Origin of the sequence: Anabaena subtropica FACHB-260, from assembly GCF_014697105.1 — a bacterium.
In the GTDB taxonomy this organism is placed as follows: domain Bacteria; phylum Cyanobacteriota; class Cyanobacteriia; order Cyanobacteriales; family Nostocaceae; genus Trichormus; species Trichormus subtropicus.
The window spans coordinates 57,672-115,342 of the sequence record NZ_JACJRF010000015.1 but is presented as its reverse complement, the minus strand read 5'-3'; the positions used below and the strand labels follow the sequence as shown (position 1 = coordinate 115,342).

Genomic DNA, 57,671 nt, shown 5'->3' with positions numbered 1-57,671 from the left:
CAGAGTTTTTCTGTCTCACTCAAACCCAATTGTTCTAACCATACTTGGACAATCCAGTCAGGAAAGCTGTATAAAATTCCCAATCTTTCCACCGGGTTTTCTGGCAATTCTGGAAAATCCGGTGATGTTTCCATCAAACGAATATACTGCCGTAATAAACCATTCACAAAACCCGTAAGCCCAGCAAAACCATTATCCTTGGCTAATTCCACAGTAGTATTCACAGCCGCAGAAGCAGGAATACGCTCTTGATAACGCAGTTGATATAAACCTAAATGTAGAATAGTGCGGAGTTCAGTCGGTTGTTGGTGAGATTTCTTTTTAGCAAGTTGATCAATCAGAAAATCCAGAGTACGTTGTCTGCGAACACTGCCATACAGTAATTCTGTCACCAAACGACGATCAATATCTGCTAGATTTGCTTTTTGCAAAACTCTATCTAAAGCAACATCCGTATAAGCCCCTTTATGAACATCTCGGAGGGCGATAAAAGCTATTTGACGGGAATTTGTCATAAAAAATACTATCTTATAGATTCAGATAACAAGCCTGATATATCTCAATACTTGCTCAGACCAAACACCAGCTTGTTCTGCAACTTCAGTACCTATACCAACTCTTGCTTCTGTACCTCTGTGGGAAAGACTACTATTGAAACACAAAAAACGGAGACAAAGCAAACACAAAACCCCTTACAGTTGCAAGGGGATGAAAATAAATCTTTATTTTTGACTCAATTGAAAAGATTAATCCGAGTATCTTGTTATTTACCCGTACCAATCAAACTGTTATCGAGGCATAGAAGCATCTACACTGCTAATTTCAAACTCACACGCCCTAGAAACTAATTCTGATGGCAATTTATCAAAGCTAACTAATGATAAATGTGAGGGATCTTTCATCAATTCCTGAGCTAATAAGAAGCCAGCTATTGTCCAGGTTTGATATTTTCTGGCTTGCTTGCCAATTAACCGCCCTTTCTTACCATCGTAATACTCTGGCCATTCATCTTCTAAAAGGCGTGCTTGAGCAATTTCTATAGCTTTACCTGCTAGATAAGGTTTACCCGCTTTTACAGATGCTGCTGCTAACATCCACATCAAGACTGGCCAACTCCCTGCATTATGATATGACCAAGGAATATTTTTAGGGTCACACCCTGTGACTATTCTATATTCTTCATGTTCCAACGCTGGGTAGCAGATTTTCATCGGCATATCTCCTACCAAGTCGTCCCATCTGTCTTCAATGAGAGTCATAATGGCTTGTGACTGTTCCTCTGTAGCCAAGTCGGAAACAATAGCCATCAAATTACCCAGCGCAAAGAAGCGAGTATCTAACTGCGAAGGGCCAACATTACCTGCTAAATAACCGCCTTTTTTAGGCAGCCATTTGTCTAATTCATAATAGGGAATCGAATCTACATATATGTTAAATAAATTGACTGCTGCTTTACCATATTCTTCACTCTTGAATCGATAAATGGCATTTAAGCGATTAATATCTATCCAATAATGTTGGCGAATATGGGCGCACAAAAGCGGTAGACGGTTATCAATTGCTTCTACAACATCTTGATTTCCTTGACAAATTAACATTTCGCGGGCAGCACGCAATGCCGTATAAAATAAAACTTGTAGCTCCAAAGGATGACCATAAATACCTAAACGGCGGTCAATCATACAAGCACCGTCTGGAACCAACAGGGTTGGATACATATCAAATCGATTTGCCAAACAGATTTCCATAATTAGCCGAATACCTGTTTGGAATTCAGGCTGATAGGCTAAAGAAAAATCTTTAGTTGCAACTCCATAAGCACGCAATAAAATAATCCACCATAGACAAGAATCTACTGGTGTAACTCGTGCGATCGCGTGTTCACCAAAATCCGCTTCTAAATATTCTTCACCATTATCTGATACTACTTTAAAACTAGCTGGAATTAATCCTCTTCCAGGTTTATAGGCATCTAGTTGTCTATCTTTAGGCTGTAATTTTAGTGTTTCTTCTAAAAAATTACGGACAATATCTGATCTACCTTTGATCAGAAAAATTAAAGCTGATGAGACAAAATCTCGAACAAAACACTGGTCATAGTTCAGTGCTTCCACAGAAGCATCAAAGGCTGCAACTGTCCCAACTGGAAGACCTTTATAATATAAGATTGATTTTTCTAATGCTTGCCATGCCGATTCTTCTATAGTGTCATTTGTGAGCAATTCGTTTAGCTTCTGCATCGCCAGATTAACTCCATTGGGGGTGTGAATTTTTGGTAGATGCGCTTTAGTTATATTATCTTTACAAACTAGCAAAGATAATGTTTTAAATAGCCTACATCAATTGAAATAACAGCTTATTATCAATTTTTTTCAGCTGTTGATTCTTATAACATTTAATGCACAATTAATTTCTTGGCAATCATTTATTATTGTGATAAGTTACAGCTATAACTGTAATTGATTACCTCAAGTTATCAAATGACTACTAAAAACATTACTGGTAAGATATATTTTTAGATTATCCGTTGTTCCGTTTTTATTTCCGGAACGCTGCTTTACCAAATAAAAATATATCCGTGTGGGTATTTAAGGTTTGCATGAAGCCTCAGTGACTCCTAACATCCTTAATTAATGAGGATTTAGGTTTAAAGACTAATTTTCCCCTACAAATTAATAATTTATAACTTTTTATGAAAATATGCAATATGAATAATTGCACTTCTCAAAAAGTCAATACTTCCGTAAGATATTATATTGTACACCACAGAAAGATTAAATGCTGTGATTTAAAAAACTAATCACCTATAAATTAAGCCTAGCAATACCTTGAACCGTACATAAATGCAGGAGAAAAGAGTACAAGCGGAGCCTATCAAATAATCTTTGAAATGCTAGCATAAACTCAAGAGATAAATTTAAATAAGGGTGATTATACTTAAAATATATTGAGCATTTTTGCTAAAATATAAAAAAAATGTTGATTAATAGCAGTTGATACAAATATTTGAGAATTAATCAGTTAATAAGGCATTTTTTGTGGGAATTTTAGTTGAATGTAGTCACTAGGAATGTAGGTCACATCGGCTGAGATCCCAATAATGAATATTTACGCCGAATTATTTATATGTCCTTGACCTTACTTCCTCCTCCCACACAACAAATCATTAGTGAGATTGCTAGTAGTGCTGGTGTAGAAATGTATGTGCTGCGCCTTGATTTGATGCACCCATTGGTAAACGGTAATAAGTGGTACAAGCTAAAATACAATCTCTTAGAAGCTAAGGACAAAGGCTACACAACGTTACTTACCTTTGGTGGTGCATATTCTAATCATATCTTTGCCACAGCTGCCGCAGGTAAACTTCTCGGATTCCATACTATTGGTGTGATTCGTGGAGAGGAGATACTACCTTTAAATTCGACGTTGAATTTTGCTGTAAAACAAGGTATGCAGCTTGTGTATGTTGACCGTGAAACTTACCGACAACGAAACAGCGCTGTGTTACAAGGAGATTTAAAGAAACGCTTTGGTGAAGTATTTATTATTCCTGAAGGTGGTAGCAACTTAAATGGTGTGCGCGGTTGTACTGAGATATTAAAGACAACGACACAAGTATTTGATACTGTTTGTCTAGCCTGCGGTACAGCTACCACCTTAGCAGGTATTACCCTGACACTAAGTTCTCATCAGCGTGTGCTTGGTTTTCCTGTATTAAAAAATGGGAGTTTTTTGGCGCAGGATATCAACAATTATGTCAAAAATTATCTCACAACTGGTTTGTCTGTAGTATACAGTCCTCCCACATCTTGGGAATTGCTTTGTGATTACCATTTTGGTGGTTATGCCAAAGTGAAAAATGAACTGCTCTTGTTCAGTCAAGAGTTTACTCAAACCCACAACATACCCCTTGATTACGTGTATACCGCAAAAATGTTTTATGGTGTGATGGATTTACTCAAGCAAAGATATTTTACCAAAGGCGATCGCATCTTACTCATCCACACTGGCGGTTTACAAGGTAATCTGGGTATGAATGAAAGATTGTAGAGTTTTTTTAAACTAAAATTTAACTTTGTAAATAATACGTTTCTGGAAAACTCCATCTTTTTTCTACCCCCTATTTCTCTGACAGAAATCGGTCGTCAATCCTGAACTATAGGATTTTACCTGCGGTGCTGCGGCCGTCAAAACTAACTTCCCTTGGGCATCAACAACCCAAGCGTTAGCCTCAATAATAGTATTTGCAGCAGTATTTTCTATCTTTGTGAGATTAGTTTCGTTTTGAGCAACACTGTTGACATTGTTAACTATCACCCAATCTGCAATGATTGCATCATTATCTAAAGTTTCATAGGGATTTGCCGGTATGCCGCCCCGTCCAGTGATAATAACTTGATTTTCTTTTTGTGCTGTCGCTTCACCACTATGACATTTTTGATAGATTTGATTTGATACATCAATCGCATCTGATGGGAGTTGGGTTAAATTTTGGCTGGGGTCTACCTCAGGAGTAGTAATTTCTACACTACCATTCAACTCTGGGCTGGAACCAGTGGCTGTAATGTCGCTGTTCGGGGTAAGTGCGTTACGAAACTTTGTGCCGAAAATAGTTTGAGCGTTGATTCTTATCCGACCACCACGAAAATCAGCAGAATTAGCACTAATATCACTATTTTGGATAGCGAATAAAGTGTTAGTATCAATATTAATATTGCCACCGATAACATTTTTGCCTGTGGCGTTAGTGGTAATATTGCTGCCACCAGATAGTATGAGATTGTGCGATCGCAAATTAATATTTGCTTGTGATTGTTGAGAATTAATACCGTTATCACGAGTATCAGCACTAATAAAAGCTTTATCATCCAACCGGATAGAATGAGCATGAATATTTAAGTTGCCTGCACTCCCCTTACCGCTACTCTGCACCGCTATTCCAGCCCTCTGCCGAATTTGTAATACATCCGTGTTCATCGTCAGGCTTCCAGCGTTACCCGTGGAGTTTGTCGTTGCTGTAGCAAACAAGCCACTTGTAAGCGCACCATTCAAAGCACTACCAATTAAATCCACCCTCTCAGTCGCCTTGACTGTTAGATTCCCTCCTTGACCATCACCACTGGTACTGGTAGAAACTTGCGCCCCGTCACTCACCCATAAAGTACGAGTATTAATTGATAGTTCTCCGGCGTTACCCGTTGAGCCAGCAGTCGCCACAGTAAACAAACCACTAGAGAACAAAGCATCAGGAGCCGTACCAATCAGCTTTATCTCAGAAGCCTGAACAGATAAATTCCCACCTTTACCTGCACCAAAGGTACTAGCACTAATTTGAGCGCCGTCGCGTACCAGTAAGGTAGAAGTATCAATCTTTAAACTGCCAGCATCTCCTGTAGCATGACGATTAGTTTGAGCAAACAACCCACTAGCAACATTATTCCTAGACACACCAATTAGTTTTATTCCTTCAGTCCCTTGGACAGACAAATTACCACCCTTTCCCCCACCAAACGTACTAGCACTGACCTGCGCCCCATCTTGCACTAATAAAGCACTAGTGAAAATTGCCAGAGAGCCTGCATTTCCAGTAGCCAGAGAACCAGCTCTAGTGAACAAACCACTAGAAACACCATTGATAGCAGTACCAAACAGTTGCACTTTATCAGTGGCATTGATAGTTAAATCTCCGCCTTGACCTTCTGCAAACGTGTCAGCACTGATGCGCCCTCCATTCTGCGCTATTAACTCACGAGTATTAATCGTGATACTGCCTGCATCTCCAGAAACAATGGCATTAGTAAATAAACCGCTAGGTAAACTATCTCTGCGCTTCACCCCTGTTATCACCAAATCTTGTAACGGGCCGATAGTTTGAGGCACTGGTTCATCTGCGTCTGAATCATTAGGCCAGTCCCCAGGAATTGCTCCACTGGGAGAAGTGCCAATTACTTGTACCTTATCAGTGGCATTCACGGTCAAGTTTCCGCTTTTGCCCTCACTCAAATTTCTGGCAATTATCTGCGCCCCATCTTCAATTCGCAAAACACGAGTATTAATCGTTAAGTTTCCAGACTCTTCATAGTCATTAGCTTGAGTAAACACACCACTAGGATATATTTCGTCTAACGAGCTACCTACCAAGCTCACCGACTCTGAGGCGTTGATAGTCAAACTAGCCTTTGTCTGCATAGTACGAGAAATAATGCCAGAAATGTTATCAGAAGAATTAGTGATAATTTGTGAGCCATTCTCAACTAATAAATTACGAGTATTAATCGTTAAATTTCCGTTGAATGTGGAGTTATCTGAAGCGGAAGCATAGATACGGCTAGGAATATCTTGAATATCACCTGTTAGTTTCACTTCATTTGAAGCATTCACTATCAAATTTCCACCATTCACACCAATGACAGACTGATCTTGAACTAATAAATTTTTAGTATTAATAGTATGATTTCCTGGAATATTAGATGGATTACTGGCAGAAATTGAACTTCTCTCCATCAATTGAATGCTTTCTTTTGCATTCATTGTCAAATTATTTAACAAATTTAAAGACGCATCTGTGACTACGATATTTTTACCTGTAATGTTGAGGTCGCCTAAGCTATTAATATTAGTTCCTGAAAATATTTGAATATCACCAAACTCAGGTACGGAATCAAAGTTAAATAAGAATCCTGAGCTTGTTGGGTTGATGCCTACTAAACCTGCCGATGCCACACTGCCTAATTCTATTCTGCCCTCAGCCTTTAAAGTATTAAGATTGGCATTTTCTAAAATAATATTGCCCCCAAGCAAAGCTAAAGTTTGATTGCCTTCAACTTGCAGCGTACTAGGCTGATATATTGATTCTCCTTGCACTTCGATACTGCCAGAATTAACACCATATTGCAAACCAATAGGAGTAGTGACATTAAGTAAAGGGGTAGCTTCTGTGGCTCTAGAGCTAAACTCTCCACCGTCAGCAAATTTGATATTATTAGCAGTACTGGCAACAAAAGAACCCTGAATATTTAAACGCGCATTAGGGCCAAAAATAATTCCGTTGGGATTGATGAGGAATAAGTTGAATCTGTTTCTGGATGTGATAGTACCATCAATATTTGATGCTTCTCTACCAGTAACCCGACCGAAAATATTTTGAATATTCTCAGTAGTGTTGAAGTAAGCTGTTTGACCTTTGAGTAAGGAAAATTTGGTAAAACTGTGAAATAGGTTGTTACCTATTGAGGTTCCATCATCAATGATGAAAGTACTTTCCTCCAGTCTATTAGTAGTGACAGTAACGTTAGTATTTCGAGGTAATGTAGTATCTTGAATAACTTCAGCATTACTGGAATTTTCAAGGCTAATTATTGCACCTATGCCCAAAATGATGGAGATACTTGCTGTGATGCAATGGCGGCTCATTTTTACTCGTGTTAGAAAATTGTGAATCAACACCTAGTTTACTCTTATATAGGATTCCTATTTGATTTTTTCAAAACTCAATGCCATTTAAAAAGTCTTATTTTTCCTAGTAAGAATGAGTATTAACTAATGCCTACTTAAGCAAGAAATTGGAAAAATTAAAGAGGGCTATCATAGCTCAATATATAATTAATTAATATCGTCATATAATTTTTACCCTCAAAGCAATAATAAAAATCCCCACCTACTGGCACAAAGTCTTGTAGGGAGGATTTTGTTAATTTAAAAACAACTGACTATTGACAACTCACACACAAAACGCAGTCAATATTTCTGCTAAAGCCTATCTCAGAAGCCCAATCAAAAATTCAACCCCGGCCAGTCCGGCTGACGATAATAATGTGTCATATCGTCAAACTTCCTCAGTTCCACTCGACGAATCAAGAACTCTGGCGCATTTAACAGCCATTTTTGATTCAATTCAGACAATGTATCACTGAGTTTTATCCGGTCTAAATCTGATGAGACCTCCCCAAAATAACCTAATGTTACATGAGCAGTCAGATGATAATGCTGTTCAATTCCTAAAGCTATTAGTTTAGGATTCTGATAAATTGTGCGGCGGAATTTAATGATTTGTTCGTAACAAAGTTCATCTTTGGGTACTAAACAAACACCGACAGCCCTTGGCATGATGATCAATCCCAACATTTGCCAGTAAATTGGATTACTTCCTAGTGTCAGAGATTCTTGATATTGCTGTAATATCTCAGCTATGCAAAAGCGTAACTGTTGTTCAAAATCAGGATTTTTTTCGCAAGCATCCCGATAAGCACTATCCCAAATCAAATCCGCCAAAGTCAAATGAAAGCTAGCAGAAGGTACAGGAACTAGCAAATCATGATTGATAGGTAACTGTAAAATTTCCTGCTGATAGGCTTGTAACTGGGAGTAAAAACCAGAATTATCGGAGTCTTCTGCCGCCAATGGAGTAATTAGCGTATACCCCGGAAAAGGTGCTGCTTGCCTAGACCCCGAAGATGGCTGGAATTTATATGATTCCTGAATATGCTGGACTTGGGATCTATGAGCCTCTGGTAGCGTCAATCTTGCCACCCGATTTAGGTAAATTTGATAGTTATCGTCCAATCTTTATTGCCTCGCGCTCTCACTTGATAGATTTTCAGAAAAATCACACAACTTAACAGAGTGATTTAAAAAGTATTTAGTTTTTTCTTCAAGTCATATTATCAGTAGAAGTCCTTCATTCCCTACTCCCCATCTTCTCATGATAATTGTGGCTTGTTCCACCAACAGAACCCTCTGCAATTTCTCCATCGAGTATAATTACAAACACGACTGTTAAACTCTGATAAAAAGTTGATAACAGTTTTCAATTATATGAGGTATACCTTAGCTTCTTAGTTCTAGCCTCTGACCTCAAAGAGATATACCTCACTTAAACGAGAAAAGCTACATAAGAGTCACTTAATCTGAATATTAGTTAAACACCAATATGTTTGCGAGAATCCAGCACTTTGTCAATCAATTTTTAAATAAATCAAGAAAAATCAATAACGAACCTCTAAATAGAGTAAGTTTGATTGTCCTTATTCTGATTGATATTTTTATTTTAATCAACGTTTTTACAGGGTTGGATGATATTAGTAGATGGCATATTAGCCCTTTACAAGCTTATCCATGTTATTCCCAATGGCAGAATTACCGCACAAAAAATAGCGGAAATCAAGATTACGAAATCATTAGGCAATCATTGCTTTATGAGAGTGGTAATCAACTTAGTCAAAAACAAATCTACCAACAATCTGAAGCAGAGCATCTAGGTAAAGTAGCTCCCACCTGTTTGCAGTATGCAGAATACATAGATAAGATTAATATTCCTCAAAATCAACAAGCAATAACAGCGATTGACCAGAGACAAGGGCAAATAGGTAATCTTAAACAAGCTAATAGTCGGATTCGTACTGAGTATGACTCTACACTCTTAGAAAAAATTGCTGGGCAATCTCGTGAGCAGTCGATTAATCAAGTCGGCGCAGAAAAGGCCAAACAAGAGTTAGAAAAAAATAATCTTAACATTTTTAAATTAGAAAAGGAAATATCTAATCTTAAAAATGAATTGCTGACGAAACAAGAAAGTAGAAATTTTATAGCTTTTCTTGAGAATAGTGAAGAATTTGGAACAGTTGAACAAGGCTATAAACAAGCATCCTTTTGGTATCCAAGTATCCAACTTGCCTTTCAGACTCTGTTTTTGTTACCACTGATATTTGCTACTTTGCTAGTTCACCAATTTTCTCAGCGCAGAGGATACGGACTCATCACTCTGATTAGCTGGCATTTATTGGTGATATTTTTTATCCCCTTAATCCTGAAAATATTTGAATTTCTGCAAGTTGGAGCAATTTTTCAGTTTGTCTTTGATGTTATTAGCGCCATTTTTGGTAGGTTGCTTTTTCTCGTCAGCTATATTTATATATTGCTGATTCCACTGATTGGTTTTAGCATTATTAAGTTTTTCCAGAAAATTATTCTTAACCCTAAACTTCAGGCGGTTAGCAGAATTCAAAAATCACGTTGTGTAAAGTGTGCGAAGAAACTCCGGCATAATGATGCCTATTGTCCGCACTGTGGTTATTATCAGTATATTGAATGTCGAAATTGTCACAATCTCACTTACAAGCATTTACCACATTGTAAACATTGCGGTAGTTTGCAAGCTTCTGATGATTTGTAATGAAAATGCTTTTTTCTGCACTACCCACTGACAACTCAGTGACATATTTATGAATTCGTCTAGTCTGAAAATACAGCTTAGGGGCTAGATATCTAGAGATGAGAAGAGATTTTCATATTTTTTTTGTGGTATTTTCCCGTGATTAGCTGTCTGGAAATTTCTTTCAGCTAAATACCTCCATGCTGAAATGGAGGTTGGGAGTATGGACGAGCATCGATAAACTGTAGAATTTTTCTGACTTCATTAATATTATGTCAAAAATTGGGAATTATATGGACAATTGCACTAGCAGCAGTTGAGGTAATTGTCATTCCTAAATTTTCTAAAACTTGCGTAGTAGTACTGAATAAACCAACAAAATTAAGCTAGATTGAATTAACTGAATTTCTTTTAAGTGAAAATACTGACAAAAATTAAGTTAAATTCTGTTAAATTAGCGGTGTTAATTTAGTCATTATGAATTAAAAGATACTCAAAGGTATATAAATTTATTTGGTCTTTACCTTGTGTTGACTAAAGCTTCTAGAAGCTATATTCCTTGCAGTAGAAAAGTTAAGAAATCAACAATAGTTTAAACTTTATTGAGGATTTAATCATCATAAAATCTTGCCAGTGTCTATGGTGTACTACATATACCATTTGATAATTGTTGTATTTTAAATCACGTACTTAGTTGACTAGTTCATGATAGGACTTGTGGCAAAGCTCTGCATAAACTTAGTTGAGACATCTGGAATTTATCTAAAGTAACAGCAAAATGAGTACAACTCCTATAAATAACTACAGGTTGAATCATAAACTACATCCCCTATCTCTGTTAGCTCAACTCACAAGTCGTCATGCTACAGGTTGTTTGCGTGTATTTACAGATACAACATCTTGGGCAATTAATCTAGAAGAAGGTAAACTTACTTATGCTTCCTACTCAGATAAATTATTTGAGCGTCTTGATAATCAACTGCGGCGCTTAAGCCAAAAAATTCCTACTCTGAATAGCGCCACTCGTGTACAAATGCGACTGATGTTTGAACCTAAAGGTGAAAGTCAGTCTATCTTATACGCAGATTATCAAGCAATTTGTTGGTTAGTAAATCAAAGCCATATTACGCCTAAACAAGCCACTATTCTGATAGAAGAATTAGCTAAAGAAGTCATAGAGACATTTTTAGTTATCAAAGAAGGAAGTTATGAATTCGTCCCTGACATTGCTTGGGAAGAATTACCAAAATTCTGTCATTTAGATTTGCGTTTATTAGTTGAATACTGCCAAAAACAACTACGAAATCGCCAACATACTCAATCATCAATAAATGCGGGTGGTGGGTCGCAACTTTTACCATCAAAAAGACCTGTATCATCACCATCCTCAAAACCAAATAGTCATGAAGTTAGTGAAAATTCACATCAAATTAATTCCCCATCTCTAGTCAGAAAAACTTTATATACTATTGCTTGTATTGATGATAGTCAAACAGTCTTAAATTCTATCAAAAGCTTTTTAGATGAGAATGTATTTACAGTAGTGACTATTAATGATCCAGTGAAAGCTTTAATGCAAATTCTGCGGAGTAAACCAGACTTAATTTTACTCGATGTAGAAATGCCAAATTTAGACGGCTATGAGTTATGTTCTCTATTGCGGAGACATTCAGCTTTTAAAAATACACCAATTATTATGGTGACTGGGAGAACAGGATTTATTGATAGAGCTAAAGCCAAAATGGTCAGGTCTTCAGGATATTTAACTAAACCTTTTGACCAATCAGAATTACTGAAAATGGTGTTTAAACATATTGGTTAATTATAAGGACATTGAATAATGAGTATTACCTTAGTCGGGAAAATTTTGATTGTGGAAGATTCACCCAGTGAATTAGAACTGATGAGCCATTATTTACAAGAGAGTGGTTATAGTGTCATTAAAGCTGCTGGAGCAAAAGAGGCAATAGAGAAAGCTTTATTGGAAAAACCTGATGCCATTGTCACTGATGTAGTTATGCCAGGAATGAGCGGATTTGAATTATGTCGTTCCTTAAAAAAACATCCCCTTACAGAAAAATTACCTATAGTAATTTGCAGTTCTAAAAATCAAGAAATTGACCGTTTATGGGCAATAAAACAAGGTGCTAATGCTTATCTTACAAAACCATATACCCGCGAAAATCTGCTACGTGCAATTAAATCAGTCGTAATTCTTAATTCGTAATAGCTACAGCTAATTTAATACCTTCATAAACAAGACTTGCACCTACTTAATTAATAAATTGTTGATTAATTTTAGAGAATTGGGATAAATCAATGAATGATTCTCACAATACACTGGCTACTCTGTCACCTCAAAATAAATTAGGAGATGGTTATCTTAAATTTCAACTCAATCAGCAAAGTGCTGCTATTTTAACAATGAATAATACCCAAGAAGCAGTTATTATACCTGTTGAATCTATAACATCAATGCCAAATATGCCTGACTGTGTCTTAGGTTTAATGAATTGGCGTAGTCGAATAATTTGGGCAATTGATTTACCTAAAATGCTCAACCTGGAATCTCTAGATAATAGATTGCATCAATATAATGTCATTGTGATAAAAGTAGAATCAATGCTCTTGGGTTTAGTAGTACAAGAGATTAAAGGAATAGCTAAATTCATGCCTGATGAAATTCGTTCACCTATTGGACAAGTGGCATCTAGTTTAGTTCCTTATCTACGTGGTTGTGTTGCCCAACAGGAAGAAATTTTTCTCGTATTAGATGCTCAAGCAATTGTAAATTCTTCTGTATTAGTTGGCAATTAAAAACATCACTAAACTATTTTAGTGTTCTCATTAACTCGTTCAAAAAAGTGCAATTATGATTAATAAAACTGACATGGCTAAGAGTGGTGATGCTCAAAATCAAGCATCATTGATTGCTCAGACAAAATCTAGTAATGGTGTAGGAAAAATTTCAAGTAAGCTGAATCTTCTGCTAAATCAAAAGAATTTAGCTTTTTATTACCAAAATTTAAGCTTAAAGACAAAAGCGGTAATTTTGGCGATCGCACTCGGTACACTCCCCATTTTAACCGTTGGTGCGATCGCCCACAACTTACTTAATAAATCAATTACCCAACAAGTTACTGAATCTCAACAAACAACAGCAACTAGATTAACAGATACAGTTAATCGCTTCATGTTGGGACGTTATACAGATATTCAACTTATCTCCCGTTTGCCATTTTTGGCAAATCCCCAAGTTAGCACTAAAACAACCAAAGAAGAAAAACAAGCAGTATTAGATAGCATTATCCAGATTTATCAAAATTATGACAGTATTGCTGTTTTCGATATCCAAGGTGAATTGATTGCCCAGTCTACAGGGGAGATTTTATATAATCAAAAAGGGCAAAGTTATTTTCAAGAAACCCTGCAAAAAGACTCCCCAATTATTCACAAATCAGACAGAGCAAACATTTATATAGCTGCGCCAGTTAAAGATACAACCACCGATCAAGTTATCGCTGTTGTCCGAGCTAAAATGCCGATACAATCCCTAGAAGCGGCTATACAAAACTACGCAGATAATGGACATATATATAATTTATTAGATACTTCAGGGATAATTTTTCTCAGCCCAGAAAAACAACTGTTAGGTAAAGAAGCCAAAGCAACTTATCCCGATTTAGAATCACGTCTAGAGGGAAAACAAGTCGATAGTTTCCTCACAGTTCCTAAAATTAATCGTCAGCCAGTATTACTGAGTTACGTACCATCACAAAATTTAACAGGACTACCAAACCTAGACTGGCAAATTCTTTTAACCACAGATGCAGATGTTATTAATAGACCACAAAAACAACTTCTGTGGACAATTATTCTGGGTACAGCATTATCAGCTTGTACAGTGGGAGCGATCGCAGCTTGGTTAGCCAAGCGTACCATTAAGCCTCTGTTGAATGCTAATGCCGCTTTAGAAAAACTCGGTCAAGGTGAATTTTCCACTCGTATAGAAGTAGATAGAAAAGACGAGTTAGGCGCATTGGTTGCCAATATTAATCAAGTCGCTGAACATTTACAAATTTTGGTCAAGCAAAGAACATTTGTCATGACCAACGTTGACCAAGAATGGCAACCACAAAATGCTCTACAATTACAACTTTTAGAACTACTCAGTAATGTCGAAGGTGTAGCCAAAGGAGACCTAACAGTACGTGCAGACGTGACGGCTGGTGAAATAGGTACAGTTGCAGACTTTTTCAACTCCATCGTCGAAAATCTCCGCGATATAGTCACCCAAGTCAAACAAGCAGCCGGACAATTAAATACTGCTATTGGTTCCAACGAAGGCGCAATTCGTCAACTAGCAGAAGAAGCCCTCACCCAAGCCGCCGAAATCAACCGCACCTTAGATGCAGTTGACCAAATGACCCATTCCATGCAGGCCGTAGCCGACAGCGCCCAACAAGCAGCCACAGTTGCTAATCATGCAGCCTTTACCGCTACCAAGAGTGGACAAGCAATGGACTTAACCGTCCAAAACATCTTGTCTTTGCGGGAAACGGTCGGTGAAACAGCCAAGAAAGTCAAACGCCTGGGAGAATCTTCGCAACAAATTTCCCGTGTAGTCTCCATCATTAATCAAATAGCCACCCAAACTAATCTCCTCGCCATCAACGCCGGTATTGAAGCCGCCCGCGCTGGGGAAGAAGGCGAAGGCTTTGGTGTAGTTGCAGAAGAAATCGGCGAACTAGCCGCCAGAAGTGCAGTAGCAACTCAAGAAATTGAGCAAATAGTCGAGAACATCCAACGGGAAACCAGCGAAGTAGTCAAAGCGATGGAAGTGGGAACAACTCAAGTAGTAGAAGGGACAAGAATTGTTGAAGAAGCTAAACAAAGTCTGAGTCAAATATTAGATGTATCCCGGCAAATTGACTATTTAATTCAATCAATTTCTACTGCAACTGTATCTCAAGTAGAAACATCACAAACTGTCAACAAATTAATGCAAGATATAGCATCTGTCTCACAACGCAGTAGCGATTCTTCCCGTTTAGTAGCCCAATCTCTCAAACAAACTGTCGAAATTTCTCACCATTTACAAAAAACCGTCGGTACTTTTAAAGTAAGTTGATAGTCAAGAGTTCAGAGTCCACATTCCTTAGTAAAGAAAGACCATTGACTGTTGACCATTGATTATTGACCATTGACTGTTGATTATTGACTATTGACTAATAACCATGTTTAAAGATAAAGAATTAGAAATCCAGATGCAATTTCTGGAAGAAGCTACAGATTATATTAATACCCTAGAAGGGGTATTATTGGAAATCAACAGAAGTCATCGTATTGACTTAGAAAAAATTAATGGTGCATTGCGTGCTGCTCATTCAATTAAGGGTGGGGCGGCGATGATGGGATTTCGCGCTTTGAGTGATTTATCCCATCGTTTAGAAGATGCTTTTAAGGTTTTAAAAACGCGCAAAAATTCCCTAGAAATTGATACGCAATTACAAAGTTTATTACTTTCTGCTGTTGATTGGTTGCGGCAAATTGTGCAGTTATTAGGAGAAGGTAATACTGTAGAGGAAGATTGGTTAGTAAGCTTCTGTCAGCCAGTCTTTGATGAATTGCGCGATCGCCTTGGTGATCCTAGCCCTGAAGATGCTGCTACAATGCTCTCACCAGAGGAAGGGCAAGACATCATCCCTTTGCTGTTTGAAACCGAAGTGGAAGGCTGTTTGCAGCGTCTAGAATCAGTTTTAGCAGATGAAGCACAGCCTTGTTTGCAAGAAGAAGTCGCCATCATGGCGGCTGAATTGGGCGGGTTGGGAGAAATGTTGCAGTTAACTGCATTTACCCAACTTTGTGAATCTATTAAATATCATATAGAAAATGCTAATGGTAACATCTCGGAAATTGCCCAGTTAGCCTTACAATCATGGCGGCGATCGCAAGCTCTAGTTTTAACAAATCAACGTGATAAACTACCTACAGAACTTCAGTTTGATGGTTTAGCTACTATCCCTATATACACTCCATCCCTACCACACCCTGATGTAGAAGAAACATCAGAAGTTTTTATAGAATCCGAATTTATTACTGAAAATTTAACAGCTACGGCTAAAGATATTAATAATGCCCTTGCTGTGATTGATTTTCCCGAAATAATTACAGAATTTGCTAAAGAAAATAACACAACAGATTATACATTCATTGCTAACAAAGACCGAGAACATCAGGAAAATACAGTCCGAGTTCCTAATAAGCAATTAGAGCAGATAAATGATTTATTTGGTGAGTTAATTGTGCAACGTAATGGACTCAACTCCCAACTCGAAAGATTACGCAAACTTGTGCGTAACTTAAACCAGCGAGTACAAACACTGGAGCGAGAAAATCAGGAATTACGCACAATTTATGAAAGAAAAAGTTCAAAAAACTTGCTAACTGCTCATCATGGAGAAAATACACTTGCAGAGTACCCACCAATACAAGATAGAGAAAGCGAGTTTGATGCCTTAGAGATGGATCGCTACAACGAATTAAACGTGCGATCGCAAACAGTAGTAGAAACTATTGTACAGGTACAAGAAGTCACCACAGATATTCAACTAGGTGTTGACGATACAGATCAAATTGCTCGCAAACTCAATAAAACATCGAAACAATTACAAACCAAACTCAATCATATCCGAATGCGTCCCGTGTCGGATTTAGTGGAGCGTTTCCCCAGAGCCATCCGCGACTTAAATGTAGAGTATGGCAAAAACGTCCAATTAAAAATTACAGGTGGTAACACTTTAATTGAACGCAGCATTTTAGAAGCCTTAAATGAGCCTTTAATGCACCTCTTAAGGAATGCCTTTGATCATGGTATCGAAGAACCCGCTACTCGTCAGGCTTTAGGAAAACCAGAGCAAGGCTTAATTGAAATTACCGCAACTCACCGTAGCAATCGTACTATCATTACCATGCGTGATGATGGTCGGGGAATTTCTTTAGAAAAAATTCGCACCCGCGCCCAAGGGATGGGGATAGATGCAGCTTTACTAGCTCATGCGACCGATGAGGAACTCCTCTCACTAATTTTTGAACCAGGCTTTACCACCTCCGAACAAGTAACCACCTTATCCGGTCGCGGTGTCGGTATGGATATAGTCCGCAATAACCTAAAATTAGTGCGCGGTGATATCACAGTCGATACTGAACCAGGGATGGGTACAACCTTCACCTTATCAGTACCATTTACCCTTTCCATCGCCAGAGTTCTATTAGTAGAAACCAACAAAATGCTTTTAGCATTTCCTACCGATGTGGTTTCAGAAATCTTCCTACTACAAAACGAGCAAGTATTCCCAATGGCGGGTAACGAAGTCCTCAATTGGCAAGGAACTATGTTACCTCTAATTCGCCTGAGCCGCCATTTAGAGTTTAATTGTCCCCGCTACGATAACCCAGAATTAGAAACGCCCCCAGCGATTAATGCTCTCAGCATCTTAATAGTGAAAGGTAATAATCAACCAGTCGCTATATTGGTAGACCGTTGCTGGGGTGAACAAGAAGTTGCTATCCGCCAAATTGAGGGAAATATACCCTTACCTCAAGGTTTTAGTAATTGCACAATTTTAGGTGATGGTCGAGTTGTGGCATTAGTAAATACCAACGAACTACTATATAAAATTGCCACAAATCAGCGACCTGCTAAAAATTATCAATCATCATCAGCCACACTAAAAACGCCATTTCTCTTCTTTGACAATGCCAAACTAGCAGAACCACCTATTCAACAGAAAGGCACTATTTTAATCATTGATGACTCAATTAATGTCCGCCGTTTCTTAGCATTGACTCTAGAAAAAGGAGGATATCAAGTAGAACAAGCAAAAGATGGTGAAGATGCTTGGGAAAAACTAGAAAGTGGTCTGAAAGTACAAGCTGTAATTTGTGATATTGAAATGCCACGCCTTGATGGTTATGGCTTCTTAGAAAGAATTAATTCCCACTTTGAAACTAAAAATATCCCAGTCGCCATGCTCACCTCTCGTAGCAGCAATAAACATCGGCAATTAGCCATGCAATTAGGCGCAAGAGCTTATTTTTCTAAACCTTACAACGAGCAAGAATTACTAAGTACATTGGCAGAAATAATCACTAATGTAGCAGTTACAGCAATAGCTAATTGAATTTAAAAAGTTATGGTTTGCTTAAAATACACCATTGCTAATTCATAACTCTAGATTTGGTAATTGAGTATTAATTTTCTGACTTATTACCTATTGCCAAAAAATGATCAATTAATCTGTTGTATGGGAAGCGCAAAACGTTTGTGTAGGAAAATCGCGCCTAAATTTATAAATAAACAGATGCTTCCTAGTACCAATAAAATGTATGTGGGAGCCATAACAACTCCAATCATAAACCAAGCAAACACGTGGAGTATCATTAATAAAGCAAAGATACTAGCAATTGCAGCACTTCGCCAAATTTCAATGACTGGACGAGACAATAATGTAAGACCTATTGTTAATAAAGTAGTGATGAGGTTAGCTGGAATGAGAAAGGCACAAATACTAATACAGTAAGTGCTTGAAAATATTATTAAGGTATTGAAGTCTAACATTATTTTTACTAGGTTATACTAATTCAAAATAGCTTTTTAGTTAAAAATCTGAACCCCCAAGATATTGGAGGCTCAAAGGAGATAGTTTTTTAACAGATATCAATCAAAAGGAATAATTGATATCTGTTTATTGCTTAGTGATTTAACTGCTACGCAATTAAGCAGCAAAGAAAGTTTGGCTAATAAATGTTCTGGCGAACCCTGAAATACCGAGTGCTACTAAAACACTTGTCAAGAACAGAGCTATTTGAGGGTTAGAATCTAATTGCTTGTCTTCTCTACCACCTGTAAAGAACAAAGACCAAGCTTGGGAAGCATTGATAGTCTTAAAGCTATTAAAGTCAGGTCTGAAGACAACAGAACCAAATAGCTCAGGAGTTTGGAAGTCTAAATCGTTTATCATGTAAATAAGTATAACAAAAATATTGCCAAAAAAACAAATTTCTGATAAGGGAGATAGAGATAAGGCTAAGAGAGATATATCAAGGATAGCGATCGCCCCGGATCAGTTGCACCTAATTTTCTGGTAACTTTTCATGGGAAACTAAGTTTCACGGAACCTTTAAGCAGTTTTGTGGCTTCTGCTAGTATTTGCTCTATCTTTGAAGGCTTTTGCAGATAAGCTTGAAACCCAGAAGCAAGAGCCTTATTATGCGCGTTAGCTTCCATATTGGCAGTAAAAGCGATCGCAGGAATTTCACTTTTTTTGGGAGACGTAAGTTTTCTAATTTTTTGGATTAACCAATAGCCATTTTCTCCCGGCATATTAATGTCACTAATTAAGAGATCCAGATGAAATTGTTCAATCAATTCAAATGCTTCTAAGGCATTAGTTGCTGCCATCACTTTAAATCCATAGATTTCAAAAACCTCGGTAATTAAAAACCGCATATTATCATCATCATCTACTACTAAGATTGTCAATTCTGGAAAAATATCTAAGTCTTCAGTATCATCTGCAAGATTTACATTCTCAGACTGATTCGACACATAGATGTTATTCATAATCTTTAGTCAGTCCTAAAAATTGTATTCCCATTAATAAGCTATTTGCTGCGTCCAAACTATCAACAAATAATTGTTTTAGTTTGTCAGCTAATAAATTTTTTCTATCAAGCGGTACTAGGCTCTCTATCATGACAAATAATTTATCCAGGTCAATTGGTTTAAGTAAATATCCTTCAAACTCTATCTCTGGAATTTGCTCAATAGTCCCTTTGGTACAGGTTGAAGTCACAATGATGGGAATATGTTTCTTACTAAACGCTTCCATTTCAGTCAATTTATTGAGTAGAGTATAGACATTTTCATCTAAAAACCTGATTTCACAGATGATGATGTGGGGAACAAAACCATTCAGGCTTTTTAAAGCTTTTTTGATGGAGTTAGTTGCGATCACATTTGCGCCGAAATTTTGCAGAAAGATGGTATATAACACTCCACTATCGACATCGTTGTCTACAACGAGTATTTGCACATCTTTGAGTATCCCAACCTTGAAAAGAGAGGCAATAGTTGGATTCATAATAAAACCTGTAATTAGGATTTTGGGTGCAAAGCGGGATTGAAAACCGTAACTACAAAGGAGGCTCAATAGGCGGGTAGTCAAATCAAAAGTAAGAGATAATTACTTGAATAATTAAGATAAAACATGACGCTTCTGTACTATGATTTAGTCTTGTTTGATTTGATGAATTAATTGATTGATTACGACATAAAGCTTATTCAAGATGATTTCTGTAATACAACTCTTTTCGAGGAATTTACCGCAACAACTATTGCCATTCCCTGTCCTCCAGCTCTTTCTGGGGTAATAATAAAGTAGCTTCAATTTCTTGCCTGATAGCAGCAGTCACCTCACAATTGCTATGTAGGCAATCGAGCAGTAGTTGATTTGCATCGTAATAGCGTTGTAGCACTTGCTCTTGCTCTTGGCTAAACTGCCACTGGTGATTAATATTGCGATAATTCATGACTGTCATTCTTAATTGTTCAGACCAAGCTGAATAGCTCGTCTGCAACCATAGTCGAAACCGTTCTTGATTTTGATGAGAATTTGGCAATTCATCAGAGAGTTTTTGCAAGGACTTAGAGAGTCCGACATCTAGAACAATACCTAGAATGTTTGAGAGAGCCTCGCCACAGGCGTGGAAGAGAGCAAAGTCCTGGCTTTCATCGATTGCACACTCCAGCAACAGATTATCCAATGCTGCATCCAGAAACATCCCTTGGTCAAGGCTACTGGCTAAAACAAAATGAGGAGCTACACGAGGAGTCCGACTCAATCCTAAGTAAAATGCCCGGACTGTCGCATCTTTTGATTGGGTGGGAATAGTGCGAGATTTTTGACTAGCCCAGGTCAAAAACTCTTGTATATAAGGATCTTGGGCAACTAGTGCATCAATTTGTTGCTTCATTAACTGTACCAAAGAATCTGCACTCCGCAGCATAGTCGCTGTCAACAGGAAGATTTCGCGCCAATGGGGGTCTGTAATGTGACTTACCAATCCTCCCATCGCTTGCTCTAATGCTTGTAGATTATGGCTGGCAACAATTTTCCGCGCCGTGAAGTATTCTTGAAACGCCAGATAAGAAAAGGAGAAAATTCCCCGCGCCCGTTCTGCTAATAGGCCATGTTGGGCTTCTATTGCTTTCAGTGCCGCTTCACTTTCTATTTGCAGTTCATCTGCATCCATCGGTACATTAGTGAGATTCTGAATATAGTCAGCAATATATTGTTCAACGACACGTTGCTCAAAAAAGTACTGACCTTGTTCAAATGTGGCAGCCGCAATTTGACTCAATAACTTAAACTTTTGTGGCAATAAAAATCCCCGGTAAACGTCGTCCCGTTCAACGCCTTTGGCTTCATCCCATTTACCCAACAAAAGGTCTAAGCCTTGCTTATAAAAATCAGTGCGCTTAGTCGGAAATTTTTCTTGGCCATGAAACACCCAGCAGGCAAGATGCAAAAATAGAGGTGTGACGACAAGTTGGCGGAATTGCCAGTTTTCATCTAAGTCTAACTTCTGAATAAATTCAACAGACTGGGCTTGACCATCTTGAGCATTAGTATTAGTAAAAGCCACAAACCATTTTTGCGCGAAGGCTTGAATTTGTTCTAAGGTAAATGGGGCAATCTCAACATCAGTAAAACCTCTGAGTCTGAGTCTTTGAGCTGCTGTTCGACAGGTAGCTACGAACTGATTTTTGTGATACTTGTCTGAAAATCTGCGAATTTCGCTTAAGACAGCATTGCTTTGTTGATGAAGAACTTCATCCATACCATCAAGCAATAGTAAAACTCTACCTGCATTGAGTAAAGTTTCTATGACTGAGGGATCGGAAATGCCAGAGGTGAGAAATTCCTGGCGGATGTAATTTAATAGATTGAACTCGTTAGTAATCTTAAATTCTTGGGCAAAATTTCTCAGTGTGATGAAGATTGGTACCCGATTTGCTGCAAATGCACCTTGGTTACACTGAATGGCTAGATGTTGCAAAAAAGTAGTCTTACCTACTCCTGGTTTACCAAGTACTCTCAGCTTAGAGTATGTTTCAACCGCCCGCATCCCAGGTATCTGTTTCTCTCCCACCTCACCTAAACCAAAACTGTCAAATTCTTGTGGATCAAGGTTTTGTAGTTCAGTAATTTCTAAGGACTGAAAACTAGCAATTTCCTCTAAAATATTTACATCTATATATATGTCATCGATCGCCACCGGATGGCTAATGTCCAATAACTGCAAAATACCACACTGGTCTTGAATTTTGTCGAAGCGTTGCGATCGCACTAGCTGCACTAATCTATCAATATCCAAATTATTAGCCTGGTCTAGTTCTCTTTCTTCAGAAAATTCTGCCGGGGGATTAGTCGCAATCTCTCGCCAATCTAGTTCTAATACCGAACAAATTTCAATAAATGTCAAACGCTCAATCGGACGACCACTAAAAAACCGCCAAATGGGTTGTCGAGTTTTTACGTTGACCTCAATAGCTAGATTTTCTTGAGTCCACCCTTTGCGAGCAAACGCTTTTTTAGCCTCTTGAACCCCGATTGATGATGCTTGGAGCGATCGCTTAACCATAAGGCAGAAACTATGCTCCTAATATCATGCTACTTAAATTTTTATTACTACTTAGAATTTTATAGATTTTTCTGTGATACCACCATTCTAATCGCTTAAACTTATACAAAAAACCAGAGTCCACTCTTAATTTTTTAAACTTTTGTATCTAAATCAATCGTTATACATTGATCTTATACATTTCAACCGTTGGCAAGACTTGAATTCAAACATCTATCTGTAATGCTATAGAAGTACAGATTGCAAAGTTACTTAGTCAAAAAATATAGTTGCATTACATATAGGATTCTGAATTTATTTTTGTGGGCGTAGCCTACACTTAAAAATTTAAGTACCTGTGAGGGTGAGCAATGCCCAACTTACTATATGTATTTCAAAAATCAAATATGAGTCCTATATGTACTCAGAAATTTTTTATATAACAACTGGCTAATTTTTATTTATTAGACTTATATTTCTTGATTCTAATTTGAAGGAAAATATGAAATTATTGCCAATTTACAAAATATATAAAATTATTGAAACTACCGAATTAATTTATAAAGAAAGGGGATCTGGAAGAACAAATCAATCAGAAACATTTATAGATAAATTGTCCAATTATTTAGAGGATTTTAATATCACAGGAAAATATTCAATAAACATACTACATCAATATATTAACGAATTCTCACAGGACGAAAAAATAGAGTTAATAGCCTTGATGTGGCTTGGTCGAAGTGCATTAGGTGAACCAACAGAAGACTTCTCAAATTTAGTTGAACAAGTAGTAGACTTTATACCTGAAAATTATGCAACAATTTATATTATCGAAAAACCCCTCTTAGCAAAATATCTGCGAAAGGGACTGCAAAAACTAAATATTTTGCCTTCTGTCTCATCCTGAAAAATCATCAGAACATCAGATTGACATCCTAGTAATACAAAGCCAACTACAAAATATTTTCAGCTTGCCTTGTCACCATAATTTTTCTTCACTAGCCAAAAAGTAACCAATAATTCAGATTTTCATTGACTACGAACACAAAATCATTAACAGGGGTTGCTACTGTATTCCCTGAGATTCCCGCTTTTTCTTACTTGAATGGGTGGTATCTCGTGTTGTGGCCTGTGTTTGGAGTTTGATTGTTGTAGATGAACATAGGAATAATCGAGCCTTACAGTAACGGATTTCTAGAAGTTTTACCAGAAGGCGAAAGCAGTGACTATTGGCAGATTGCTGCTATACACATCAATGGTCAAGCATTCTGCCCTACTCCGCAGCTTTATCGTTCAGAAAAAGTGGCACTAGCTAAAGCTGCACGAATTTATGATTGGATAGCTGAACACGAAGTAGAAATCAACGATGGTGCTTGTTACTGCTCTCAACTGAAACTCATCCTCTGGCAACAATCGAAAGTATCTTAAGTTGGGGCGTAGGCACTAATGAGTCAATACATAGTACATTTGTTTTAATAGCTGCTGAGAGTTTGTAATCCCTGCATCAAGTGCGGGGATTTTCTTTGTAGGTGGGATAGCGCGCTTACGGCAGGTGGAACACTATCGTCATCAGTAAGGATTTGAACAAGAGGTACAAAATCAGGGAGTAGAGGGAGTGATATAAGGGGGATGTAGCTTGAGCTTCTCACAGGGTAATTGGAATTGTTATGACTACAAAACACATTCTCATCATTGATGATGAATATGATATCCGCGCAGTGGCTGAACTTGCTCTAAAAGCAGTCGGTGGTTGGCAAGTCTCGACTGCTGTTTCCGGTAATGAAGGAGTAGCTAAAGCATCTGCTGAACAGCCAGACGTGATTCTCTTGGATGTCATGATGCCCGATATGGATGGAATCGCCACTTTTCAAGCCTTGCAAGCCAATCCAACTACTCAGTCAATTCCCGTGATTTTGCTAACAGCCAAGGCGCAAGCCGCCGAACAGAGGCGATTTGCTGAACTGGGAGTTCGAGCTATTATAACCAAGCCCTTCAAAGCGATGAAATTACCTGCTCAAGTTGCCGCAGCTTTAAACTGGTAGAGTTGAAAAAAAATATCTAACTTTAGAGGTATCTGCACAAGTTCTGCATTTTTCAGGTTTAAAGTTAGAAGCAATCAGGAAACTAACAGCTTTACAGTAATTTTACTTATAAGGTAATAAATAAATATTTATTACGCAAACCTGATTTTTAATATGAGATAAAATCAAATTTCTCCATAGAAAAATCAGATAATTAATTGCTTTTTATCAAAATTTGAATGAAGAAAATGAAAGATTTAGAACTATTTAATTTCCATCTCGAAAGGGCAATTTACATCTTAAAGTTTCAAGATAGAAAGCTTGTGGAAGCTTGGGTATATGAATTAAATCAAAATTTGGAACCTGAATATATAGAATCTTGTTTAACAGCAGCAATCTTAGAATTATCAAATACACATCCTGATACGTTTCATTGGATTTTAGATCATTTATCTGATTGGACACCTTATCAGCAATTACTAGAAGCAGTTACTAGATTTGCTTTGAAAAAACTAATTCAACAAGGTTTTATGCCTGGAGAAGAATTTAGTTTTACTGCTGATAGCAAAATATTACTGACTGAAAATGCCAAAGCAGTAATCATGAAAGATACTGCCAAAACTGACAGTCTTTTAATGGAAAAAATTCTCGTAACTCCCCAACAAATTTACTTACTCACAACATGATGTCTAGTATCACATTCAGCTTCATCTCTGTTGTAAATTTTCTGCTGCAACCAGTCCGTCAATGGCTGGAATCTCTAAAAATCAAGAACCACCGATTAGCGCGGTGGATCTGTACAATTATCCCTGCCAGTTGTCCATTTGAACGAGAAATTAAATGGGGCGATCGCACCCTAGTTTACATCCCACCTCTATGTAAACTCAATCCTTTTTACGAACAGTTAGTCGAAATTCGCTTTAAAGCATTAATGTACCTAGCAGACGAATGTGGTGAAGATGTCACCCAGTTTTGCTAAGAGGATATTTCCGAAGTTTTTCATTTTTCGCAGTCACAAACATAGCGCCGATGCCAGAAAGCTGGTACTGTGGATTCTCAAGCCTACTACCAAGCATAAAAAAAGTAGCTGATGAGTCCATGACAATCACCATCGCACTCAACACTGAAACTGTTAATACTCTCGATTTATCACCTGCATATACGGTGATTGACCAACTGCTGCAAGAGGGAACCATTGTTTCCCACGAACAGCAGTTAAATTTTGCTATCGAATATACCTTAGAACCTGGCGATCCTCGTGAATTGTCAGAAATTCCTGAATTAAGGCTTTGGTTTGTTCGTCTGGATGCTAAGTATCCTTGGTTGCCATTTTTACTTGATTGGAAAGCCGGCGAACTGGGACGTTACACCGCTATGCTTGTACCGCACCAATTCAGTGCCAAAGAAGGCATTCAGTACAATCCTGAAGCTTTAGAAATCTTTTTGATGCACAAAATCTTCGTTTTAAGCGATTGGTTAAAACAACAAAATATACCTTGGCAATCGCGCCTCAAGTCGATGGCGCAAATGCTAGGTTACGAATTAGAGGATGCGTTTTTTGAAATGTTTTGAATCGGGAGTGCTGAGTCCCTCTTCAATTTGGGATTTGTGATTTTAAATTTTAGATTGTTCAATCCAAAATCTAAAATTTCCCACTCCCTACTCCACACTCCCAAAAAATGGTTTACCCACCCCAGACTTTCTCCAATACAGCTTTGGGTAAAATATCTGTCACCCTACCTGTGGGAGATTTAATCCCCAGAAACTTATCACTTTTTGGTAACAACCTTGCGGGATCTGTGGGGCCAAATAGAGCAATAGTGTAAGTTTGTACTGCCACACTTAAGTGCAGTGGCGCACTATCAGTAGTTAGCATTAAATTGGCTCCAGCAATCATCGCCGTTAGCTTACCCACATTATCAGGGGAAGTCACCTGGATATCTAAAGCAGAATCTTGGAGCGATCGCACAAATTGCTCATCATCCGGGCCTTGAATCACCACTACAGGTAAATCTGGCTGTTTTTGTCGAAAATCGTGAATGATTTTTTGCCAGCTTTCCACGGGGTAGATTGTATCCAAAGCTTTAGGCTGAGATACCCAGCTAGAGCCGCCATAAATTAAAACGTAACCTGTATCATTGATCCCCAGGCGTTTTTGTTCATTATTTGCCCACTCAATATCTGGTTTCGGCACATTCACCGCTAACTCTGGGGTAGGGGTTGTAATGCCGAATGGTTGGAGCAAATCGTGGTAAACCGCCGCCGCGTACTGGGATGGTTTAAACGGTATGGTTTTAGTGAGCAATGATGCTCCTTTGCCTTGGTAGCCGATACGTGTGGGGATTCCTGTCAACCAGAGTAATAAACCCACTAACCAGCTTTGTCCAACAGCGATCGCCGCATCATATTCGCGATCGCGAATCGTGCCTACTAAATTTCCCCAATCGGCTAGGCTGTTACGGTCTTTGTAATCAAAGACCAGTATATCGTTGACTGACTTGCTGACCCGGTAGGCAGCCTTTGACCGGGGTTCTACAACAACATCTAACTGAGCGTTTGGGTAATAGCGCTTCAGATCGTCTAGAGTCGGAAAGAACAAAATTTGATCGCCAATTCCGCCAGGTACAAGGGCTACTACTCGCATAATATTTATTGACGCTTATCGCTCCTTATTTTAGGTGAATAAGGGGAATTCAAAATTCAAAATTCAAAATTTAAGTCACTTTGAATTCATAATTTTGAATTGGAGGGTAGCAAACCTTTCCTACATTGTCGCCTAATCTTGAGGAACCTGTGTATTTACTCATCCCCGCCGCCGGAGTTGGCAAAAGAATGGGAAGTGACCGCAATAAACTTCTGCTGGAAGTGCGATCGCAAACCATTATTGCTTGGACTCTCCTAGCTGCACAAGCAGCCCAAGAAATCACATGGATTGGGATTATTTCCCAGCCTACCGACTGGCCAGATTTTCAATCTATTCTCGCTAACTTGCAGCTTACTAAACCAGTGGAATTGATCATTGGCGGTGCCACTAGGCAAGAATCTGTTTACAACGGCTTACAGGCGCTACCAGAAGCAGCAGAGCAAGTTTTAATTCACGATGGCGCAAGATGTTTGGCAACACCAGATTTACTTAACTCCTGCGCTCAAGCCATTCGCCACTGTTCTGGTTTGATTGCGGCTGTCCCCGTGAAAGACACGATTAAAGTTGTGGATGAAGATGGCATAATTCAAAGTACACCAGACCGACGCAATCTATGGGCAGCACAAACCCCCCAAGGATTTAACGTTGAGTTGTTGAAAAAGTGCCACGCTGAAGGTGTTAGTCAAGGTTGGGAAGTGACTGACGATGCTGCTTTATTTGAAAAATGCGGCATCGAAGTGCAAATTGTGGAAGGAGAGGAAACAAATTTGAAAATAACCACTCCTCAAGATTTAGCGATCGCCGAATTTATTCTCAGCAGTCGATTTAATTCGTAATTCGTCATTAGGACGGGTAAAAAACTTCGATTTTATGGAAATAGGTCACTATGTTGACTAAAAAAATAAAATTATGTATAATCCCACACATTTATTGATAAAGCATGATTAACCGTTAGAGTACAACTAGGCAAAAGTCAACCGTCATACACTAAATGACCATTGACTCATGACCATTGACTAATGACTCTTGACTCTTGACCAAATGAATACAGCCACAACGACTAAGATAGAAGCGATTCTCTATTTGAAGGGTAAACCCTTGTCAGTCAGTGAAATTGCCGAATATGCGGCGTGTGATCGCGCCACAGTTGAAGAAGGCATCATTGAACTAATGGACAGCTACGCCCACCGAGATAGCGCCTTAGAAGTCGTAGAAACCACCGATGGTTACAGTTTACAACTGCGTCCAGACTTCCACGACTTAGTGCAGACGCTGATTCCCGTAGAATTGGGACTAGGCGCATTGCGGACATTAGCAGCGATCGCCCTGAATAGCCCCATTCTCCAAAGCGACTTGATTAACCTGCGCGGTTCCGGTGTATATCAACACGTTCCCGAACTAGTGGAACTCGGTTTCGTTCGCAAGCGCCGAGATAATGAATCTCGTTCCTATTCGCTGCAAGTAACACCAAAATTTCATCAATATTTCCAAATAGAGCAACTTCCCCAACCCTTTGACAGTGATCAGAAGGAACAGCAATTAGAATTAGACTTGGCAGTTAAGAGTGGGGAGTAGGGGAAAACTAATGAGTAATGAGTAAGGAGTAATGAGTAAGGAGTAATGAGTAAGGAGTAATGAGTAAGGAGTAATGAGTAAGGAGTAATGAGTAAGGAGTAATGAGTAAGGAGTAATGAGTAAGGAGTAATGAGTAAGGAGTAATGAGTAAGGAGTAATGAGTAAGGAGTAATGAGTAATGAGTAATGAGTAATGAGTAATGAGTAATGACAACTGACAACTGACAACTGACAACTGACCAACAACTACAGCACTACCCTTGTACTATGGTTTAGAGTAGAATTAGCAACTAAGCTAAAAAAAATTGCCAATGGTGTTTGATCCTGACTTCTTAAACAACAACCCCGAAGAACACACCAACCAGCTTCTTTCTGATCACTTTGGGGAACACCCAAACCAGTTACTCAAGTATCTACAACATCAGTCTCCAGAAGTTCTAGCCCGCGTCGCCCAGTCCGTCAGCCCGGAAATTAAACAAATTATTTCCCAAAACGTTCAAGGGTTGGTGGGAATGCTCCCCGCAGAAAATTTCAATGTCCAAATTACCACAGACAAAGAAAATCTAGCAGGACTCTTAGCGTCGGCAATGATGACGGGTTACTTCCTACGCCAGATGGAACAAAGAATGCAGTTAGACCATTTGTCGAATGGTTAATAGTTAACAGTTAACAGTCAACAGTCAACAGTCAACAGCTACAAGTTTTTTGACTATGGACTATAGACTATGAACTATCTTTTGGGATAAACCCCTGACTGCACTTTCAAGGTGAGAATTTCGCCACTACGGTTGACTTCGACAGCTAAAATATCTCCAACTGTGCTGGATTCCACCAATTTCTGGACTTGCGCTGATGTTTTCACGGTTTTACCATTAATTTTCTGAATTACATCTCCAGTGAGTAGCCCTGCTTTTTTGGCTGGGGAATCGTCCAAGACACTTTTAATAACAACGCCAGTGTCTTGTTGAATATTCAACTTGTTCTCAGTATTAATCTGCTGCTTTTTGCTGGGAGATAAATCTGTCATCTCAATCCCTAAAAAAGGATGTTCTACAGTTCCCTTAGTAAAAAGCTCATTAGCAACGCGGGCGGCGACTTCAATGGGAATGGCAAAACCAAGCCCTTGAGCATCTGCACGGATAGCAGTGTTAACCCCAATTACTTCCCCTTGAGCATTTAACAAAGGCCCGCCAGAATTACCGGGGTTAATTGCGGCATCGGTTTGAATAAAGCTGACTCGCTTATCGGGGACACCAACTTGGGCGCTAGTGCGGTCAGTAGCACTGATAATGCCGATAGTGACAGTATTATCTAAACCCAGAGGATTGCCAATAGCGATCGCCCACTGCCCCGGAATCAAATTTTGCGAATTACCCAAATTTACCGTCGGCAAATTATTTCCGGGGATTTTCACTACAGCTACATCTGTGACAGTATCAACTCCCAACACCTTCCCCTCAAAAGTCCGACCATCTTTAAGAGTCACTTGTACTGTATCTGTGTCAGCGACCACATGAGCATTAGTCAATAATTGCCCGTTTTCGCTCAAAATAAACCCTGAACCCGTACCACGCTCGATGCGCTCTCGCGGGATTGGCTGTTCATCTTCACCAAAGAACCGTCGTAAAAGAGGATTTTTTAATGCTTCAGAGATGGGATTGGCAACTTTACGAGTGGCATTAATTCTTACCACAGCCGGCCCAACTCTTTGCACCGCACTGGCAATAAAATTGAGATTATCCCCCCCATTATTTGCCGCAGAGCCATTTACAGGACTAGGCGCTACAGATTCTGAGGGCAAAGCCACTGTGACATTTTTGAGTTGTTGGAACGAGCGATTTTGTGGAAGGAGATAGCGACTACCTAATAAACCTGCACTACCGCCAACCACCAGTAGAGACAGATAAACGGCCAGTTGCTTTAGGGATAAATTCATAATGACTACGCTCAAGGAAAGCAATGCAGTTGCTAATTTCTAAGTGTAGTCAAGCAACTTGCAAGTGGACAGATAAATTTAACATACAGTTGCTTTTTTAGTTTGTCAGTCATTAGTCATTAGTTATTTTCCCCCACACCCCAATCTCTAGTTCCCAAACTAAAATCTAAAGTTAAGCCTTTCTTAACTGATATTCATGACTGTTTCCTACCGTCTGCTTTTACTCTGTAGTTTAGTCAGCACTATTGGGCTAACAAGCATACTCCCAAATGCGAGCAGTGCAAATGCTGCTGTAGAAAGTTGTCGAACTCCTGCTTTATCTCTCTTCCGTCGTCATAAAGTCGCTCGTGGTGACACCTTGGTGACAATAGCGCAGCGCTATAATCTCAGCCCGGAAACGCTGATTGGCATGAATCCATCTCTTCATGATGGTTCTTCCCCTGCTGTTGGTAGCGAACTACAAATTCCTCCCTACAATGGGGTTGTTGTGGAAGTACCTCAGGGTCAAACGTGGCGACAAGTGGCGACAAGATATAAAGTGCGTCCCGATACTCTATTTGAGGTCAATGGCTGTCAACAAAATCCCAGAATCGTGTTTGTTCCGGGGGTCAATTGGTCGCCCAATGGTTCTTTTACCCAGTCTCCTAGACCTTCCACTGTCACCAAGCCTGTTGAGTTAGCTGGCTATCCTTTTCCCCAGGTTGCGGAGGTGGCTTTACCTTATGGCTGGCAGATTAACCCCGATACAGGCAAAGTATTCTTCCACAGTGGCATAGATTTATTAGCACCACTGGGAACTCAAGTTTCGGCGATCGCACCAGGTACGGTAGTATTTGCTCAGGAACAGGGTACTTACGGTAATTTGGTCATCATCAACCACAGTGGCGGACTCCAAAGCCGCTACGCCCATCTTGACAGCATTAATGTGAAGGTAGGTCAACAAGTCAACACAAGCCAGTTAATCGGAACCGTCGGTACTACAGGACAACCTACTGCAAAACAACCCCATCTCCATTTTGAGGTGCGTGCTACTTCATCCCTGGGCTGGGTAGCGGAAAATCCCAATGATTATTTAAAAAAATGAGGAAAGTTCTGAGTTTGGTAGTGCGACACAAGTAAGGAATCTTTATTTCTTAATTTTGAATTTTGTAGCGCTTCGCTTCCCGTTCGCGTAGCGTCTCCGACAGGAGACGGGTATTTTGAATTTAGAATTGATTTCCCCATTCCCTACTTCCAACAACCTGCATTCCTGCTGCTGCAAACCTAGCAAAAGCCGCGTCTGCTTGTTCTGTATAGTCCACCACCCCCGGAACTACCACAGGAGAAGTGCAATCTTCTAGCAGATAAATTTTATTAGCAAGGGCTGCATCTACCTGTTTAATTTCTATTAACAAATCATCAATTGTCCAGGCGACACAATGACTTTTAGCTTGACCAGCAATAATCACAGCATCAAATTCTAATAGTTGCTGAATCAATTTCCGATTTTTATGAGCCAATGGATTTTCATCAAAATTAACCAAAACTTCTGGACGTAAAACTGAATAATTCTCAGTTAAGGGATTATCGCCCTTGATTTCAAATTGTGTTTGACTCTGCCGAGCAATACAATGAAAAAATATTGCTTCTTCTACGGAAGAAACTAAAGCATGGCCAATGCCACCCAACATAGAATGATAAGGCCAAACAGTCAGAGGATATTTACCATCTTGACTTAATTGTTTTACGTAGTGATAAGCGTGTTTTTCTAATAATTCATAATCGCCATTGGTAATACTGTTAGCTACATCTGGATTAACTTTCCAAATACCTTTTTCAATATCTACGATAGTAATACTAGTAGCTGCTGGTGTGGGATGTTCGCCTAACTCATTCACCCAAAATATTGGATGAAAAATCTGCATAGTTGTATGAGTGTCTAGAGTAGGAATAATTTTTGTAATTACACCCAAATTATGATAGATAAATTCACATATTCTGCGGTTATCATCAACTGCTCCAGTTCCAGACCCACCTCCAACAAATAATTCAAATCCGGGGATACAAAAGGTGTTCTGTACATCTATTAACAATAGACAAATACGAGTTTTGTCAAAAGCTGCTGGTTGAATATTGTATTGTTTTGCCCATGTTTCCGCTTCTGCTGCACGTTCTTGGTAAGGTACGCGCCAAACTTCGCCAACTTTTGCTGAGTTAAAGTGAGGTGGGACAGGTATTTGCATTGTTATTTTATTGTTCATAGCAATTGATTTTATTGATGGTATTTAGGGAGCATCTCAAATGTTTGATTTTATTTTTCAACTCAGGGAAGCGCAGAGATTCACACAGAGTAAGACAGAAATTTTAGAGGTTATTTATAAAGTAAAAATAAAATTTATGTAGGGTGTGTTAGGCGCATATTTTCGATGTAATTGGTCACGAAAAAATAATTTAAGCGCCTAACGCACCAGGTTATATGGCGGTGCGTTAGGCTAAAGCCAACACAACGGCAATAAAGCGGGAAGCACATCTACACCGCTTTTTGCCTCCCCTACTTAAGATTTACTTTATAAATGATCTCTTATAGGAGCTATTTACTGGGTATTTTCCAAAAATTGTGATGCTCTCTGGTAGTTATAGCTTATATAATGTTCACCTGAATATTTATGATTATTTATTTAAATCGGTAATAAGAAATAATCCATAGGTAAGCATCAATGATCTCTTACCAATGAATAATTATTCAGTAAAGCAGCATACTCCCCCAACCTCCAACCTTTCCTCATCTTCTTTTTTGCTATTTCATTGTTCAAAAAAGCCCCTACTGTGGCAATCTGAGAAACAGAAGGTCTTAAATCTGATATTTTAACTACAGAAAATCCACCTAATAAGGTTATGCAAACTCTGCCCACTCCTGCAACATCCAGCACTACAGCAAATCAACCCGCTTTTGATACTACAATCAAACGCCGTAAAACTCGTCCGGTTAAGGTGGGAAATGTCACCATCGGCGGTGGACACCCCGTTGTGGTGCAATCGATGATTAACGAAGACACTCTTGATATTGATGGTTCCGTAGCCGCTATTCGGCGTTTGCACGAAATCGGCTGTGAAATCGTCCGTGTGACAGTACCAAGTACAGCCCATGCAGTAGCGTTGGCAGAAATTAAACAAAAACTCATTAAAACTTATCAAGATGTGCCAATAGTTGCTGATGTGCATCACAATGGCATGAAAATCGCTTTAGAAGTTGCCAAACACATAGAAAAAGTACGGATTAATCCGGGATTATATGTGTTTGAAAAACCAAACACTAATAGAACCGAATATACTCAAGCAGAATTTGAGGAAATAGGCGAAAAAATCCGCGAAACTCTCGCACCCTTGGTAATTTCTCTGCGCGACCAAGGTAAAGCCATGCGAATCGGGGTCAATCACGGTTCTCTGGCTGAGAGAATGTTATTTACCTACGGCGACACCCCAGAAGGTATGGTGGAATCTGCCTTAGAATTTATTCGTATCTGTGAATCTCTAGACTTTCGGAATATAGTCATTTCGATGAAAGCCTCAAGGGTTCCGGTGATGGTAGCAGCCTATCGCCTCATGGCCAAACGCATGGATGATTTAGGAATGGACTACCCCCTTCATTTGGGTGTCACAGAAGCTGGGGATGGTGAATATGGACGAATTAAATCTACAGCAGGTATTGCAACATTGCTGGCTGATGGTATCGGCGATACAATTCGCGTCTCTCTCACAGAAGCACCAGAAAAAGAAATTCCTGTCTGCTACAGCATTCTGCAAGCTTTAGGTTTGCGAAAAACAATGGTGGAATATGTAGCTTGTCCTTCCTGTGGACGCACTTTATTTAACTTAGAGGAAGTATTACATAAAGTGCGAGAAGCCACCAAACACCTAACAGGATTAGATATTGCCGTTATGGGTTGTATTGTCAATGGCCCAGGAGAAATGGCTGATGCTGACTACGGTTATGTAGGTAAAAACCCTGGCTATATCTCTTTATATCGCGGCAGAGAAGAAATTAAAAAAGTCCCAGAAGACCAAGGCGTAGAAGAATTAATTAACTTGATCAAGGCAGATGATCGTTGGGTAGAACCTTAGATGAATTAGGGTATAGGGGTATAAGGCTGCGCCTTGAGCGTCAGCCGAAAGGGTGTAGGGGTTGATGGAAGTATGATTCTTCTGTTAGTGTTACAGTTACAAATTCCTTAATTCACAACCTATACTTGTCAGCTCCCCCATCTCCCTCATCCCTCTATCTTTCTTAATAAACTTTCTGTAAACCACAATCAGCTAGCTCGCCGGATTACAAAGTATTTTGATGAAGTTAGGACTACACACTCGGTCTTTACTGTTTACCCTGTGTTAGATTGAGCATACTGACTATAAACTTTTCCCTCTGCCCCATCTGTCATTATGGTGATTACAAAAAGTAGGCTTGTTTTGGGTGCTACGGCAGTAACACTCTCCACGATCGCAGTTACTAGCCTTGGCATTCACTCTCGTGGTCAGGCTTTATTTAAAGCAAGTCCTAAGGAATTGGTAGATGAAGTTTGGCAAATCGTTCAGCGCCAATACGTAGACGAAACTTTTAACCAGGTAGATTGGCAGGCTGTTCGTAAGGAATACTTAAACAAGTCCTACAGTAATCAGCAAGAAGCCTATAAATCCATTCGGGAAATGCTGAAAAAGCTAGAAGATCCCTACACCCGGTTTATGGATCCACAGGAATTTAAGAATATGCAGGTGGATACCTCTGGAGAACTGACAGGTATTGGGATAACCATCAGTCAGGATGAAAAAACTAAGCAATTAGTGGTAATTTCACCAATTGAAGACACACCAGCTTTTAAAGCCGGGATTCTAGCTAAGGATGTCATTCTCAAAATTGACGGTAAAAGCACTAAGGGAATGGATACTAACCAAGCAGTATCCTTAATTCGAGGTTCAGCAGGCACACAAGTAACTTTAACAATTCAGCGCAGCAATCAAGAAAAGCAGTTTAAAATTACACGGGCGCGGATTGAAATTCATCCAGTGCGTTATTCCCAGAAGCAAACTCCTGTTGGTAAAGTCGGCTACATTCGTCTGAACCAATTCAGCGCTAATGCCAGCAAAGAAATGCAACAAGCCATTAGAAACCTAGAAAAACAGCAGGTAAACGGCTACATTCTAGATTTACGTGGTAATCCGGGTGGTTTGCTCTTCTCTAGTGTAGAAATTGCCCGGATGTGGTTAGATAGAGGCACAATTGTTTCTACCGTTGACCGTCAAGGAGAGCAAGAACGGGAAGTAGCAAACGGTCGTGCTTTAACTAACAAACCTCTGGTAGTTTTGGTTGATAAAGGTTCAGCTAGTGCCAGTGAAATTCTCTCTGGAGCATTGCAAGACAATAAACGTGCTGTCCTTGTTGGTACTCAAACCTTTGGTAAGGGTTTAGTACAATCGGTACGCCCTTTAGATGATGGTTCAGGTTTGGCTGTGACGATCGCCAAATACTTGACTCCCAATCGTCGAGATATCAATAAGCATGGTATTGATCCAGATGTGAAGGTGGAATTAAGTGATGCCCAGCGCCAAGAATTATGGCTCAACGAGCGCGATAAAATCGGCACATTAGAAGATCCTCAATTCGCTAGGGCTGTCGATGTCTTGGGTAAAGAAATTGCTGCCAAGGGTACACCAACGGCAGGGAAGAAATAAGGGAAAATGAGTCAAAAGCAGGGGTAGAGATAATAGACTGACAGGTTTTCTTTTTTCTCTAGACCCCTCTATCTTCCATCAGCCAATATTATTGGGGTTGGCACTTTCCAGCCCGAATTAATCCAATGCGTCGGGCGATCGCTTCTTCTCTGGAATCAAAAGGCCCCCACTGTTCGATAATATCAGGATTACCGTCTCCAACTTGCTCAGTGGGGATGATTTCACAATTACCAGTATTTTGCTTGACAATATACCAATTTTGTGTATTGTTCATGCTGCTAAGAAAAATATTGTTCTTTATAGAAGAAATTGTACGGCATAGCCGATTGCTAGGATTAGCAGTAAGCACTCTATCATTTCCGTCCTATGCCCTCACCGTTTCCGGGAATGAATCCCTACCTCGAAAATCCTCAACTGTGGGCTGAGGTTCACAGCAGGTTTATTGTAGCGATCGCTGATGAAATTGCTCCCCAACTGCGACCACAATATCGAGTAGCAGTGGAGAAACGAGTGTATCAAATGATCGATGAAAATTCTATTTTAGTTGGTATACCTGATGTAATCATAGGACGTTCTCTCGCAAATACAGACAAAGATGCTTTAAATATTGCTGTAGCTTCACCACTAACAAAACCCGTGAGTGTTAACGTCCCTATGTTAGAGGAAGTACGGGAAGGATATTTAGAGGTGCGAGAAGTAAGAACAGGGGAAGTTGTCACAGCGATTGAAGTGCTTTCTCCCAAAAATAAGCGTTCTGGTGAGGGAAGGAAAGTTTATGAAAACAAGCGTCAGCAGGTATTAAGTAGCTTGACTCATCTGGTAGAGATTGATTTGTTACGTAATGGTGAACCTATGCCCATTTTGGGTAAGCAAATTCAGTCTGATTATCGTATTTTGGTCAGTCGTAGCGATTTGCGCCCCAAAGCAGAGTTATATCCTTTTGAGTTGTCCGAACCGATACCAGCTTTTTTATTACCCTTGCGTCGCGGAGATACAGAACCGGTTGTAGACTTACAAGTATTGATACATGGCGTTTACGATCGCGCCGGATTTGATTTAGCAATAGATTACACCCGTGAGCCAGTCCCAGCGCTTGAGGAAGCTGATGCTATGTGGGCAAATGGGTTATTACAACAGCAAGGATTGCGTTCTTGACAACTGCACAGAGCTATTATGAATAAACCAAAGATTTTTATTGATGGGGAATCGGGAACCACAGGCTTACAGATTTACTCACGCCTCAACCAAAGAGATGACATTGAGCTAGTTAGTATTGAAGCATCGAAGCGTAAGGATGCTCATGAGCGAGCAAAATTACTCAATTGTGTTGATGTAGCCATTCTTTGTTTACCTGATGATGCAGCGAGGGAAGCTGTTAGCTTAGTTAATACTAGTCAGGTAAAAATTCTCGATGCTAGTACAGCTTATCGCACAGCATCAGGTTGGGTGTATGGTTTCCCTGAACTGAACCCAGGACAGCGAGAAAAAATTGCCAATGCTCAGTTTGTCAGCAATCCGGGGTGTTATCCTACGGGATTTTTGGCTTGTGTACGTCCGTTAATAGCTAAAGGTTTGATTCCTGCTACCTTTCCCATGACAATTAATGCGGTGTCTGGGTACTCTGGTGGTGGAAAGAGTATGATTCAAAAATACGATCTCTTCCATGAGGAAGAACAAGATGGATCAACTTATCCCTACGGTATCTACGGTTTACAGTTTGGTCATAAACACGTAAAAGAAATGCACCAGCATTCTGGTTTAGCATCACCACCATTGTTCATACCTGCGGTGGGTGACTTCGAGCAGGGAATGTTGGTACAAATACCTCTGCCCTTGTGGACTTTAGATCATCCTCCATCAGGTGAAGAGATTTATCAAGCGATCGCACAATACTACCAAGCTGAAAAGTTTGTGCAGGTAGCTCCATTCAAAGATGCTAGCCTGTTACGTGATGGCACATTTTTAGATACAACAGCAGTTAACGGCACTAATGTTGTTCAAGTTTTCGTCTTCGCTAACGATAATACTAAAGAAGCACTGTTAGTTGCCCGCCTAGATAATTTGGGCAAAGGCGCATCCGGCGCAGCCGTCCAAAACCTGAATATTATGCTAGGTCTTCCAGAAGAGTTAGGATTATGACGTTATCAGTCATTAGTTATGAGATTATCCAAAGACTAATGACTAATGACTAATGACCAAAGACTAATGACTAATGACTAATAAAAAACGCGTTTGCATCATCTTAGGAACACGCCCGGAAGCAATTAAACTAGCTCCGGTAATTCAGGTATTCCAAAAATCTCCAGATTTTGATCTGCAAGTGATTTTAACTGGACAGCATCGGGAGATGGTCGAGCAAGTGATGCAGTTGTTCAACCTCAAAGCAGATTATGACTTAGAGATTATGCAGCCTCAGCAGTCTCTAAGTGATATTACTTGTCGTAGCTTACGAGGTTTGGAAGGATTATTTATCAAAAGTAAGCCCGATTTGGTGCTAGTACAAGGAGATACGACAACAGCCTTTGCGGCGAGTTTAGCAGCGTTTTACCAAAAAATTCCTGTAGGTCATGTAGAAGCAGGGTTAAGAACTGATGAGTTATTCAATCCTTACCCAGAAGAAGCTAATCGGCGACTGATTTCCCAAATTACCCAGTTACACTTTGCACCAACAACTTTAGCTGTGGAAAACTTGCAGCGTTCTGGTGTTTTGGGGGAAATTCACTTAACTGGTAATACTGTAATTGATGCTTTATTGTACGTAGCGGCTAATGCACCAGCTTGTAACGTGACTGGTTTAAACTGGGATGAATATCGTGTGCTATTAGCTACAGTGCATCGGCGAGAGAATTGGGGCGAACCACTACAAGCGATCGCTCAAGGATTTTTGCAAGTATTAGATAAGTTTCCTGATACAGCCTTACTGTTACCCTTACACCGAAATCCCACGGTACGCGAACCATTACAAGCATTGCTGGGGAATCATCCACGGGTATTTTTAACAGAACCTTTAGATTATGCCGAACTGGTGGGAGCAATAGGGCGATCGCATTTTTTATTGACTGATTCTGGCGGCTTGCAAGAAGAAGCGCCTAGCCTTGGTAAACCAGTACTAGTGCTGAGGGAAACAACCGAAAGACCAGAAGCAGTAACTGCGGGTACGGCTAAACTTGTGGGAACTGATAGCCAAACTATTACTGCTGCTGCAAGTGAGTTACTCAGTAATCCAATAGCTTATGATGCAATGGCTAATGCAATTAATCCTTTCGGTGATGGTCACGCAGCCGAACGTATCTTAGAAATTGTGCAGGATTACTTCATAGTATGATGTTTCAGCCAGCCCTACGTATTTTTGCTACTGACCACTGACTACTGACAAAAACTCTATCCCCTTGTGGGTGGAGTTTTTTTATTTAGTTAAATAAGGTTTATAAATAACAATAGCGATGCTCAATAAATGCTATAAATGTAGTTGAATTAGAGTTAAACCTCATTGAACAAATCCTTGAATTAATGCCTGTTCTGCAACAGAGGCGATCAACAACTGTTATGAGTAAGTTATCCTAATTTTTTGCCAAACGAGTGCAGTCTACGCGCGTGAGTTATATGAGCAAGTGTGAGGTGTAGCTGTCTTTATCGCATTTAGTTGTGGATGGGTGGGTAGTTGGATGATTTAAACTGTCTGTGGTCATATCTAAGGCTCACAGAGTTTCCCCAATATATCGATGCGTAAATCCTGCGGCTCAGAATCAGAGACTAGCAGGTGACAATGACAACTCTCACAAGTAAGACAGTCCTTTTAACCGGCGCTTCACGCGGTCTTGGTGTCTACATTGCTCGTGCTTTAGCGAAAGAACAGGCAACGATAGTCTGTGTTTCTCGTTCTCAATTAGGATTAGCGCAAACCTGTAATGTAATTCAAGCTGCGGGTGGTAAAGCGATCGCTATTCCTTTTGATGTGAGGAACATAGCACAATTATCAACTCTTGTCCAGCAGGCTCAAGATATTGTCGGCCCTATTGATGTCTTGATTAACAATGCTGGCATAGAAATTAACGGAGCTTTTGCGAATTACTCTCTAGCGGAAATTCAATCAATCTTCAACACTAATCTATTGGCTGTTATGGAATTAACACGTTTGTTACTACCCAGCATGATGGAACGGGGTAGTGGTCGGATTGTCAATATTGCTTCTCTAGCCGGTAAAAAGGGAGTTGCTTTCAACAGCGTTTACTCAGCTAGCAAAGCAGGCTTGATGATGTGGACTGATGCTATGCGTCAGGAATTAGTTGGTACTGGTGTCAATATTTCAGTAGTTTGTCCAGGCTATGTCTCCCAAACTGGCATGACTGTTGATACTCGTGTACCTGCACCCAAATTAGCTGGTATCTCTACACCCAAAAGTGTAGCCAATGCTATTGTCAGCGCCATTAAACACAAGAAAGCCGAGGTAATTGTCAATCAAAACCTCATTATGGAAAGTTTGACAAAATTTATGTTGGCTATTGGACAACTTTCTCCCACTTCGGTAGATAGAATTTATCGTTGGTTGGGTGTGGTGAATTTCAACCAAAAACGGGCAGAAAATAGAGTTAAAGACAGCTATGTAGCTATCGAATCTCATCACGCATGAGACCTCAGTTGCTTGGGGAATGAGGTGTTGATGATATCAATACTGCCAGAACTTTGGCTGCCAGCCAAAACCCGCCACGGCAACAGCAGCAACACAATTATCATCTGGCACTAGCTCTAGGAGACTCCACGCTGGAGATGTCTGTAATTTAGCTGGTTCTGTGGGAGTTAGTGCTATTTCAATTTCTTCTAATTTAGCGATTCCGTCTCCCGTTGCTTTAAGATAAGCCTCTTTACAAGTCCAATAACGAAAAAAAATCTTTTGTTTTTGCTCATCGGGGAGCGATCGCACTAATTCATATTCTCGCGGTAAAAAGAATCTTTTGGCAAGGGATTCTAAATCAGATGTGGGACGGAGATATTCTAAATCTATGCCAATTTGGCGAGTGTAATTGACTGCACACAAAGCTAAATCCTGAGAGTGTGACAAGTTGAATAATAAACCAGTCTGGTTATCTGCCAATATGGGTTTACCACGGGATTCATATTCAAATTTAACTTGCCTTGCTTCCACACCCAAATATCGCCCCAATATACTGCGGAGAATACCACGACCAGCAGTAAAACGCTGCCGATGTTCGGGAAAATAAAATCTGTTAGCGCGAGCCAATTCATCACTAGATAAGGTTGCGCCTAAATGCTGTAGCTGTGATTCTGGTTGGTCAAGATGGATTCGCCAGAGATGAACTTCATCAGGAAATAAGGTTAAATTTGTGGGTTGGGGTAGCCAAGTATGCTGAAACAATTCACAATTAAAAATGAAATAACGCAACTCTTAATATAAGATTTTTATCGAAATTTTGAAATAGGCGGATACATCGGTTGGGATATTGCCTGTCTCATCGCTGCTTCCCATGTCTTCGGAACAGAAATTGGAAGTGCAAATGCCGCACTTATAGATTATGGTCTGGCTATAGATGAAAAACTATTAGATTCGTTCATTGAAACCCCGATTCTCTAAAAGGGAATGAGGTTTTTAAGATTTTAATGTTTAGCAATCATACTTTTCCAACACCCTCAAAGAGAGCATTTATAAAGTAAATCTTAAGTAGGGGAGGCAAAAAGCGGTGTAGATGTTCTTCCCGCTTTATTGCCCTTGTGTTATGGCTTTAGCCTGACGCACCGCCATATAACCTGGTGCGTTAGGCGCTTAAATTATTTTTTCGTGACAAATCACATCGAAAATATGTGCCTAACACACCCTACATAAATTTTATTTTTACTTTATAAATAACCTCTAAGGTTGAGAAACTGGGTGGTCTATCTATCGCAAACACTTTTTGCATTGGTATTAATTCCACAACTAAAATTAAGACTTCCTCTAGTCATGTCATCACCAATTGTCTAGGGAGAATACAGCCATATTCTTCTTTCTTTCCGACGATAAAAAGATGTTAGCAATTGTTATTTTTTTGGGATCGGACAGACCGAAAATAATGAAATGGTAACTTCAAATGCTGATGCACCCTCAAAGAGATTTTCAGACTAATGCCGCTTCGGGCTGATTCTGCGACAGATTGCCGAAAAAGTCGTAGTGGTCTAGTGCTTCCAAAATTCCCCAAGCATAGTGTCCTTGAGCAAAATAAATTTGGGAGGAACCCCGTAATTTCTGGATTTCTTTGCTGTAATTACCCACCACAACAGCTAAGGTATTACCCGCTAACATTGTTTCATCATTGCCTGATGCGCCGGCGACTAGAAACCGTTTTACAGGTAAACCCCATTTTAAGGCAATGTAACGCAGGGCATCTCCTTTAGAAGCCCGGATAGGCAACAAGTCAAGATACATATTATGGCTGTAAACGCCTTTAACAAACAGTTGCTGACGACGCAAATGACGGATAATTTCCCGGTAGCTTGGCGAGATGCTGGTATCAACAAAATAGCTCAATTTAAACTTGCCTTGAGCCTCTGGTGATTGCAATTCTACACCAGGGATATTTTTCATGGCTTCCCGAATTGCTTCAGGTTGCCAATTTTGACTAATGTGTTTCTGCCAAGTAGTATCAGTGACAATCTGGGGGCCATAGTAAATTTCGCTACCAGTTGAAGTAATTAGCAAATCTGGCATGGGAAACCGCCATTCTTCCAGCATACTTAAGGCGCTTTCGAGACTACGTCCGGTAGCAATGCCAACACCAGTTGTTTCTCCTTCATCACGGATGCGCTGAATTAATTTTTCTAAAGCTTCTTGATCACCTAGTAGTGTATTATCAATTTCTGACACCAGAAAGCGATCAGCCGTTGGTAAGCGGTTGTTATCAGGTATATTCCAGCCTGGATGTTCACTGGCGGGAGATGCGACAAGAGGACTAAGTAGAGATTGTACTTTCTGTTGCGGGAAGAGGCGGACTTTTTCTAGATATTGCTCGACGTGACTATCCCAAGAAAAGTTTTTGCGGACATTAACTAAGCCATTATTAGACCAACGTTGCCATTGTTCGGCATCAGTCAAAGTTTTTCTCAAGGCATTTTGAATGTCTTGAATGTTTAAGGGATCAACCAGTAGACCATTTTCACAAGCGCCGATGATATCCTGTGGGCCGCCGTCAGATGTAGCAATAATCGGTACACCACAAGCCGTAGCCTCAATCAAAGTCAGTCCAAAGGGTTCGGTTAGGGCTGGATTAATAAAAACGCCGCGTGTTTTTCCTGTCAGTCGATATAAGTCTGGTACATCATCAGAAGCATGATGTTTAGGATAGGCCACATGACCATAAAGATCATAGCGATCTATTAATTGAAAGATTTCCGTCAAAACTTGGCGTGGCCCTGATTCCATTGTGGTAATGTCATCTCTATTTCCCAGCACAATCACCAAATTAGCCAGGTGACGCAATTCAGGATCTTCACCATAAGCCTTGACCAGACTACTCACATTTTTACGTACAGCCGGACGGGAAATTGCCGTAATCATCGGCTTGTCGGGATCTTGCAGAAACCTTTGTAATTGTTGGTAAATTGGGGGATTTTGCCAATTATCGGCTGCGGGGTAGAAACTCTCTAGCGTCACACCTGGAGGAATCACCACCATTCTTTTTGGTTGGTAGCGGTCATAAACGCTATATTGCTCTTCGACTTCTTGATGGGTACTAGCAATGACTAAAGCTGCACCGCCCAGGGTAATTTCCTCCGCCTCAATGCGGGTGCTGATGTGAAAGTTTTCCTCGATAGTTTCTTGTTTAGTACCATGTTCTAGTAATCGTTGCAGTTTGACGCGTCCCAGGGAGTGACCTGTATGCACCAGGGGTGTACCTAACCAACCCGCAACTCGACTACCTACATAACCAGCATCAGCATAGTGTGTATGAATGACATTGGGAATTTTGCCGACTTTGCGAATGTGTCTGAGTAATTCATCTGCAAAGGTATCTAAATAAGGCCAGAGAACTTCTTTGCGGAGGTAACGCCGGGGGCCACAAGCCAGGCGAATGATTTGGGCTTTATCAGAGAGAATTTCTACTGGTTGGGCATAGTCTTGACTGACTTTGGGGTCTTGGACTAACCGAGTGACTAAATCAACTCTTGCTACTTGTGGATGTTTAGCTAATGTACAAGCGAGTTCGACTACATATTTTGTTTGTCCACCAGTGTCAGCATCTCGTCCTAACTCTAGATTATTACCTCTAATTAAGCCGTGAACACTGACTAGTATGATATACAACCCTGAGCTATGTGACATTTGTCTTCTTCTGTAGTTGACTTTATATAGTGCTATGTTTAGGCTTTTTTAACTGAATGACTGTTGATAATTACATATGAGATACTCCTGAAATTAGAACGACTTGATACTTTGTGAAATATCTGACCTATGACAAATTCATGCTCTCATGAATAGTTTGTCATTGGCAAATCAACATCCCTGCAATAGATTTATGATTGTCTGTGATCATGGAAACGATCGCTTATGAAAACACAGTATCGACACTCTTGTAATCCTTCTTATGCAAGATATTTGTCGATACTCATTTTTTGCAGTTGAGGAGTCGCAATCATTACGACATGATCACCAATCAGTTTAGGCGGTGCTAATCTTATATCAATTTGAAAAAAGAATGCGACCGATGGGTTCCCAGAACTTAGACACAGAGAGCGATTCCCAATCTAAAATCTAAAATGGTATTACCTTAGTAGAGATAAAATTTTTTATAGAAAATATGAGTGCTGGTAAAAAATTTATGGCGATCGCTGCTGGAATTTTTGGTATGTGGCATCCTTTAGGTAGTATGCTGGCTTGTTTTTTGGCGCGACAGAAGCTTTACAGTTACGCATTCAAGCCCTTGGTGCAAACAGTCCTATCAGTTTCTCGCCATATTACCATACGCGATCGCTCTAGTTACATTAGTGGAATTAGCGGGTAAATCTATTTTGCCCCAAGGGTTAGGTGTTCTTTACTCGCTAGAAAATTACCAAGATAATTAAGATATAAAATCCTAACAATCAAAATTATGAGAATGTTTTCGGGAAATTTTTTATACTGGTGACCATTAGTCACACTTGGATTTTGTTTAGGATACCTTGACCCTGACTAAATCAATATCAGCAAGCCAGATGAGCCTACTTTGAGCCGATGTAGTTTCTGTCAGAATTGGCGATCGCCACTCTACAGCATAAAGCCAACTGTTTTTTAAACTAAAAATACCTTGAATAATACGTTGATTCGGTTGCTCACTAAAATCAACCTCGACCACATCCCCTAATTTGAAAGCCGGAGTAGAAATATTAGTATTTTTAAGTACATTGGTTGGAGAAAATTCTCCAGAACGTACATAGAATGTTTCCCCAAAACAAACAATTGCATAAACCCACTCTTGTTCTTCCCAATGAATACCGCAGCAATAGCCTGACAAATTCGCACTTGGTAAGAAAACTTTTTCTAGTATTTGCACAGCCAATGCAGGTATATCTTGACCCCACGGAGGTGAAATATGCCAACAGGACTCTAAAGCGTTAATCTGATTCATGATGATGCTTTGCGGTTCTCTTTTTATACATAGACTCGCTTGCACCAGTGTTATCCGGAATATAATTACCAATCTGTTTAAATGAGGACAAAATCAATCAGATAAATAACCATCCGGCATTTTGGCACACTCACTTTTAAAAGTATAGATATGCTTGAGGGGTGGGATATATTTCATCTGAAAAATAATAAAAAACAACATCTCTCAGATCACCACTGAGAGATTTTTGTATAAATGCAGAACAATACAATCAATGCGCAGAAGTAACAATTGATTATAGGGATCTTCTTTAATTTTTGCGGAGTTAGAACTTACAAACACTTCTAGCTATTAACATTTTGCCTGAGCGCACCTCTTTTGATAACGAATGACACACAATATCAAAGTCAGCAAAATAATGGCTTTCATTGTTGATGGTTCTATTACTCTTCTAGGTGCAACTTCTGGTGTAACGATGGGAGTTTCACAAACAACTACGTTTTGGTTTCCACTAGGAACACCAGCACCACCAGGATTCAAAAAATCACAGACATTACCAGGAGAATTGGTTGATGGAGTGGGAACACCTGACGTTCCAAAAGGTGAGTCACTTGATGAATCGTTTCCACCTGATGAAAAATCTACTAGAAAAAGAGCGAACAATAACATTACTCCTATTGGCCAAATACCGATAGAACCATCTGATGGCATAAAGGAGAATTCAGCACCAGACAGTTCTGCTATTTCTTCTGTCAGTTCCAGACCTGATGCTTCCTCTGGGATGTAAGTTAGCGAATCTGCTGAAATTACTTCTCCAGATTCAGCTACAGATACTAAGGTCATGTCTTCTCGCCCGAACCAAGGATTATTTTTTAATGATGGAGAATAAGGACGAGAGAGTATGGACAAAATATTCTGTTGGAGTTGTCCATTGTTTCCTGTATTTAAAGCATTTAGTCCATTTAAAACCTGTGTTTCATAAAATTTTCTGAGACTAGCTCCCAGATTCATTTCCATGATCTGTTCCCTAAGATTAGGAACTCTTGAGACTTCTTCTAAAAGGACACGACCGTAGGAGTATTTAAGATTAACAAAATCATCACGTAGATTTCCCCCAGGTAAGGGTTTCCAAAAGAAATTTTTAGTGATGTCTCTTAAGCCTGCCACAGGATTACGATCTAAGGGTTTTCCCAGACTGTATTGAGCCGAATCTAGTATTCTAGAAGAATGATTTCTCCAGATAGACATATACGGCCCGTCATCAATCTTATTGTTGTAAAAGTTAGCAAATCTGCGGTAGTTATTCTCTCCACCAGCTGCCTTCATCAACATTTCTTGGTAGCTGGGGCCCCCATTCGATTCAATGATTTGCTCAAGTATTGTTCCTGTTTTATTACAGCGTAGACCAAATCCTACGACACAGTTGTCGGGAATAACTCGTATCGAACCCGAACCATTGCCATTATTCTGTAACTGGTATTGGAGATACTGTTTTTCGAGTCCTGGCGTGATTCTACCGTTGCCGACATTCAGTCCTTTTTTACCAGCATTTGCGCTCTCGCATACAGTTATTACTACTGCCAAAGATGACAATAGAATGAAAATATTCTTGACAAATTTCATATATACTCGGTAGAAGACACAGAACTAACTAGGCACAAAAAAACCGCCTTTTAGGCGTGAATAACTATGGATTGGGTTTTAATGTCTCTTGTGAAGAAGTTGATAGCCCATTTCTTAGAGAGCCAGAACTCACATTTTTCGGTACTTGAAGATTAAGTGTAATGGCAGTACCTTGTAGTTCTCCAGTTGTAAGTTTGTGATAAATAACTAATGCACGGTTTGGTTGGTCGAAAACGAAACCACGACGAGAAGGTTGTATTTTGCCATCCTCTACTAAAGAAATGAAGGCTTCTAGATATCTACGTATACTTTGGCGATTGTCTGGATTGATACTCGTATGGTTTGCGATGAGAGTCATAAAGAAGTCTAGACTTCGTCTGTCCTGTCCGGCAATAAGATTACCTCCATCTAAAAAAGAACTCCCAATCAGCTTGCCGTTAACTTCTTGAACTTTAAATAAGGTGTAGTAACGTCCCTCTTTTTTGGCATCATTCACATAACATACCCAAGAGCCTTCTTCACTTTGTGTAAACCCTTGAGCAGCCAGGTAAGACAGGGTAGAGTTGTTACCTCTTGTTTGTCCTGGCAATGGAGGTAGCAAGCTTTCTACTGGATCTGAAGAGCAAATTTTCTGTGTAGTATTTTGCTGAGGAGATGTTGGAGTATCTTGTGCAACTACAACATTAGAAACAGATGCAAAAGCCAATGCTGAAAATGTCAATAGTTTAGAGAAGAAAATAATCGATTTAACCATTTTTTCTACCTTATTTGCAGTATTAATCAACATAATTCGTAAATAGGATGAAATTTAAGAGCATAAATGAAAATGAAAGTATTGTTATTGAATGTATTCGCCATTGAGCATCACGTAAACATCATTATGTGAATTAAATATTCTTCAGTATTTCATTACTTGGATTCTGTAAAGTATGAATGTTTTATTTTTTGTATTAAAAGTTACTTAAACTTTTACTTAGGCTCCTATTCAAAGTCATACAAAAATGGCTTTGTTACTTTGCTCAAAAACTGAGCCTGTATTTAAGTTGTTGTGTTTAATTAAACATTTGACAATATTTATTTACATTCTGAGACTTTCCATCACATTGGGCTTTTTACCATCACTAATAAAAGTTATCCGCGCTTATTAGAGAAAATAAATTACATAAGCGTAATTTATGATACTTCCCTACTTTGTATAACTTTTTGCATTGATAACAAGTTTTAGCGCTTCACAATAAGTATGTAACATTTTTTCAAAAGTTCCTTTTTAATTCAAGAAACTAACTCAGAATCATACCCTAATTTACGAAAGATAATCTCAGTCCTTCTTTAATTCATGAGACGTTGACAAATTATTTAAATTTTTGGGATCACTCTGGAATATTTTTTTGTTTTCGTAGGTAATTCTGTCTAAATCACTAGATCCTATCATCTGTGCGAAATATCAAAACATTGATTTTGTAAATGTGCAGTAATTTTACCATCAGAAAGTTAGAACATAAGAGTAGCATATACAACTTGAAAAATTGCACACTAAAAATCTTTATGCCTTCAATAATTCAGATATAAATAAGGATAAATGTTATTATTTTATATAAATAAGTATATACGTATAGAAATATATCAATTTGTAAAAAAATATTAAAGAGACAAATTCTGCCTCTAAATTTCCTCTAAGCATATTACGCAGTCATAAAAATAACTTCCCTTAAGGAAGTTATGCTCATCTGCTATAAAAGCAGTCGTTTTTTACTTATCCGTTAATCCACATCTTTAATACGGGTTTTGCGTTCTACAATCTCTTTCAATACTAAGGTGACTACTGCTAATAGTCCTAAAAGTACAGCCGCAGAAAAGGCTGCTTCTGTTTCATACTGCTTATAAGCATCTTCTACAAACAGTGGCAAACTCTGGGTTTTATTAGCAATGTTACCTGATACTACAGAAACTGCACCAAATTCACCCATTGCTCTAGCATTGGTCAAAATTATGCCATAGAGTAAGCCCCAGCGAATCCCCGGTAGGGTGACACGCCAAAATGTCTGCCACTCATTTGCACCTAGAGTTTTAGCGGCTTCTTCTTGATCTTTGCCAAATTCTTCTAGAACTGGAATGACTTCACGCGCAACAAAGGGCATACTAACGAATGCTGTAGCTAAAACCATCCCTGGAAAGGCAAAGATGATTCTGATGTCATTAGCTTCAAGCAAGGGGCCAAACCAACCATTACGCCCGTAAAGTAATACCAACATCAAGCCAGCAACTACAGGTGATATAGAAAAAGGCAAGTCAATAATACTTAAGACGAAAGCACGTCCAGGAAATTTATTGCGCGCGATCGCCCAAGCCGCACACAAACCAAATACTGTGTTGATCGGTACAGCAATTAATGCCAACAACACGGTTAACCTGGCAGCACTGAGGAAGTCGCTATGGGTGAGGTTTGCGAAAAATGGCCCTACTCCTTTGCTGAAGGCTTGAACAACAACGTTAATTGCCGGGATATATTGAATCAGTGCTAAATAAGCGATCGCTACAAATATTAAAATTGTGGGAACCCAACTCTTTTTTGGTTGTGGTTTCGCTTTACCTGAATAAGTCCTATTTGATGGCAATTTTGGTTCACTTATTGTCATATCTTCTTGCCCACCCTTGTAATAGATTAATTCCTAACAGCAATATCAAAGAAATTGTTAGTAAAACTACGCCAATTACCGTTGCACCAGAATAGTCATACTGTTCTAACCTTTGGAAAATTAACACTGGTGCAATCAAATCTTGAAATGGTGTGTTGGAAGCAATAATTACAGTCGAACCATATTCACCCACAGCACGGGAGAAACCCAAGGCAACGCCAGTTAAAATCGAGGGCAACAAAGGTGGTAATATCACTTTCCAGAATGTTTGCCATTGAGAAGCACCCAAAGACCAAGCCGCTTCTTCAACGTCATGCTCTAGCTCTTGAAGTACAGGTTGCACTGTTCTGACTATAAAAGGTAGTGAAATAAATACCATAGCCACCCAGACCCCTAAACGGGTGAATGATACCTTAATCCCCAAAGGTGCTAACAAGGAACCAATCCAGCCGTTATCACTGTAAACTGTTGCCAATGTTAAACCTGCTACTGATGTTGGCAGTGCAAATGGTAAATCTACGGTGGCATCAATGATTCTTTTGAGGGGAAAGTCGTAGCGTACTAAAACCCATGCAATCAGTGTCCCAAATACACCATTGAGCAAAGCCGCAAGTAGTGAAGTAACAAAGGTAACATTGTATGTTGCCAATGCCAGCTCACTAGTAGCTATTTCCCAAAACCTAGCTGGCGGTTCTGTACTGGCTTTGAGAAACATGGCAATTATAGGGACAAATAACATTACTGTTAGATAGCCAATCGTAATTCGCCATGTCCAATGCAGATTAACCGCTTTATGAATAAATACTTTCCAGTTAGGAGTTTTACTATTAACTTCCGCCGTAGGAGATAGAGTCATAAACAATTCAAAATTTACTCGTTCACAATTCAAAAAAAAGCAGAATTCATTAAGTAAATGTTTTAAATCCTGCCTTCTCGCTAATTACCGTCTGTTTTTGGATTGAATTTGGTCAAATACACCGCCATCGGCGAAGAATTTTTGATCAATTGATGTCCAGCCACCGAAGTCTTGAACAGTACCTAGAGTTTGGACTTTAGGAAACTTATCAGCTACTTCTTTGGTTTGAGCTAATTTTTCGTCTGCTGGTCGAAATCCTAATTTGATAAACTCTTCCTGTGCTTCTGGTGTGTAGAGGAAGTTGACAAAAGCTTCCGCAACTTCTCTGTTACCGTGCTTATCCACATTTCTGTCTACCACAGCTATAGGATTGTCAATAGAGATATTGACATCAGGGATGACATAATCTAGTTTTTCACCTTTTTGCTGTGCCAAGATCACTTCATTTTCATAATTGATTAAAGCGTCGCCTTGACCTTGTTTAGCAAATGCGTCAGTAGCTTCTCTCGCATCCTTAGTCAGAATTGGCACATTGCGATAAACTTGAGTCACAAATTCTGTAGCCTTAGCCTCATCGCCACCAGTTTTAATCACAGAATTCCACAAGGCTAAGAAGTTCCAGCGAGCAATACCTGATGTTTTGGGGTCGGCAGTAATTACCCTAACATCACCTTTAGCCAAATCTGCCCAACTTTTGATCCCCTTGGGGTTACCTGGACGAGTAATAATTGCTCCCACAGACTTGGAAACAATTCCATTGTTGGGAACTTCTTTTTCCCACCCTGGTTGAATTAGTCCAGCTTTCTCAATTTTCTGAGTATCTAAAGCCAGTGCTAGGTGGACTATATCTGCTTCCAAACCATCAATAACAGCACGAGTTTGAGAACCAGAGCCACCATAACTTTGTCTAAATGTGACTGTTTGATTCTGTTCTTGCTTCCATTTTTCAACAAACTTAGGAATGATTGCTTCGTGTGCTGCTTTAGTCACAGCAAAAGAAACAAGGGTTAGTTCAACATTTGGTTTGCGGGCAGCAACAGGACTAGCCGTTGGGTTTTCTGTAGCAGAATTATTGCCATTGCCACCAGTACAGGCGGCAAGCACCACACTCAAAAAAGCCCCTACTAATACTAGTGATACGAAGCCTTTCAAAGAGCTAAATCTGAATCTATGTGTCGTCTGCTCTGTTACCAAGAGCAATTTTTTCAGGGGACGCTGCCACACACTCATTTAATCTCCTCCGGGTGAATCTACTGTTAATTGATGGGAATACTTGTTATTACAGTTTAGCGGTATATCGATAATTTCAAATCTCTTATTTAATGGATACTATAAAAACTTCATATTCTCTATCGAGAATATGGGGAATGAAGAGATTTTACCAGTTTGATGAGCAATTTAAAATGCTGTTGCTTTTTAATGTCAAGTTGTGACCACAATTTAGCTACTTGGAATCCAAAGTAACTTGATAGTAGACAGCTATTTAACTAGGAAATTTTTGGCTAAAGCCCTTTAAAAACTAGCTTTTGGTCTTTGTTGTCATAATCTGGCGATCGCCTACCCATAATTCAATATCTGCCTTTGTGGCAAACCGTCCTGAAAGACTAACAGTTCTCCTGGTGGAATGGGTGTCCACACTTCGTTATCTGTAAGAGGTGTAGTAGCGATCACAGCGACGCGATCGCTTGGTGTTGTTAACTCACTAAAATCTACAGTCATATCCTGATCAATCAGATGTGCAGCAACAAAGGGCGCTTGACGCACTATGTAGCTGAGGTTAGTTGAGCAATGGGCAAAAAAATGTTCTCCGTCCGATAGTAAATAGTTAAAAATACCTACTGCGTCCAACTTTTCTGTAACTTGTTGCAATACAAGATAAAGTTTTTCTAAGGGAGGTTTACCTTGAGGAAAACTTTGTCGCAATGTTTCTAGTATGAGACAGAAGGCTTTTTCACTGTCCGTATTACCGACTGCTTGATAAAAACCTTGCGTTTCTGGATGAAAATCTGGCAAATTACCATTGTGAGCAAACACCCAATATCTTCCCCACAGTTCTCGACGAAAAGGATGGCAGTTTTCTAACACCACTTCACCTTGGGTAGCCTTGCGAATATGGGCGATTACATGGGTAGAATGGATAGGATAGCATCGCACAAAATCCGCTATTGGAGAATCTATAGAGGGTTTAGCATCTAAAAATATTCGACATCCCTTTCCTTCAAAGAAAGCAATCCCCCAACCATCACTGTGATGATCTGTTTTTCCTCCCCGCGCGGAAAACCCTTCAAAGGAAAAACAAATATCCGTTGGCACATTGCAATTCATTCCCAGCAATTGACACATTGATATAGCAACTTCTGAATTTTTGACTCATGCCTGAGAATCAAGATACTTCAGAATACTGTCACAGTTTTGGTGTTATCGCTTCAATTTGAAAATTTATAGATGAGGGACGGGGAATTTTACAAGTGTAGATTTTAACAGTTAACAGTGAAGATAATTTGGTTTAAGTCCCCCACCATATCAGCGTTCACAGAATTAAGGTAATGTTGGTTCGGAAATACTCAGGGTATTTTTGGGATTTTCTTTTTTTCCTACTGATGCAGCTATCTCCGTAGTATCTGTTACCTCTATTTCATTACTGACATTAGAGGGACGCAAAGCAGTTAAAGCAGTCTTAATAATTACAGCAGTAGGTACAGCCACAATCACGCCCAAAAGCCCGCCAATTCTAGCTCCTGTCAAAACCGAAATAAGTATCCAAACTGGATTTAACCCAGTAAAACTACCTAAAATGCGGGGAGCGATTAAGTTTTCGAGAATTTGCTGCACAATCACAGCTGCAATTAAAACTCTTACCCCCATCGAGAAATCTTGCAGCGCTACTAGTGAGGTAGTTAGGGCAATACCTACAGAACCGCCAAAAGGCACAAGCGCCATAATGCCAATAGTCAGACCAAATAATAGACCAAATGGCACTTTCAGCCACAAGAAAGCAGGGATGAGGGCTGATGCCATACAAGTAGATAAAATTAATTGAGTGATAAAGAAATTTTGAAAGCTCAAACGTACTGTCTGGGAGAAAGGTGAGCGAAATCTGGTAGGTAGCCATTCTACTAGACTCTGCCAAAGTTCACCGCCATGTTGCAAAAGATAGAAAGTTAACACCATCGTCAACAGAAAATCTAGCAAACTGGTGAAAGTGACAACAGCCAAATTGAGGACTTGTCCGGCGATCGCTTGTAGTTGTCCCTTGACGCGATCGTTGATCTGCACTACCAACGCATCAAGATTAATCGGTAAACCTACAGTCTCCGCTTTCTCGTTTAACATCATTAACTGAGAGCGTCCAGAGTCAATTAACTCGGGGATACGTGCTACCAGTTGTTGAGCTTGAGTAAGTGCTAGCGGAAACAGTGTTACACCAAGAGCTAACAGAATTGACAGAGCCAATAAAAACACTAAAATAGCCACTTGCTCTCGCCTCGCACCGCGATGCTCCATCCAGCTAACAGGGTAGTTGAGCAAAAATGCTAAAACAGAAGCTCCGACTAAAATGACTATTAAGGAATGGAAGTAATTAAAAATTGCGGAAATTGCCCAACCATTGAGAACTAGTAAAGGAGCGAACAGAGCGATCGCTCCAGTTCTCGCTATTGGTGTTAGTGTCTGCCACCAGTTTAGTAGCTTGAGTGTCTGCATCTTGAGCCGATTGCGGGATAGAACTAAAAAATTCTGTATCTATAGCTTATTATCTCTAACTACATCATTGTCATTCATCCCTCTAGTTTAGGATTTGACAAAAAACAATGGAAAATTTTAAATCAAGTGAAAAGAACATGGGAATTGGGGAGGAATCAAGCAGTCCCAAAACACAGCTAATTTTACATCTAATCCCTGTTATCGGTTTTTTTCCATCCCTGTGGGCGGTTTATCGCTGTCAAGGTAGCCGGGAACAACTGGCTGTCAGTCGTCTGTCTATTACATTGGCATTTACTTGGTTGTTGGGGTATCTCTTGTTGGCTACTGGAGCAGCAACTTCAGAATTTTTTACATTGCGTCTATTAATCCTGAATGGCTTTTTTACATCTGGTTACTTTTTGGTGAGTATCTGGCTAGTTTTGCGTTTGCTCCAAGGGAAATCCCATCGTTTACCTGGTTTGAGCCGCTTTGCAGAACGGGTATTTAGCAAATATTTATGAGATGATGAGGCAGTATTTTTACTTAATGGCTCACAAAGTTAGAGATAATTTTCTCATAGGCCTAGTCAAAGGGAACGGACTATTGCCATACTGCTATAAATCCTGGGGAAAATTGCCACAACAAAGAAAAATCCTGCTATAAGTGTTGTGGTTGAAACCAAAATAAAAGGTCAATGTAATTTATTAAAAGTTAGCTATTATGGGTTGATTTATCTGCATTATTTTAAGTCGGCAAATTTACCTAATTAATCAGTAAGTGTGAGGAAGTCCGTGACCATTCAAAGAACTTCAGCAGAAGGAAACCCGTCGTCAAACGCCCCTAACTCCAGTGGCAAACATTCGCAAAATACTAAACCGGGGCGTTGGTTATGGTTCTGGCTGGGTATGGGTGGAATTGCAATGGTGTCAGCAACAGCCGGAGCGCTATTGGCGGTTTCTTTAACCAGTACACCCTTGCAGCAAGCTCAACTCAGCCCCCAAGAAGAAGCAGTCTTTGATAGCGATGCAATCTCTGGTAGTGGGTTGCGTTTCTCAGAATTAACTCGTCCCGTAAATTTGTTAGTCATGGGGATGAGTGTACTCCCACCAGATGTGCGGAATCCTCCTCCTGAAACCCAAAATTTGAGATACCTGCCTCAGGTAAATTCTTTTGATGGTCTTGCTGATGTCATGCTCATGGTGAAATTTGACCCAGAAAGCAAGAAAATCGCCATGCTTTCGATTCCCAGAGATACCCGTACACGGGTGGAAGGGTATGGAATCAAAAAAATCAATGCTACTAATGTGGACGGTGGGCCGGCTTTAACTGCTACAACTGTTAGTAACCTGCTGGGAGGTGTGGGCATTGATCGCTATATCCGCATTAATGTTTTGGGGGTTGGCAAACTTATTGATGCTTTGGGCGGAGTCACAGTTTACGTCCCCAAAGATATGAAATACCATGATCATTCCCAACACCTATATATTGATCTTAAAGCAGGTAAACAGCATCTCAACGGCGACCAAGCATTACAATTACTGCGGTTTCGTCATGATGAACTAGGGGATATTGGTCGGATTCAACGCCAGCAAATGGTGATGCGTGCCTTAATGGATCAGGTTCTTAACCCAGTCACAGTGGCTCAGTTACCAAAAATTCTCAACGTAGTTAAAGATAACATTGACACCAATTTGACAGTTGAAGAATTGGTGGCGCTAGTGGGTTTTGGTGTCAGAACTAATCGCGCCAATATGCAAATGTTAATGTTGCCTGGACGTTTTAGCGAACCGACTGAGTATAATGCCAGCTACTGGATACCTAGTAAAAGTGGCATTTCTAAAGTCATGGCACAGCATTTTGGTTTGCAATCAGAATCATTATTTGAAAATAGAGTAGTTGAACCAGCATCTGTGCGCGTAGCAATTCAAGATAGCACAGGCAGCGATCGCTCTCAACTCCGTCCTCTCATCCGCAGTTTAGAAAAAGCAGGCTATCGCAATATTTTTGTAGCTAGACCTTGGAGCCAACCTTTAGAGACAACTAATATTATTGCCCAGCAAGGTGATGGTGATAGTGCTGAATCTATCCGCAACACTTTGGGTTTTGGCGATGTGCGGGTTGAAAGCACTGGCAGTCTCAACTCGGATGTTAGTATTCAGGTAGGCAAAGATTGGTTACAACAACAATCTTTGTTAGAGGACTCCACTAAGTTCTAAGTTTTCTTCTCTTAACAAAAATTATAGGATTCTCCGATTCCTCTACTCGCGTGCGGGTGGAGGAATTTTGATTTAACTAAACACAGGTGAGCAATGCCATCAGTAATGGGAATACTACTGTGTAGAAAAAGTAGGGAATTAGTGATGGACATTATAGTCTGCCAGTTAATGGGAGAAATAACTTATGTATACTGAAGCACTGGAACAAGAAATAAATCTTCTCCGACAACAAAACGCTGAATTAAAGCAACAGTTAGCAGCAACTACCCATGAATTTAGTGCAACTATTGCCCGACTTGAACAACAACTCACGGAAGCTAAAAACCTATCGCTATTCTTTGATATTTCGGCGGATTTGCTCTGTATTGCTGG

The 57,671-nt window shown here is 39.6% G+C and carries 49 protein-coding genes and 1 pseudogene (2 of these 50 cut by a window edge); 27 read left to right on the top strand and 23 right to left on the bottom strand.

The features are described from left to right. On the bottom strand, window positions 1-515 hold the beginning of the coding sequence (locus H6G18_RS11385) for a 16S rRNA (cytosine(967)-C(5))-methyltransferase (protein WP_190407212.1). It extends 835 nt beyond the left edge of the window; only the first 515 of its 1,350 coding nucleotides appear in the window; its start codon is at window positions 513-515; its stop codon lies off the left edge, out of view. Window positions 516-788: 273 nt separating this feature from the next. Then, the gene (locus tag H6G18_RS11380) at window positions 789-2,240 is read right to left on the bottom strand and encodes a glycoside hydrolase 100 family protein (RefSeq protein ID WP_190407211.1); all 1,452 of its coding nucleotides are present in this window, start codon (window positions 2,238-2,240) and stop codon (window positions 789-791) included. Between the two features lie 886 nt (window positions 2,241-3,126). Here H6G18_RS11380 and H6G18_RS11375 point away from each other — a divergent pair. Next, complete coding sequence (locus tag H6G18_RS11375; RefSeq protein WP_190407210.1) at window positions 3,127-4,050, top strand: 1-aminocyclopropane-1-carboxylate deaminase/D-cysteine desulfhydrase; 924 nt, start codon at window positions 3,127-3,129, stop codon at window positions 4,048-4,050. A 63-nt stretch (window positions 4,051-4,113) separates the two neighbouring features. Here H6G18_RS11375 and H6G18_RS11370 read toward each other — a convergent pair whose 3' ends face one another. After that, a complete protein-coding gene (locus tag H6G18_RS11370; protein ID WP_190407209.1) occupies window positions 4,114-7,413 on the bottom strand; it encodes a two-partner secretion domain-containing protein in 3,300 nt (1,099 codons plus the stop codon). Window positions 7,414-7,773: 360 nt separating this feature from the next. Continuing rightward, window positions 7,774-8,562 (bottom strand): DUF1868 domain-containing protein, encoded by a 789-nt coding sequence (locus tag H6G18_RS11365; protein ID WP_190407208.1) that lies wholly within the window; start codon window positions 8,560-8,562, stop codon window positions 7,774-7,776. A 367-nt stretch (window positions 8,563-8,929) separates the two neighbouring features. On the opposite strand from H6G18_RS11365, the gene H6G18_RS11360 reads away from it, so the two are divergent. From H6G18_RS11360 to H6G18_RS11335, 6 genes are all read left to right on the top strand, one after another. Beyond that, window positions 8,930-10,171, top strand: coding sequence for a hypothetical protein (locus tag H6G18_RS11360; RefSeq protein WP_190407207.1), 1,242 nt, complete (start codon window positions 8,930-8,932; stop codon window positions 10,169-10,171). Window positions 10,172-10,928: 757 nt separating this feature from the next. Continuing rightward, complete coding sequence (locus tag H6G18_RS11355) at window positions 10,929-11,972, top strand: response regulator (protein ID WP_190407206.1); 1,044 nt, start codon at window positions 10,929-10,931, stop codon at window positions 11,970-11,972. Between the two features lie 18 nt (window positions 11,973-11,990). Next, entirely contained in the window at window positions 11,991-12,377 is a 387-nt protein-coding gene (locus tag H6G18_RS11350; RefSeq protein WP_190407205.1) for a response regulator, read from the top strand. Window positions 12,378-12,469: 92 nt separating this feature from the next. Next, on the top strand, window positions 12,470-12,967 hold the full coding sequence (locus H6G18_RS11345) for a chemotaxis protein CheW (protein ID WP_190407204.1): 498 nt from the start codon (window positions 12,470-12,472) through the stop codon (window positions 12,965-12,967). A gap of 55 nt (window positions 12,968-13,022) precedes the next feature. Next, window positions 13,023-15,281, top strand: coding sequence for a methyl-accepting chemotaxis protein (locus tag H6G18_RS11340; protein WP_190407203.1), 2,259 nt, complete (start codon window positions 13,023-13,025; stop codon window positions 15,279-15,281). A gap of 106 nt (window positions 15,282-15,387) precedes the next feature. Continuing rightward, the gene (locus H6G18_RS11335) at window positions 15,388-18,333 is read left to right on the top strand and encodes a hybrid sensor histidine kinase/response regulator (RefSeq protein WP_190407202.1); all 2,946 of its coding nucleotides are present in this window, start codon (window positions 15,388-15,390) and stop codon (window positions 18,331-18,333) included. 107 nt (window positions 18,334-18,440) lie between these two features. On the opposite strand, the gene H6G18_RS24720 is transcribed toward H6G18_RS11335, so the two are convergent. The 5 genes from H6G18_RS24720 to H6G18_RS11315 form a co-directional block, all read right to left on the bottom strand. Next, window positions 18,441-18,770, bottom strand: a complete 330-nt coding sequence (locus tag H6G18_RS24720) for a hypothetical protein (RefSeq protein ID WP_242040271.1) — start codon at window positions 18,768-18,770, stop codon at window positions 18,441-18,443. Between the two features lie 157 nt (window positions 18,771-18,927). Further along, window positions 18,928-19,173 carry a hypothetical protein gene (locus tag H6G18_RS11330; RefSeq protein WP_190407201.1) on the bottom strand — a complete coding sequence of 82 codons (246 nt, stop codon included), beginning with the start codon at window positions 19,171-19,173 and terminating at the stop codon, window positions 18,928-18,930. A 131-nt stretch (window positions 19,174-19,304) separates the two neighbouring features. Then, the gene (locus H6G18_RS11325; protein ID WP_190407200.1) at window positions 19,305-19,775 is read right to left on the bottom strand and encodes a response regulator; all 471 of its coding nucleotides are present in this window, start codon (window positions 19,773-19,775) and stop codon (window positions 19,305-19,307) included. Further along, window positions 19,768-20,295, bottom strand: coding sequence for a response regulator (locus tag H6G18_RS11320; RefSeq protein WP_190407199.1), 528 nt, complete (start codon window positions 20,293-20,295; stop codon window positions 19,768-19,770). The genes H6G18_RS11325 and H6G18_RS11320 overlap by 8 nt, the downstream gene beginning before the upstream one ends. Before the next feature lie 250 nt (window positions 20,296-20,545). Next, window positions 20,546-22,858, bottom strand: coding sequence for an NACHT domain-containing protein (locus H6G18_RS11315; protein WP_190407198.1), 2,313 nt, complete (start codon window positions 22,856-22,858; stop codon window positions 20,546-20,548). Window positions 22,859-23,339: 481 nt separating this feature from the next. Between H6G18_RS11315 and H6G18_RS11310 the strand changes: the two genes are divergently transcribed. The 6 genes from H6G18_RS11310 (at window position 23,340) to H6G18_RS11285 (ending at window position 26,430) form a co-directional block, all read left to right on the top strand. Then, window positions 23,340-23,744 carry a DUF3775 domain-containing protein gene (locus H6G18_RS11310; protein ID WP_190407197.1) on the top strand — a complete coding sequence of 135 codons (405 nt, stop codon included), beginning with the start codon at window positions 23,340-23,342 and terminating at the stop codon, window positions 23,742-23,744. A gap of 248 nt (window positions 23,745-23,992) precedes the next feature. Continuing rightward, window positions 23,993-24,265: a hypothetical protein gene (locus tag H6G18_RS11305; protein ID WP_190407196.1), complete on the top strand. Its 273-nt coding sequence runs from the start codon at window positions 23,993-23,995 to the stop codon at window positions 24,263-24,265. A 239-nt stretch (window positions 24,266-24,504) separates the two neighbouring features. Continuing rightward, entirely contained in the window at window positions 24,505-24,879 is a 375-nt protein-coding gene (locus H6G18_RS11300; protein WP_190407195.1) for a response regulator, read from the top strand. Between the two features lie 227 nt (window positions 24,880-25,106). Then, window positions 25,107-25,544, top strand: coding sequence for a hypothetical protein (locus H6G18_RS11295; RefSeq protein ID WP_190407194.1), 438 nt, complete (start codon window positions 25,107-25,109; stop codon window positions 25,542-25,544). Continuing rightward, on the top strand, window positions 25,541-25,837 hold the full coding sequence (locus tag H6G18_RS11290; protein ID WP_190407193.1) for a Mo-dependent nitrogenase C-terminal domain-containing protein: 297 nt from the start codon (window positions 25,541-25,543) through the stop codon (window positions 25,835-25,837). Before H6G18_RS11295 ends, H6G18_RS11290 begins: the two co-directional genes overlap by 4 nt. A 119-nt stretch (window positions 25,838-25,956) precedes the next feature. Beyond that, complete coding sequence (locus H6G18_RS11285; protein WP_190407192.1) at window positions 25,957-26,430, top strand: CRR6 family NdhI maturation factor; 474 nt, start codon at window positions 25,957-25,959, stop codon at window positions 26,428-26,430. A 112-nt stretch (window positions 26,431-26,542) separates the two neighbouring features. Here H6G18_RS11285 and H6G18_RS11280 read toward each other — a convergent pair whose 3' ends face one another. Next, a complete protein-coding gene (locus tag H6G18_RS11280) occupies window positions 26,543-27,502 on the bottom strand; it encodes a glycosyltransferase family 9 protein (RefSeq protein WP_190407191.1) in 960 nt (319 codons plus the stop codon). Between the two features lie 149 nt (window positions 27,503-27,651). On the opposite strand from H6G18_RS11280, the gene ispD reads away from it, so the two are divergent. The 3 genes from ispD (at window position 27,652) to H6G18_RS11265 (ending at window position 29,732) form a co-directional block, all read left to right on the top strand. Then, on the top strand, window positions 27,652-28,338 hold the full coding sequence (gene ispD / locus H6G18_RS11275; protein ID WP_190407190.1) for a 2-C-methyl-D-erythritol 4-phosphate cytidylyltransferase: 687 nt from the start codon (window positions 27,652-27,654) through the stop codon (window positions 28,336-28,338). Window positions 28,339-28,543: 205 nt separating this feature from the next. Next, complete coding sequence (scpB, locus tag H6G18_RS11270; RefSeq protein WP_190407223.1) at window positions 28,544-29,077, top strand: SMC-Scp complex subunit ScpB; 534 nt, start codon at window positions 28,544-28,546, stop codon at window positions 29,075-29,077. Window positions 29,078-29,387: 310 nt separating this feature from the next. Beyond that, window positions 29,388-29,732, top strand: a complete 345-nt coding sequence (locus H6G18_RS11265; RefSeq protein WP_190407189.1) for a DUF760 domain-containing protein — start codon at window positions 29,388-29,390, stop codon at window positions 29,730-29,732. Window positions 29,733-29,806: 74 nt separating this feature from the next. Here H6G18_RS11265 and H6G18_RS11260 read toward each other — a convergent pair whose 3' ends face one another. After that, window positions 29,807-31,012 (bottom strand): HhoA/HhoB/HtrA family serine endopeptidase, encoded by a 1,206-nt coding sequence (locus H6G18_RS11260; RefSeq protein WP_190407188.1) that lies wholly within the window; start codon window positions 31,010-31,012, stop codon window positions 29,807-29,809. A 196-nt stretch (window positions 31,013-31,208) separates the two neighbouring features. On the opposite strand from H6G18_RS11260, the gene H6G18_RS11255 reads away from it, so the two are divergent. Further along, entirely contained in the window at window positions 31,209-32,096 is an 888-nt protein-coding gene (locus H6G18_RS11255; RefSeq protein WP_190407187.1) for a LysM peptidoglycan-binding domain-containing M23 family metallopeptidase, read from the top strand. A 121-nt stretch (window positions 32,097-32,217) separates the two neighbouring features. Here H6G18_RS11255 and H6G18_RS11250 read toward each other — a convergent pair whose 3' ends face one another. After that, the gene (locus H6G18_RS11250; RefSeq protein WP_390824782.1) at window positions 32,218-33,234 is read right to left on the bottom strand and encodes an isochorismatase; all 1,017 of its coding nucleotides are present in this window, start codon (window positions 33,232-33,234) and stop codon (window positions 32,218-32,220) included. Between the two features lie 652 nt (window positions 33,235-33,886). Between H6G18_RS11250 and ispG the strand changes: the two genes are divergently transcribed. Continuing rightward, window positions 33,887-35,113, top strand: coding sequence for a (E)-4-hydroxy-3-methylbut-2-enyl-diphosphate synthase (gene ispG, locus H6G18_RS11245; RefSeq protein WP_190407185.1), 1,227 nt, complete (start codon window positions 33,887-33,889; stop codon window positions 35,111-35,113). A 315-nt stretch (window positions 35,114-35,428) separates the two neighbouring features. Beyond that, a complete protein-coding gene (gene ctpC, locus H6G18_RS11240) occupies window positions 35,429-36,715 on the top strand; it encodes a carboxyl-terminal processing protease CtpC (RefSeq protein ID WP_190407184.1) in 1,287 nt (428 codons plus the stop codon). Window positions 36,716-36,803: 88 nt separating this feature from the next. Here ctpC and H6G18_RS11235 read toward each other — a convergent pair whose 3' ends face one another. Further along, window positions 36,804-36,989, bottom strand: coding sequence for a transposase (locus H6G18_RS11235; RefSeq protein ID WP_190407183.1), 186 nt, complete (start codon window positions 36,987-36,989; stop codon window positions 36,804-36,806). A 92-nt stretch (window positions 36,990-37,081) separates the two neighbouring features. Here H6G18_RS11235 and H6G18_RS11230 point away from each other — a divergent pair, with 92 nt between their 5' ends. From H6G18_RS11230 to H6G18_RS11215, 4 genes are all read left to right on the top strand, one after another. Further along, window positions 37,082-37,870 (top strand): DUF4058 family protein, encoded by a 789-nt coding sequence (locus H6G18_RS11230; protein WP_190407182.1) that lies wholly within the window; start codon window positions 37,082-37,084, stop codon window positions 37,868-37,870. An 18-nt stretch (window positions 37,871-37,888) separates the two neighbouring features. Continuing rightward, on the top strand, window positions 37,889-38,854 hold the full coding sequence (gene argC / locus H6G18_RS11225; RefSeq protein WP_190407181.1) for an N-acetyl-gamma-glutamyl-phosphate reductase: 966 nt from the start codon (window positions 37,889-37,891) through the stop codon (window positions 38,852-38,854). Window positions 38,855-38,927: 73 nt separating this feature from the next. After that, the gene (gene wecB / locus H6G18_RS11220) at window positions 38,928-40,040 is read left to right on the top strand and encodes a non-hydrolyzing UDP-N-acetylglucosamine 2-epimerase (protein ID WP_190407180.1); all 1,113 of its coding nucleotides are present in this window, start codon (window positions 38,928-38,930) and stop codon (window positions 40,038-40,040) included. 441 nt (window positions 40,041-40,481) lie between these two features. After that, window positions 40,482-41,345 carry an SDR family NAD(P)-dependent oxidoreductase gene (locus H6G18_RS11215; protein ID WP_190407179.1) on the top strand — a complete coding sequence of 288 codons (864 nt, stop codon included), beginning with the start codon at window positions 40,482-40,484 and terminating at the stop codon, window positions 41,343-41,345. Between the two features lie 36 nt (window positions 41,346-41,381). On the opposite strand, the gene hetI is transcribed toward H6G18_RS11215, so the two are convergent. Further along, window positions 41,382-42,089 carry a 4'-phosphopantetheinyl transferase HetI gene (gene hetI / locus H6G18_RS11210; protein WP_190407178.1) on the bottom strand — a complete coding sequence of 236 codons (708 nt, stop codon included), beginning with the start codon at window positions 42,087-42,089 and terminating at the stop codon, window positions 41,382-41,384. 735 nt (window positions 42,090-42,824) lie between these two features. Beyond that, window positions 42,825-45,026 (bottom strand): HAD-IIB family hydrolase, encoded by a 2,202-nt coding sequence (locus H6G18_RS11205; RefSeq protein WP_190407177.1) that lies wholly within the window; start codon window positions 45,024-45,026, stop codon window positions 42,825-42,827. 439 nt (window positions 45,027-45,465) lie between these two features. Here H6G18_RS11205 and H6G18_RS11200 point away from each other — a divergent pair. After that, window positions 45,466-45,766, top strand: a pseudogene (locus H6G18_RS11200) (ABC transporter permease); the annotation flags it as partial. A gap of 86 nt (window positions 45,767-45,852) precedes the next feature. On the opposite strand, the gene H6G18_RS11195 reads toward H6G18_RS11200, so the two are convergent. The 8 genes from H6G18_RS11195 to H6G18_RS11160 form a co-directional block, all read right to left on the bottom strand. Beyond that, a complete protein-coding gene (locus H6G18_RS11195) occupies window positions 45,853-46,308 on the bottom strand; it encodes a DUF1392 domain-containing protein (RefSeq protein ID WP_199311649.1) in 456 nt (151 codons plus the stop codon). 330 nt (window positions 46,309-46,638) lie between these two features. Further along, complete coding sequence (locus tag H6G18_RS11190) at window positions 46,639-47,910, bottom strand: hypothetical protein (RefSeq protein WP_190407176.1); 1,272 nt, start codon at window positions 47,908-47,910, stop codon at window positions 46,639-46,641. 64 nt (window positions 47,911-47,974) lie between these two features. After that, on the bottom strand, window positions 47,975-48,664 hold the full coding sequence (locus H6G18_RS11185) for a hypothetical protein (RefSeq protein WP_190407175.1): 690 nt from the start codon (window positions 48,662-48,664) through the stop codon (window positions 47,975-47,977). 1,006 nt (window positions 48,665-49,670) lie between these two features. After that, window positions 49,671-50,546: a sulfate ABC transporter permease subunit CysW gene (gene cysW, locus H6G18_RS11180; RefSeq protein ID WP_190407174.1), complete on the bottom strand. Its 876-nt coding sequence runs from the start codon at window positions 50,544-50,546 to the stop codon at window positions 49,671-49,673. Beyond that, window positions 50,533-51,402, bottom strand: coding sequence for a sulfate ABC transporter permease subunit CysT (gene cysT, locus H6G18_RS11175; protein ID WP_190407173.1), 870 nt, complete (start codon window positions 51,400-51,402; stop codon window positions 50,533-50,535). The genes cysW and cysT overlap by 14 nt, the downstream gene beginning before the upstream one ends. A gap of 84 nt (window positions 51,403-51,486) precedes the next feature. Further along, the gene (locus H6G18_RS11170; RefSeq protein WP_190407172.1) at window positions 51,487-52,632 is read right to left on the bottom strand and encodes a sulfate ABC transporter substrate-binding protein; all 1,146 of its coding nucleotides are present in this window, start codon (window positions 52,630-52,632) and stop codon (window positions 51,487-51,489) included. Between the two features lie 327 nt (window positions 52,633-52,959). After that, window positions 52,960-53,745 carry a class II glutamine amidotransferase gene (locus tag H6G18_RS11165; protein WP_190407171.1) on the bottom strand — a complete coding sequence of 262 codons (786 nt, stop codon included), beginning with the start codon at window positions 53,743-53,745 and terminating at the stop codon, window positions 52,960-52,962. A gap of 195 nt (window positions 53,746-53,940) precedes the next feature. Beyond that, window positions 53,941-55,104, bottom strand: a complete 1,164-nt coding sequence (locus tag H6G18_RS11160) for an AI-2E family transporter (RefSeq protein ID WP_190407170.1) — start codon at window positions 55,102-55,104, stop codon at window positions 53,941-53,943. A gap of 107 nt (window positions 55,105-55,211) precedes the next feature. Between H6G18_RS11160 and H6G18_RS11155 the strand changes: the two genes are divergently transcribed. From H6G18_RS11155 to H6G18_RS11145, 3 genes are all read left to right on the top strand, one after another. After that, window positions 55,212-55,604: a hypothetical protein gene (locus H6G18_RS11155; RefSeq protein ID WP_190407169.1), complete on the top strand. Its 393-nt coding sequence runs from the start codon at window positions 55,212-55,214 to the stop codon at window positions 55,602-55,604. A gap of 270 nt (window positions 55,605-55,874) precedes the next feature. Then, the gene (locus tag H6G18_RS11150) at window positions 55,875-57,299 is read left to right on the top strand and encodes an LCP family protein (RefSeq protein ID WP_190407168.1); all 1,425 of its coding nucleotides are present in this window, start codon (window positions 55,875-55,877) and stop codon (window positions 57,297-57,299) included. 184 nt (window positions 57,300-57,483) lie between these two features. Further along, window positions 57,484-57,671, top strand: partial view of a PAS domain-containing sensor histidine kinase gene (locus H6G18_RS11145; protein ID WP_190407167.1) — the beginning only. 2,656 nt of this gene lie beyond the right edge of the window; only the first 188 of its 2,844 coding nucleotides appear in the window; it begins with the start codon at window positions 57,484-57,486; its stop codon lies beyond the right edge, outside the window.

What these genes read in the sequence shown, in the direction of transcription:
- H6G18_RS11310 (WP_190407197.1), top strand. Translation starts at nt 23,340, where the DNA reads ATGAAATTATTGCCAATTTACAAAATATATAAAATTATTGAAACTACC.
- H6G18_RS11235 (WP_190407183.1), bottom strand. Translation starts at nt 36,989, where the DNA reads ATGAACAATACACAAAATTGGTATATTGTCAAGCAAAATACTGGTAAT.
- H6G18_RS11295 (WP_190407194.1), top strand. Translation starts at nt 25,107, where the DNA reads ATGAAAGATTTAGAACTATTTAATTTCCATCTCGAAAGGGCAATTTAC.
- H6G18_RS11155 (WP_190407169.1), top strand. Translation starts at nt 55,212, where the DNA reads ATGGAAAATTTTAAATCAAGTGAAAAGAACATGGGAATTGGGGAGGAA.
- H6G18_RS11325 (WP_190407200.1), bottom strand. Translation starts at nt 19,775, where the DNA reads ATGAATAACATCTATGTGTCGAATCAGTCTGAGAATGTAAATCTTGCA.
- H6G18_RS11375 (WP_190407210.1), top strand. Translation starts at nt 3,127, where the DNA reads ATGTCCTTGACCTTACTTCCTCCTCCCACACAACAAATCATTAGTGAG.
- H6G18_RS11320 (WP_190407199.1), bottom strand. Translation starts at nt 20,295, where the DNA reads ATGAATCCAACTATTGCCTCTCTTTTCAAGGTTGGGATACTCAAAGAT.
- H6G18_RS11230 (WP_190407182.1), top strand. Translation starts at nt 37,082, where the DNA reads ATGCCCTCACCGTTTCCGGGAATGAATCCCTACCTCGAAAATCCTCAA.
- H6G18_RS11330 (WP_190407201.1), bottom strand. Translation starts at nt 19,173, where the DNA reads ATGATAAACGATTTAGACTTCCAAACTCCTGAGCTATTTGGTTCTGTT.
- H6G18_RS11185 (WP_190407175.1), bottom strand. Translation starts at nt 48,664, where the DNA reads ATGGTTAAATCGATTATTTTCTTCTCTAAACTATTGACATTTTCAGCA.
- H6G18_RS11285 (WP_190407192.1), top strand. Translation starts at nt 25,957, where the DNA reads ATGACAATCACCATCGCACTCAACACTGAAACTGTTAATACTCTCGAT.
- H6G18_RS11335 (WP_190407202.1), top strand. Translation starts at nt 15,388, where the DNA reads ATGTTTAAAGATAAAGAATTAGAAATCCAGATGCAATTTCTGGAAGAA.
- H6G18_RS11255 (WP_190407187.1), top strand. Translation starts at nt 31,209, where the DNA reads ATGACTGTTTCCTACCGTCTGCTTTTACTCTGTAGTTTAGTCAGCACT.
- wecB (WP_190407180.1), top strand. Translation starts at nt 38,928, where the DNA reads ATGACTAATAAAAAACGCGTTTGCATCATCTTAGGAACACGCCCGGAA.
- H6G18_RS11340 (WP_190407203.1), top strand. Translation starts at nt 13,023, where the DNA reads ATGATTAATAAAACTGACATGGCTAAGAGTGGTGATGCTCAAAATCAA.
- H6G18_RS24720 (WP_242040271.1), bottom strand. Translation starts at nt 18,770, where the DNA reads ATGTTAGACTTCAATACCTTAATAATATTTTCAAGCACTTACTGTATT.
- H6G18_RS11370 (WP_190407209.1), bottom strand. Translation starts at nt 7,413, where the DNA reads ATGAGCCGCCATTGCATCACAGCAAGTATCTCCATCATTTTGGGCATA.
- H6G18_RS11195 (WP_199311649.1), bottom strand. Translation starts at nt 46,308, where the DNA reads ATGAATCAGATTAACGCTTTAGAGTCCTGTTGGCATATTTCACCTCCG.
- scpB (WP_190407223.1), top strand. Translation starts at nt 28,544, where the DNA reads ATGAATACAGCCACAACGACTAAGATAGAAGCGATTCTCTATTTGAAG.
- H6G18_RS11170 (WP_190407172.1), bottom strand. Translation starts at nt 52,632, where the DNA reads ATGAGTGTGTGGCAGCGTCCCCTGAAAAAATTGCTCTTGGTAACAGAG.
- H6G18_RS11345 (WP_190407204.1), top strand. Translation starts at nt 12,470, where the DNA reads ATGAATGATTCTCACAATACACTGGCTACTCTGTCACCTCAAAATAAA.
- H6G18_RS11190 (WP_190407176.1), bottom strand. Translation starts at nt 47,910, where the DNA reads ATGAAATTTGTCAAGAATATTTTCATTCTATTGTCATCTTTGGCAGTA.
- H6G18_RS11265 (WP_190407189.1), top strand. Translation starts at nt 29,388, where the DNA reads ATGGTGTTTGATCCTGACTTCTTAAACAACAACCCCGAAGAACACACC.
- H6G18_RS11260 (WP_190407188.1), bottom strand. Translation starts at nt 31,012, where the DNA reads ATGAATTTATCCCTAAAGCAACTGGCCGTTTATCTGTCTCTACTGGTG.
- H6G18_RS11300 (WP_190407195.1), top strand. Translation starts at nt 24,505, where the DNA reads ATGACTACAAAACACATTCTCATCATTGATGATGAATATGATATCCGC.
- H6G18_RS11315 (WP_190407198.1), bottom strand. Translation starts at nt 22,858, where the DNA reads ATGGTTAAGCGATCGCTCCAAGCATCATCAATCGGGGTTCAAGAGGCT.
- H6G18_RS11290 (WP_190407193.1), top strand. Translation starts at nt 25,541, where the DNA reads ATGATGTCTAGTATCACATTCAGCTTCATCTCTGTTGTAAATTTTCTG.
- H6G18_RS11360 (WP_190407207.1), top strand. Translation starts at nt 8,930, where the DNA reads ATGTTTGCGAGAATCCAGCACTTTGTCAATCAATTTTTAAATAAATCA.
- H6G18_RS11280 (WP_190407191.1), bottom strand. Translation starts at nt 27,502, where the DNA reads ATGCGAGTAGTAGCCCTTGTACCTGGCGGAATTGGCGATCAAATTTTG.
- H6G18_RS11205 (WP_190407177.1), bottom strand. Translation starts at nt 45,026, where the DNA reads ATGTCACATAGCTCAGGGTTGTATATCATACTAGTCAGTGTTCACGGC.
- cysW (WP_190407174.1), bottom strand. Translation starts at nt 50,546, where the DNA reads ATGACAATAAGTGAACCAAAATTGCCATCAAATAGGACTTATTCAGGT.
- H6G18_RS11380 (WP_190407211.1), bottom strand. Translation starts at nt 2,240, where the DNA reads ATGCAGAAGCTAAACGAATTGCTCACAAATGACACTATAGAAGAATCG.
- H6G18_RS11355 (WP_190407206.1), top strand. Translation starts at nt 10,929, where the DNA reads ATGAGTACAACTCCTATAAATAACTACAGGTTGAATCATAAACTACAT.
- H6G18_RS11250 (WP_390824782.1), bottom strand. Translation starts at nt 33,234, where the DNA reads ATGCAAATACCTGTCCCACCTCACTTTAACTCAGCAAAAGTTGGCGAA.
- ispG (WP_190407185.1), top strand. Translation starts at nt 33,887, where the DNA reads ATGCAAACTCTGCCCACTCCTGCAACATCCAGCACTACAGCAAATCAA.
- H6G18_RS11305 (WP_190407196.1), top strand. Translation starts at nt 23,993, where the DNA reads ATGAACATAGGAATAATCGAGCCTTACAGTAACGGATTTCTAGAAGTT.
- H6G18_RS11160 (WP_190407170.1), bottom strand. Translation starts at nt 55,104, where the DNA reads ATGCAGACACTCAAGCTACTAAACTGGTGGCAGACACTAACACCAATA.
- H6G18_RS11350 (WP_190407205.1), top strand. Translation starts at nt 11,991, where the DNA reads ATGAGTATTACCTTAGTCGGGAAAATTTTGATTGTGGAAGATTCACCC.
- H6G18_RS11165 (WP_190407171.1), bottom strand. Translation starts at nt 53,745, where the DNA reads ATGTGTCAATTGCTGGGAATGAATTGCAATGTGCCAACGGATATTTGT.
- argC (WP_190407181.1), top strand. Translation starts at nt 37,889, where the DNA reads ATGAATAAACCAAAGATTTTTATTGATGGGGAATCGGGAACCACAGGC.
- H6G18_RS11215 (WP_190407179.1), top strand. Translation starts at nt 40,482, where the DNA reads ATGACAACTCTCACAAGTAAGACAGTCCTTTTAACCGGCGCTTCACGC.
- cysT (WP_190407173.1), bottom strand. Translation starts at nt 51,402, where the DNA reads ATGACTCTATCTCCTACGGCGGAAGTTAATAGTAAAACTCCTAACTGG.
- ctpC (WP_190407184.1), top strand. Translation starts at nt 35,429, where the DNA reads ATGGTGATTACAAAAAGTAGGCTTGTTTTGGGTGCTACGGCAGTAACA.